The 54,128-nt window shown below is 65.8% G+C and carries 61 protein-coding genes (1 of these 61 running past the window's edge); 25 read left to right on the forward strand and 36 right to left on the reverse strand.

Features of this window, described 5'->3' with window-relative positions:
- Positions 1-80 precede the first annotated feature (80 nt).
- The 6 genes from FFS09_RS14725 to FFS09_RS14750 all read left to right on the forward strand — a co-directional run bounded on the left by FFS09_RS14725 (position 81) and on the right by FFS09_RS14750 (position 3,074).
- A complete protein-coding gene (locus tag FFS09_RS14725; RefSeq protein WP_137919648.1) occupies positions 81-296 on the forward strand; it encodes a TOBE domain-containing protein in 216 nt (71 codons plus the stop codon).
- A 35-nt stretch (positions 297-331) separates the two neighbouring features.
- Entirely contained in the window at positions 332-1,270 is a 939-nt protein-coding gene (locus FFS09_RS14730; RefSeq protein ID WP_137919649.1) for a CysB family HTH-type transcriptional regulator, read from the forward strand.
- A 201-nt stretch (positions 1,271-1,471) separates the two neighbouring features.
- Positions 1,472-1,765: a DUF1330 domain-containing protein gene (locus tag FFS09_RS14735; RefSeq protein WP_137919650.1), complete on the forward strand. Its 294-nt coding sequence runs from the start codon at positions 1,472-1,474 to the stop codon at positions 1,763-1,765.
- A gap of 73 nt (positions 1,766-1,838) precedes the next feature.
- Positions 1,839-2,327: a GFA family protein gene (locus FFS09_RS14740; RefSeq protein WP_137919651.1), complete on the forward strand. Its 489-nt coding sequence runs from the start codon at positions 1,839-1,841 to the stop codon at positions 2,325-2,327.
- A gap of 48 nt (positions 2,328-2,375) precedes the next feature.
- Complete coding sequence (locus tag FFS09_RS14745) at positions 2,376-2,663, forward strand: hypothetical protein (RefSeq protein ID WP_137919652.1); 288 nt, start codon at positions 2,376-2,378, stop codon at positions 2,661-2,663.
- Between the two features lie 117 nt (positions 2,664-2,780).
- On the forward strand, positions 2,781-3,074 hold the full coding sequence (locus tag FFS09_RS14750) for a DUF1330 domain-containing protein (RefSeq protein WP_137919653.1): 294 nt from the start codon (positions 2,781-2,783) through the stop codon (positions 3,072-3,074).
- A gap of 13 nt (positions 3,075-3,087) precedes the next feature.
- On the opposite strand, the gene FFS09_RS14755 is transcribed toward FFS09_RS14750, so the two are convergent.
- Positions 3,088-3,969: a phytanoyl-CoA dioxygenase family protein gene (locus FFS09_RS14755; protein ID WP_137919654.1), complete on the reverse strand. Its 882-nt coding sequence runs from the start codon at positions 3,967-3,969 to the stop codon at positions 3,088-3,090.
- Positions 3,970-4,235: 266 nt separating this feature from the next.
- Here FFS09_RS14755 and FFS09_RS14760 point away from each other — a divergent pair, with 266 nt between their 5' ends.
- On the forward strand, positions 4,236-5,738 hold the full coding sequence (locus tag FFS09_RS14760; protein WP_137919655.1) for an FAD/NAD(P)-binding protein: 1,503 nt from the start codon (positions 4,236-4,238) through the stop codon (positions 5,736-5,738).
- A 121-nt stretch (positions 5,739-5,859) separates the two neighbouring features.
- Here the strand turns inward: FFS09_RS14760 and FFS09_RS14765 are convergent, their stop codons facing one another.
- The 11 genes from FFS09_RS14765 to FFS09_RS14815 all read right to left on the reverse strand — a co-directional run bounded on the left by FFS09_RS14765 (position 5,860) and on the right by FFS09_RS14815 (position 15,369).
- A complete protein-coding gene (locus FFS09_RS14765; protein WP_137919656.1) occupies positions 5,860-6,378 on the reverse strand; it encodes a DUF1269 domain-containing protein in 519 nt (172 codons plus the stop codon).
- Between the two features lie 22 nt (positions 6,379-6,400).
- Complete coding sequence (locus FFS09_RS14770; RefSeq protein WP_137919657.1) at positions 6,401-6,790, reverse strand: cytochrome C oxidase subunit IV family protein; 390 nt, start codon at positions 6,788-6,790, stop codon at positions 6,401-6,403.
- 16 nt (positions 6,791-6,806) lie between these two features.
- Positions 6,807-7,511, reverse strand: coding sequence for a heme-copper oxidase subunit III family protein (locus tag FFS09_RS14775; RefSeq protein ID WP_137919658.1), 705 nt, complete (start codon positions 7,509-7,511; stop codon positions 6,807-6,809).
- A 13-nt stretch (positions 7,512-7,524) separates the two neighbouring features.
- Complete coding sequence (locus FFS09_RS14780) at positions 7,525-8,220, reverse strand: cytochrome c oxidase subunit 3 (RefSeq protein ID WP_137919659.1); 696 nt, start codon at positions 8,218-8,220, stop codon at positions 7,525-7,527.
- A 4-nt stretch (positions 8,221-8,224) separates the two neighbouring features.
- A complete protein-coding gene (locus tag FFS09_RS14785) occupies positions 8,225-10,024 on the reverse strand; it encodes a cbb3-type cytochrome c oxidase subunit I (protein WP_137919660.1) in 1,800 nt (599 codons plus the stop codon).
- Positions 10,025-10,044: 20 nt separating this feature from the next.
- The gene (locus FFS09_RS14790; protein WP_137919661.1) at positions 10,045-11,397 is read right to left on the reverse strand and encodes a c-type cytochrome; all 1,353 of its coding nucleotides are present in this window, start codon (positions 11,395-11,397) and stop codon (positions 10,045-10,047) included.
- Between the two features lies 1 nt (position 11,398).
- Positions 11,399-11,911 carry a hypothetical protein gene (locus FFS09_RS14795; protein WP_137919662.1) on the reverse strand — a complete coding sequence of 171 codons (513 nt, stop codon included), beginning with the start codon at positions 11,909-11,911 and terminating at the stop codon, positions 11,399-11,401.
- A gap of 258 nt (positions 11,912-12,169) precedes the next feature.
- Positions 12,170-12,616 carry a tetratricopeptide repeat protein gene (locus tag FFS09_RS14800; protein WP_212745103.1) on the reverse strand — a complete coding sequence of 149 codons (447 nt, stop codon included), beginning with the start codon at positions 12,614-12,616 and terminating at the stop codon, positions 12,170-12,172.
- A 2-nt stretch (positions 12,617-12,618) separates the two neighbouring features.
- Positions 12,619-13,416: an ABC transporter ATP-binding protein gene (locus tag FFS09_RS14805; protein WP_137919663.1), complete on the reverse strand. Its 798-nt coding sequence runs from the start codon at positions 13,414-13,416 to the stop codon at positions 12,619-12,621.
- Positions 13,417-13,419: 3 nt separating this feature from the next.
- Positions 13,420-14,265, reverse strand: a complete 846-nt coding sequence (locus FFS09_RS14810; protein WP_137919664.1) for an ABC transporter permease — start codon at positions 14,263-14,265, stop codon at positions 13,420-13,422.
- Positions 14,266-14,274: 9 nt separating this feature from the next.
- Complete coding sequence (locus FFS09_RS14815) at positions 14,275-15,369, reverse strand: ABC transporter substrate-binding protein (RefSeq protein ID WP_137919665.1); 1,095 nt, start codon at positions 15,367-15,369, stop codon at positions 14,275-14,277.
- Between the two features lie 175 nt (positions 15,370-15,544).
- Here FFS09_RS14815 and FFS09_RS14820 point away from each other — a divergent pair, with 175 nt between their 5' ends.
- From FFS09_RS14820 to FFS09_RS14835, 4 genes are all read left to right on the forward strand, one after another.
- A complete protein-coding gene (locus FFS09_RS14820; RefSeq protein WP_171020032.1) occupies positions 15,545-16,387 on the forward strand; it encodes a substrate-binding periplasmic protein in 843 nt (280 codons plus the stop codon).
- The gene (locus tag FFS09_RS14825; protein WP_212745104.1) at positions 16,384-17,445 is read left to right on the forward strand and encodes a cytochrome-c peroxidase; all 1,062 of its coding nucleotides are present in this window, start codon (positions 16,384-16,386) and stop codon (positions 17,443-17,445) included. Before FFS09_RS14820 ends, FFS09_RS14825 begins: the two co-directional genes overlap by 4 nt.
- Before the next feature lie 61 nt (positions 17,446-17,506).
- Entirely contained in the window at positions 17,507-18,307 is an 801-nt protein-coding gene (locus FFS09_RS14830; protein ID WP_137919667.1) for a nucleotidyl transferase AbiEii/AbiGii toxin family protein, read from the forward strand.
- Positions 18,304-19,038 carry a hypothetical protein gene (locus FFS09_RS14835; protein WP_137919668.1) on the forward strand — a complete coding sequence of 245 codons (735 nt, stop codon included), beginning with the start codon at positions 18,304-18,306 and terminating at the stop codon, positions 19,036-19,038. Before FFS09_RS14830 ends, FFS09_RS14835 begins: the two co-directional genes overlap by 4 nt.
- 7 nt (positions 19,039-19,045) lie before the next feature.
- Here FFS09_RS14835 and FFS09_RS14840 read toward each other — a convergent pair whose 3' ends face one another.
- Together FFS09_RS14840 and tam are read right to left on the reverse strand one after the other, a co-directional pair.
- A complete protein-coding gene (locus tag FFS09_RS14840) occupies positions 19,046-20,401 on the reverse strand; it encodes an LLM class flavin-dependent oxidoreductase (RefSeq protein ID WP_137919669.1) in 1,356 nt (451 codons plus the stop codon).
- Positions 20,402-20,803: 402 nt separating this feature from the next.
- Positions 20,804-21,568: a trans-aconitate 2-methyltransferase gene (tam, locus tag FFS09_RS14845; RefSeq protein WP_137919670.1), complete on the reverse strand. Its 765-nt coding sequence runs from the start codon at positions 21,566-21,568 to the stop codon at positions 20,804-20,806.
- A gap of 177 nt (positions 21,569-21,745) precedes the next feature.
- On the opposite strand from tam, the gene FFS09_RS14850 reads away from it, so the two are divergent.
- The 6 genes from FFS09_RS14850 to FFS09_RS14875 all read left to right on the forward strand — a co-directional run bounded on the left by FFS09_RS14850 (position 21,746) and on the right by FFS09_RS14875 (position 27,048).
- Positions 21,746-22,387: a peroxiredoxin gene (locus FFS09_RS14850; RefSeq protein WP_137919671.1), complete on the forward strand. Its 642-nt coding sequence runs from the start codon at positions 21,746-21,748 to the stop codon at positions 22,385-22,387.
- A gap of 11 nt (positions 22,388-22,398) precedes the next feature.
- Positions 22,399-22,977, forward strand: a complete 579-nt coding sequence (locus tag FFS09_RS14855) for an RBBP9/YdeN family alpha/beta hydrolase (RefSeq protein ID WP_137919672.1) — start codon at positions 22,399-22,401, stop codon at positions 22,975-22,977.
- Positions 22,978-23,067: 90 nt separating this feature from the next.
- Positions 23,068-24,069 carry a sulfate ABC transporter substrate-binding protein gene (locus FFS09_RS14860; RefSeq protein WP_137919673.1) on the forward strand — a complete coding sequence of 334 codons (1,002 nt, stop codon included), beginning with the start codon at positions 23,068-23,070 and terminating at the stop codon, positions 24,067-24,069.
- Between the two features lie 131 nt (positions 24,070-24,200).
- Positions 24,201-25,082: a sulfate ABC transporter permease subunit CysT gene (cysT, locus tag FFS09_RS14865; protein WP_137919674.1), complete on the forward strand. Its 882-nt coding sequence runs from the start codon at positions 24,201-24,203 to the stop codon at positions 25,080-25,082.
- The gene (cysW, locus tag FFS09_RS14870) at positions 25,079-25,948 is read left to right on the forward strand and encodes a sulfate ABC transporter permease subunit CysW (protein WP_137919675.1); all 870 of its coding nucleotides are present in this window, start codon (positions 25,079-25,081) and stop codon (positions 25,946-25,948) included. The genes cysT and cysW overlap by 4 nt, the downstream gene beginning before the upstream one ends.
- Before the next feature lie 11 nt (positions 25,949-25,959).
- Positions 25,960-27,048: a sulfate/molybdate ABC transporter ATP-binding protein gene (locus tag FFS09_RS14875; RefSeq protein WP_137919676.1), complete on the forward strand. Its 1,089-nt coding sequence runs from the start codon at positions 25,960-25,962 to the stop codon at positions 27,046-27,048.
- Between the two features lie 66 nt (positions 27,049-27,114).
- On the opposite strand, the gene FFS09_RS14880 is transcribed toward FFS09_RS14875, so the two are convergent.
- Complete coding sequence (locus FFS09_RS14880) at positions 27,115-27,327, reverse strand: hypothetical protein (protein WP_137919677.1); 213 nt, start codon at positions 27,325-27,327, stop codon at positions 27,115-27,117.
- Between the two features lie 163 nt (positions 27,328-27,490).
- On the opposite strand from FFS09_RS14880, the gene FFS09_RS14885 reads away from it, so the two are divergent.
- Positions 27,491-27,724 carry a hypothetical protein gene (locus FFS09_RS14885; RefSeq protein ID WP_137919678.1) on the forward strand — a complete coding sequence of 78 codons (234 nt, stop codon included), beginning with the start codon at positions 27,491-27,493 and terminating at the stop codon, positions 27,722-27,724.
- 65 nt (positions 27,725-27,789) lie between these two features.
- Complete coding sequence (locus tag FFS09_RS14890; protein WP_212745105.1) at positions 27,790-28,557, forward strand: hypothetical protein; 768 nt, start codon at positions 27,790-27,792, stop codon at positions 28,555-28,557.
- On the opposite strand, the gene FFS09_RS14895 is transcribed toward FFS09_RS14890, so the two are convergent.
- On the reverse strand, positions 28,532-29,323 hold the full coding sequence (locus FFS09_RS14895) for a Crp/Fnr family transcriptional regulator (protein WP_137919679.1): 792 nt from the start codon (positions 29,321-29,323) through the stop codon (positions 28,532-28,534). The two genes, FFS09_RS14890 and FFS09_RS14895, sit on opposite strands and share 26 nt — an antisense overlap.
- 417 nt (positions 29,324-29,740) lie before the next feature.
- Positions 29,741-30,658 carry an FAD-binding protein gene (locus tag FFS09_RS14900; protein ID WP_137919680.1) on the reverse strand — a complete coding sequence of 306 codons (918 nt, stop codon included), beginning with the start codon at positions 30,656-30,658 and terminating at the stop codon, positions 29,741-29,743.
- 186 nt (positions 30,659-30,844) lie between these two features.
- Here FFS09_RS14900 and FFS09_RS14905 point away from each other — a divergent pair, with 186 nt between their 5' ends.
- The gene (locus FFS09_RS14905; RefSeq protein WP_212745106.1) at positions 30,845-31,297 is read left to right on the forward strand and encodes an ATP-binding protein; all 453 of its coding nucleotides are present in this window, start codon (positions 30,845-30,847) and stop codon (positions 31,295-31,297) included.
- Here FFS09_RS14905 and FFS09_RS14910 read toward each other — a convergent pair whose 3' ends face one another.
- From FFS09_RS14910 to FFS09_RS14960, 11 genes are all read right to left on the reverse strand, one after another.
- On the reverse strand, positions 31,298-32,692 hold the full coding sequence (locus tag FFS09_RS14910; protein WP_137919682.1) for a sensor histidine kinase: 1,395 nt from the start codon (positions 32,690-32,692) through the stop codon (positions 31,298-31,300).
- Position 32,693: 1 nt separating this feature from the next.
- Positions 32,694-33,401 carry a response regulator transcription factor gene (locus tag FFS09_RS14915; RefSeq protein ID WP_137919683.1) on the reverse strand — a complete coding sequence of 236 codons (708 nt, stop codon included), beginning with the start codon at positions 33,399-33,401 and terminating at the stop codon, positions 32,694-32,696.
- 41 nt (positions 33,402-33,442) lie between these two features.
- Positions 33,443-33,913: a Spy/CpxP family protein refolding chaperone gene (locus FFS09_RS14920; protein WP_137919684.1), complete on the reverse strand. Its 471-nt coding sequence runs from the start codon at positions 33,911-33,913 to the stop codon at positions 33,443-33,445.
- Between the two features lie 118 nt (positions 33,914-34,031).
- Positions 34,032-35,030 carry an aldo/keto reductase gene (locus FFS09_RS14925; protein WP_137919685.1) on the reverse strand — a complete coding sequence of 333 codons (999 nt, stop codon included), beginning with the start codon at positions 35,028-35,030 and terminating at the stop codon, positions 34,032-34,034.
- Positions 35,031-35,035: 5 nt separating this feature from the next.
- Positions 35,036-35,998 (reverse strand): Gfo/Idh/MocA family oxidoreductase, encoded by a 963-nt coding sequence (locus FFS09_RS14930; RefSeq protein WP_137919686.1) that lies wholly within the window; start codon positions 35,996-35,998, stop codon positions 35,036-35,038.
- Between the two features lies 1 nt (position 35,999).
- A complete protein-coding gene (locus FFS09_RS14935; RefSeq protein ID WP_137919687.1) occupies positions 36,000-36,866 on the reverse strand; it encodes a class III extradiol dioxygenase subunit beta in 867 nt (288 codons plus the stop codon).
- A gap of 1 nt (position 36,867) precedes the next feature.
- Entirely contained in the window at positions 36,868-37,293 is a 426-nt protein-coding gene (ligA, locus tag FFS09_RS14940) for a protocatechuate 4,5-dioxygenase subunit alpha (protein WP_137919688.1), read from the reverse strand.
- A gap of 4 nt (positions 37,294-37,297) precedes the next feature.
- Positions 37,298-38,230: an amidohydrolase family protein gene (locus tag FFS09_RS14945; protein ID WP_137919689.1), complete on the reverse strand. Its 933-nt coding sequence runs from the start codon at positions 38,228-38,230 to the stop codon at positions 37,298-37,300.
- Positions 38,231-38,239: 9 nt separating this feature from the next.
- The gene (gene ligK / locus FFS09_RS14950) at positions 38,240-38,923 is read right to left on the reverse strand and encodes a 4-carboxy-4-hydroxy-2-oxoadipate aldolase/oxaloacetate decarboxylase (protein WP_137919690.1); all 684 of its coding nucleotides are present in this window, start codon (positions 38,921-38,923) and stop codon (positions 38,240-38,242) included.
- Between the two features lies 1 nt (position 38,924).
- Positions 38,925-39,959 carry an amidohydrolase family protein gene (locus FFS09_RS14955; protein ID WP_137919691.1) on the reverse strand — a complete coding sequence of 345 codons (1,035 nt, stop codon included), beginning with the start codon at positions 39,957-39,959 and terminating at the stop codon, positions 38,925-38,927.
- Positions 39,960-39,994: 35 nt separating this feature from the next.
- Positions 39,995-40,708: a substrate-binding domain-containing protein gene (locus FFS09_RS14960; RefSeq protein ID WP_252374374.1), complete on the reverse strand. Its 714-nt coding sequence runs from the start codon at positions 40,706-40,708 to the stop codon at positions 39,995-39,997.
- A gap of 109 nt (positions 40,709-40,817) precedes the next feature.
- Here FFS09_RS14960 and FFS09_RS14965 point away from each other — a divergent pair, with 109 nt between their 5' ends.
- Positions 40,818-41,711, forward strand: coding sequence for a LysR substrate-binding domain-containing protein (locus FFS09_RS14965; RefSeq protein WP_137919692.1), 894 nt, complete (start codon positions 40,818-40,820; stop codon positions 41,709-41,711).
- A 15-nt stretch (positions 41,712-41,726) separates the two neighbouring features.
- Here FFS09_RS14965 and FFS09_RS14970 read toward each other — a convergent pair whose 3' ends face one another.
- The 6 genes from FFS09_RS14970 to FFS09_RS14995 form a co-directional block, all read right to left on the reverse strand.
- Positions 41,727-42,680, reverse strand: a complete 954-nt coding sequence (locus FFS09_RS14970) for an AEC family transporter (RefSeq protein ID WP_137919693.1) — start codon at positions 42,678-42,680, stop codon at positions 41,727-41,729.
- A gap of 166 nt (positions 42,681-42,846) precedes the next feature.
- On the reverse strand, positions 42,847-43,842 hold the full coding sequence (locus FFS09_RS14975) for a Bug family tripartite tricarboxylate transporter substrate binding protein (RefSeq protein WP_137919694.1): 996 nt from the start codon (positions 43,840-43,842) through the stop codon (positions 42,847-42,849).
- 19 nt (positions 43,843-43,861) lie between these two features.
- Positions 43,862-45,181, reverse strand: a complete 1,320-nt coding sequence (locus FFS09_RS14980) for a TRAP transporter large permease (protein WP_137919695.1) — start codon at positions 45,179-45,181, stop codon at positions 43,862-43,864.
- The gene (locus FFS09_RS14985; RefSeq protein ID WP_137919696.1) at positions 45,178-45,654 is read right to left on the reverse strand and encodes a TRAP transporter small permease; all 477 of its coding nucleotides are present in this window, start codon (positions 45,652-45,654) and stop codon (positions 45,178-45,180) included. Before FFS09_RS14985 ends, FFS09_RS14980 begins: the two co-directional genes overlap by 4 nt.
- Positions 45,655-45,722: 68 nt before the next feature.
- The gene (locus FFS09_RS14990; RefSeq protein ID WP_137919697.1) at positions 45,723-46,763 is read right to left on the reverse strand and encodes a TRAP transporter substrate-binding protein; all 1,041 of its coding nucleotides are present in this window, start codon (positions 46,761-46,763) and stop codon (positions 45,723-45,725) included.
- Between the two features lie 171 nt (positions 46,764-46,934).
- Positions 46,935-47,735, reverse strand: a complete 801-nt coding sequence (locus tag FFS09_RS14995) for a GntR family transcriptional regulator (RefSeq protein ID WP_137919698.1) — start codon at positions 47,733-47,735, stop codon at positions 46,935-46,937.
- Between the two features lie 144 nt (positions 47,736-47,879).
- Here FFS09_RS14995 and FFS09_RS15000 point away from each other — a divergent pair, with 144 nt between their 5' ends.
- Both FFS09_RS15000 and FFS09_RS15005 read left to right on the forward strand, forming a co-directional pair.
- Positions 47,880-49,010 (forward strand): 5-methyltetrahydropteroyltriglutamate--homocysteine S-methyltransferase, encoded by a 1,131-nt coding sequence (locus tag FFS09_RS15000; protein ID WP_137919699.1) that lies wholly within the window; start codon positions 47,880-47,882, stop codon positions 49,008-49,010.
- 101 nt (positions 49,011-49,111) lie between these two features.
- The gene (locus tag FFS09_RS15005) at positions 49,112-49,720 is read left to right on the forward strand and encodes a 2-hydroxychromene-2-carboxylate isomerase (RefSeq protein WP_171020035.1); all 609 of its coding nucleotides are present in this window, start codon (positions 49,112-49,114) and stop codon (positions 49,718-49,720) included.
- A 3-nt stretch (positions 49,721-49,723) separates the two neighbouring features.
- On the opposite strand, the gene FFS09_RS15010 is transcribed toward FFS09_RS15005, so the two are convergent.
- Both FFS09_RS15010 and FFS09_RS15015 read right to left on the reverse strand, forming a co-directional pair.
- On the reverse strand, positions 49,724-51,562 hold the full coding sequence (locus FFS09_RS15010) for an AMP-binding protein (protein WP_137919701.1): 1,839 nt from the start codon (positions 51,560-51,562) through the stop codon (positions 49,724-49,726).
- Positions 51,563-51,566: 4 nt separating this feature from the next.
- The gene (locus FFS09_RS15015) at positions 51,567-52,430 is read right to left on the reverse strand and encodes an amidohydrolase family protein (RefSeq protein WP_137919702.1); all 864 of its coding nucleotides are present in this window, start codon (positions 52,428-52,430) and stop codon (positions 51,567-51,569) included.
- Between the two features lie 138 nt (positions 52,431-52,568).
- On the opposite strand from FFS09_RS15015, the gene FFS09_RS15020 reads away from it, so the two are divergent.
- Positions 52,569-53,357: a crotonase/enoyl-CoA hydratase family protein gene (locus tag FFS09_RS15020; RefSeq protein WP_137919703.1), complete on the forward strand. Its 789-nt coding sequence runs from the start codon at positions 52,569-52,571 to the stop codon at positions 53,355-53,357.
- Positions 53,358-53,500: 143 nt separating this feature from the next.
- Positions 53,501-54,128, forward strand: the 5' end (the start) of a protein-coding gene (locus tag FFS09_RS15025) for a feruloyl-CoA synthase (RefSeq protein ID WP_137919704.1). 1,235 nt of this gene lie beyond the right edge of the window; 628 of the gene's 1,863 nt are visible here — the first part of the coding sequence; it begins with the start codon at positions 53,501-53,503; its stop codon lies beyond the right edge, outside the window.

Genomic DNA, 54,128 nt, shown 5'->3' on the forward strand with positions numbered 1-54,128 from the left:
GGTCTGGCCCGCCCAACCCGCCCACGCCCTGCGCTGGGCCGTCTGAATCTCCCTCCCTCTCCAACCAAAAGGAACACACCATGTCCATCCAAGCCATCAACGTGCGCAACCAGTTCAAGGGCAAGGTCCGCGAAATCATCAAGGGCGACGTCGTCTCCGAAGTCGACGTCGAAACGCCCTGGGGCATCGTCACCTCGGTCATCACCACGCGCTCGGTGGTGGACCTCGATCTGAAGGTCGGCTCCGAAGTGGTCGCGCTCGTGAAGTCGACCGAAGTGTCCATCGCCAAGCTCTGAACACGTGATCGTTCTCGAAGACATCCACCGCGCGCATGAACTTCCAACAGCTCCGATCGGTGCGCGAAACCGCGCGGCACGGCTTCAACCTCACCGAGGTTGCGGCCATGCTCTACACCTCGCAACCCGGTGTGAGCCGGCAGATCCGCGAGCTGGAGGAAGAGTTGGGCGTGACGATCTTCGCGCGCGCGGGCAAGCGCCTCACCGGCCTCACCAGCCCGGGCGAGACGCTGCTGCCCATCGTGGAGCGGCTGCTGCAGGAGGCCGAGAACCTGAAGCAGGCGGGCAAGGACTTCATGTCGCGCGCCGAAGGCGGGCTGTCGATCGCGGCCACGCACTCGCAAGCGCGCTACGCATTGCCCCACGCGGTGCGCGACTTTCGCGCGCTGTTCCCGCAGGTCACGCTCAACCTGCACCAGGGCTCACCCAAACAGGTGGCCGAAATGCTGATCGCGGGCGAGGCCGACATCGGCATTGCCACTGAAGCCCTCGCGAGCTTCCCGCAACTGGTCACGCTGCCGTGCTACCGCTGGACGCACAGCGTGGTCGTGCCGCCCGGACACCCGCTGCTGGACCGCCAGGCGCCGCTGACGCTGCGCCAGTTGACCGAGTACCCCATCATCACCTACGACCAGGGGTTCACGGGTCGATCGCACATCGACGACGCGTTCGACAAGGAGGGCCTGCGGCCCAACGTGGTGATCACCGCGATGGACGCTGACGTGATCAAGACCTACGTGGAGCTCGGCATGGGCGTGGGCATCGTGGCCTCGATCGCGGTCGACCCCGAGCGCGACCACCACCTGCACGCCATCGAAGCCCGGCACCTGTTCGAGATCAACGTGACGCGCCTGGCCTTGCGGCGCGGCACCTGGCTGCGCGGCTACGCCTACAGCTTCATCGAGAACTTCGCGCCCAGCCTCACACGGCAGGTGGTGGAAGAGGCGTTGAACGACGAGATCGTGACAGTCTGAGGTTTCTCGCAAGGCATTGAAGGAGCGCTATCGGGTGGGGCAAACGCGGCGGGTCTCGTGACGCCTGCCGCGATGCAGTGCTTTACCCGATTGACGATTTATGTCGACATGATGTATCTTTAAAAGAACGGCCATCTGTGACGCAGGTCACCGAGCCCCGATACAGACCATCCCTTTCGCCAGACCCACCAAGGAATCGACATGCCCAAGGCGTACTTGATCAGCAACTACCTGTCCGTCAACGACCCCGCCGCACTGGCGGCCTACGCCAAGCTTGCCGGCCCGGCCATTCAGGCTGCGGGTGGGCGCTTTCTGGCGCGCGGCGTGCCTGCGGAGGTGTATGAGTCGGCCGCCAGAGAGCGCGTGGTGCTGATCGAATTCGACAGCGTGGCGCATGCCGTCGCTGCGCATGACGGCGCGGCCTACCAGGAGGCATTGAAGGCTCTGGGCAATGGCGCCAAACGGGACATCCGCATCGTCGAAGCCGTGGCGTAAAACCCGTCACGCGTGTGCACGCGGCCGAAGTTGACGATACTGCTTTGAACGCAACGTCGTCCACGGAGGCTCCATGCATCTCGAAGGTTCATGCCATTGCGGCAGCGTCAGGTTCTCGGTCGAATCCACCGAGCCCATCCCGTTCATGCGCTGCTATTGCTCGATCTGTCGCAAGACGGCGGGCACCGGCGGCTACGCCATCAACCTGGGCGCGGACCACCGCACCCTCAAGGTCACTGGCAAGCGCCACCTCAAGGTCTACAAGGCCAGGATCGAAGAAGACGGCCACGTGCGGCACAGCAGCGCCCAACGGCACTTCTGCGGCGTGTGCGGCACGGCGCTCTGGTTGTGGGACCCGAGTTGGCCCGACCTCGTGCACCCGCACGCGGGCGCCATCGACACGCCCCTGCCGCCGCCGCCTTCGAGCGTGCACATCCTGCTGGCCTCGAAGGCGTCGTGGGTTGCGGTGGAAGGCCGCAAGAACGACCCGCACTTTGATGGGTACCCCGACTTCTCGCTCAAGGAATGGCACGAAAGGCACCCGAAGCGCACGCCAGCCTAGTCAGCGAAGGCGGCCACGGCGGAACATTTTCCCTTTCGCAGTTACCGAGTGGCTGCGCGCAGCACGCAGGACAGCCGTCTCAAGCATTGCGGCATCAAAAGGGAATCCCATGACCATCATCTCCAACAGTGCATCGACCGGGACTGTCGCACCTCAGCGCGCCCGCCGACACTTTGCGGGCAATGGGGGTTGGAAGCCGGCACTCTGCGCAGCGTGCTGAACGATGGTGGCTTGAGCCCGGAAGACCAGGCAACGACCAGGGAACGGCTTGCACGGCTTGACGACTTTCTGAGTCAGCTCGATAAATCCATCAAGAGCAAAGACAAGGTCCTGTGACGCCCATGCCATGCGCCTGCGTGGACGGCCATGTGCCGGACATTGGCCCCTCGCGCACGCCGGCCCGTTGAGGCCGGTACAGTCCTCGGTTCCCTTCAAACGCACGAGGACGACAACATGCCCAAGGCCTACTGGATTGCCACCTACCGCTCGATCACCGACCCCGCCGCTCTTGCCGAGTACGCGAAGCTCGCCGGCCCCGCCATCCAGGCCGCGGGCGGGCGCTTCCTGGCGCGCGGCATGCCGGCACAGGTGTACGAATCCGCGGAGAACCAGCGCGCGGTGCTGATCGAGTTCGACAGCGTGGCGCAGGCCACCGCCGCGCACGACAGCCCGGCCTACCAGGCCGCGCTCAAGGCCTTGGGCAACGGCGCCGACCGCGACATTCGCGTCATCGAAGCGGTGGAATAGAAGCGTCTCGGCGTCAACGGATCAGCAGCCGATTCGTGTACCCGTCGTACAGATGGCTCTGCGCCATCTGGACCGGCTCGTAACGGTAGATGGGCGTGGCCGTCATGGTGTAGGTGCAACTGAACAGCAAGCGGGGGCGCTGCAGGGGCGGCAGGCCACGGTGCACGCCCCACATGTCGCCCACGAACGCCGTGCCTTTGGGGCCGCTGATGGTCATCACCTTGTCGCGGCCGAACCGGCGTTCGATGTACTCGTCGGTGTAGGGCCGGATCCGGAAACGCCCGGCCGTCTTGTGCGACTTGGCGACGAACTGGTGCGGCCCGCCATCGGACGCGACGTCGGTCAGGTAGATGAACATGCGAAGAATCTTCCAGTCTTCCATGTCCCTGTGGAATCTCTGCACCTCGCTGTCCGCCTTGCCGCCGTGCGCAAAGGACCAGCGCAGGCCAACCCCCGAAATGGTGGGCTTGCAGCCCAGAAATCCGGCGGCGATCTGCAGCATGGCGGGGTCGTTCATGGCCCTGAGCAGATGGGGGCATGCAAGGATCGTCGGCACGTCATAAACCGCTGACGCCACCCCCTGGCTGCTGGCCGTCACGGGCTGGCCAGGCGCGCCTTGCGCGACCGGCGCGGTCTTCAGGAAGGACAGCACCTCGTCAATTTGCGCGGGGTCCAACGGGCTGGTGATCGGCGTCATGCCGGTTTCGCGAAGCGTTCTGAGGGCAGACTGCGCTTCAGCACCCTCTGCCGCTGCGGCGCCGTGCATCAAGGTGACGCAGGTCCGGATGGCCGTGATCACGCCACTGCGCAGAACCGGGTGGGGAAGCAAGCGCGAAGCGTAGTACGCGCCATACCGCAGCGCGCTCTCCCGCTTCAAAGGCCGGATCGGAATCATGCAGACGCTCCCGGGTAGCACCAACAGGCGATGGTGAGTTGCAGCAATGTAGACCGTTGGGCCGCCCATAGGAAGCTTTGCGTGCAGGGCATTCAGCGTGCCTGATCGTTTTCGCAACAGTCAGGCGGGTCGCATAAGCGTTTTTCGCATATCGCTGTTTGGTATTGATCGTTCCCTGTGCGACGCCCGCTGCCTAGCATGGGCGAACCATGATCCCTCGTCGAACTGCCCCCTGTGCACCAGGGTTTTGAGATCCACCCGTTGCGATGAGCGCCGCCCGCCACATCACCATCGTCGGCGGTGGTTTCTCGGGCGTGAGCGCCGCCGTGCAACTGGTGCGCCACAGCCCGCTGCCGCTGGCCATCACCATCGTCGAGCCACGCAAACGCGTGGGGCCGGGCCTGGCCTTTGCCACGCACGACCCCGACCACCGCCTCAACGGCCCGACCTGGGCGCATGCCATCGACCCGGTGGATGGCGATCACTTCAAGCGCTGGTGCACACAGCACGGCGTGTTCGAGGCCGATCCGCAAGCCGTGCGACCCAACGGCATCGCCTTCGTGCGGCGCGCGGTGCTCGGCGCGTACCTCGAAGACATGGTGCACCGCCACGCGCGCTGGGCGGCCACCGGGTCAACCATCCACACGCTGCAGGACCGCGCCGTCGACGCCTGGCAGCAGGATGGCGTCGTCACCACCGTCACCGAACGGGGCGAGCGTCTGGTGTCGGACCTGCTGGTCGTCGCCACCGGCAACGCCGAACCGAAACTGCAGGCACCGCTGGACCCGGCGCTGGCGCGCCACGCGGCCGTGATCGAAAACCCCTTGAACACCGTGCGCCTGCTGGGCATCCCCCGCACCGCGCGCGTGCTGATCGTCGGCAGCGGACTGACTTCGCTCGACGTGATCGCCACCTTGCAACGGCAAGGCCACACCGGCGGCATCACGGTGGTTTCGCGCCGCGGCCTGCGCCCGCGTGCGCAGCCTCTGGCCCAGGGCACGGTGGAGCATCCCACCGGCCGCCAGAACCTGGACCGCCTGCTGAGCGACCCGCCCGCCTTCCTGGTGCAGGCCCAGCCCACGCTGCGTGCCTGGGTGAAGGCGGTGCGTGCGCGCATCCGCGAAGGCGCGGCGCGTGGCGAGAACTGGAACCTGCCGTTCGACGAACTGCGCGATTCGGTGTGGCAACTCTGGCCCACCCTGCCTGCCGCCGAACAAGGCCGCTTCCTGCGGCGCCTGCGCACCTGGTACGACGTGCACCGCTTCCGCTCACCACCGCAGACCGAAGCGATCTGCCGCGAAGCGCTGGAAGCCGGTCGTGTGGTGCACCTGGCCGCGCGGCTGCGCTCGTTGGTGCCGACAGCCGACACGCGCCGCATCGAGGCGGTGCTGCAACCCTCTGGCCAGGATCACACACGCACCGAGGCGTTCGACGCGGTGGTGAACTGCACCGGCCTGGACGCGGCCTCGCGCACAGCCGCCAATCCGCTTCTGCAGGCGCTGGTGGACCAAGGCACGCTGCGACCCGATGCCTGCGGGATCGGTTACGCGGTGGACGCGCAGTGCCGCGTGATCGGTGCCGATGGGCGGCGGCAAGCGGCGATCCGGTTGATCGGCCCGCCCACGCTCGGCACCTTTGGTGACCCGGGCGGTGCGATGTTCATCGCGGCGCAGATCCACCGCATCCTGCCGGATGTGTTCAACGTGCTGGGCCATGTGGAATCCGACGGTGTCAAGGTGAGCCAGGCCGCTTCGTTGAGTGCAGCGTAGGCCGTTGCGAGGGCGCCTGAGGAACACGACAAGGTGTTGCGCCGTTAGCGGTGCATGAATGACGGCTTCAGGACCGGACTGCCGTGCGGGCACTGCGGCGCGCTCGGCCGTGGCAGCCCACTCAGGGAAACGCGGGGATGTCCGGCTCGGTCCCCTCCAGGTGTGCCTCGGGATGCAATGCCTGCAGCCGCTTTTCGATGGCCTCGACCCGCCACATGGACACGTCCACCATCAGCAGCACCTGGCCACGCTCGATCTGCGCGGCGAAACGCTGCAGGCGCTTGCTGGGCGTGGAGATGCCGATCATGGAGGACGTCCAGATGCCGAACAGCGCGCCAAAGATGGCCAGTCCGGGGGCGACCATGACCCACTGCGCCTCGTCGCCCGCGATGGGATAGAACACGGCCACCAGTGCCCCCAGCAGCCCGCCGAGGCCCGCGCCGACGATCAGGCCTATCTCGGCCGAGCGCACCACGTCGGAGGTTTGCAGTACGTTGGCCGCGTGCAGGCCACGCATGTCGGCGTCCTCCCGGGCGACGAAATGGATATGGCGCTCCTCGACGTGCGCCAGCAGCAGATCGTCCATCGTGGCGCGGGCACTTTTCAGGTCGGGCAAAAGCCAGTAGATACGTTTGCGCATGATCAACTCCTTTGGGATGGCTTCAATGGTTTGCGCTTGTCTTCGGTTCCTCCACCGGCGCGAAGAACGCGCTGCGCGACAGGAAGGTGTAGTCGGCCTCCAGCGCACCGATGCCGATCAGCGTGATCAGCAGCAGCGGTGGCACCAGGATGGCGTAGACAAGGGCCAGGCGCTCCCACGCCATGTGCATGAAGACGGCCACGATCAACCCCGCCTTCAGCAGCATGAAGATGATGATGAGCGACCAGCGCAACAGGCCCTGCACCTGGAAGTAGTCCACCATGTAGGAGGCGGCGCTCAGCACGAACAGCAGGCCCCAGATCTTGAAGTAGAGGCCCAGGGGATGCTGCTGGCCCTGCTCGTGCGAGCCTGCGCCGCGCCCTTCGTGCTGCCCGTGTTCTGCGTGGTCCATGCAAGGCTCCCTTGGTCTACCAGAGATAGAAGAACGCGAAGATGAAGACCCACACCAGGTCCACGAAGTGCCAGTACAGGCCCATGGTCTCCACGATCTCGTAGTTGCCCTTGCGGCCGGTGAGGAAGCCGGGCCGCTCGTGGTCGAGGTCACCGCGCGCCACCTTGGTGGCGACGATGACCAGGAAGATCACGCCGATGCTCACGTGCGTCCCATGGAAGCCCGTGATCATGAAGAAGCAGGAGCCGAACTGCGCCGCGCCCCAGGGGTTGCCCCAGGGCCGCACGCCCTCGGAGATGAGCTTGTACCACTCGAAGGCCTGCATGCCGACGAAGGCAGCCCCGAGCGCCGCGGTGGCCACCAGCAGCCAGAAGGTCGTCCTGCGGTCGCGCCGGTAGCCGTAGTTGACCGCGAGCGCCATCGTTCCGCTGCTGGAGATCAACACGAAGGTCATGATGGCGATCAGCAGCAGGGGCACGTTCTTGCCGAACATCATGAGCGAGAACACCTCGCTCGGGTTGGGCCAGGGCGTGACCGTTGACATGCGCACCGACATGTACGCGATCAGGAAGCTGCCGAAGATGAAGCTGTCCGAAAGAAGGAAGATCCACATCATCGGCTTGCCCCAGGGCACACCCTTGAAGGCGCGCTGGTCCGAGGCGACGTCCCGCACGGCGCCGCGCCAGCCCTCGCCTGCCGCCAACCTCGCTTCGTTCGCCATGGCTCGTCTCCGGTCAGAGGGGCGTGGCGGAACAGATCGCCAACCCCAGATCTTCCGACACCAGCAGTGCGTACAGCAGCACCCACACCGCCAGCAGGTAGTGCCAATAGGTCGCGCACAGTTCGCACGCCAGTCGCATGCGCGCGGCGTCGGCCCCACGCCTGACCCGCAGCGAGGCCCGCGCCCAGGCCACCAGTCCGCCCAACACGTGCAGGCCGTGCACCGCCGTGAACAGGTAGAAGAAGGCGGTGGCCGCGCTGCTGGCGAGGAGGAGGCCTGCGTCGTAGAACTGCTTCCACACGTAGAGCTGGCCGGCCAGGAAGGCGAAGGTCAGCAGGCCGCTGGCGGCCAGGCCACGGCGCACGTTGCCGGCATCGGCACGGCGCGCGGCGTACACGGTCCATTCCATGGCCAGGCTGGCGCCCGCCAGGAAGACGGTGTTGACCAGCAGGAAGCGCGGCCGCGGAATGGGATTCCAGTCGGCCACGTCCAGCCGCATGGCATAGGCGCTGGCGAACAGCACGAACAGGGAGCTGGCCACGCCGAGGAAGACCCACAGCGCCACCTTGGCCGTGGGCTTGGCCGCCAGGCCCACGCGCACCTCGGGCACCACCACCTCGGCGCGCCAGGGCTCCACCAGGGTCTGCCGCATCAGCCACCCGACGATGACAGCCACCAGCAGCGAGAAGAACATCAGGCCGATGGTCATGGCATCAGGCTCCAGCCGGCCGGTCGTTCCTGGCCCACGCTTCGGCCGCCACCTCCGAGGGCGGCACGTTCTGCGGGATGTAGTCGGTCTTCAGGCCCGGAACGCCGTAGTCGTAGGCCCAGCGATGCACCGTGGGCAGTTCCTGGCCGAAGTTGCCGTGGGCGGGCGGTGTCTCGGGCGTCATCCATTCCAGGCTCGTGGCCTGCCAGGGGTTGCCGCCCGCGGGCTTGCCCTTGAAGTAGCTGTGCGCCAGGTTGTAGAGAAAGACCAGTTGCACCGCGCCGACCACGAAGGCCGCCAACGAGATCCAGACATTGAGCAGGTGCGCCGAGTCCGGGATGAAGTTGGTGCCGCCGAAGCCGTAGTAGCGCCGCGGGATCCCCATGAAGCCCAGGTAGTGCATGGGATAGAAGATGGCGTAGGTGCCGACGAAGGTGACCCAGAAGTGCAACTTGCCCAGGGTGTCGTCGAGCATGCGCCCTGTGATCTTGGGGTACCAGTGATAGATGGCGCCGAACACCACCAACACCGGTGCGATACCCATCACCATGTGGAAGTGGGCCACGACGAACATGGTGTCCGACAGCGGCAGGTCGACCACCACGTTGCCGAGGAACAGCCCCGTCAGTCCGCCGTTGACGAAAGTGAAGATGAAGGCGATGGCGAACAGCATCGGCACATTCAGACGGATATTGCCCTTCCACAGGGTCAGCACCCAGTTGTAGACCTTGATCGCCGTGGGCACCGCGATGATCAGGGTGGTGGTGGCGAAAAAGAAGCCGAAGTACGGGTTCATGCCGCTCACGTACATGTGGTGCGCCCACACGACGAAACTCAGGCCGCCGATGATCAGGATCGCCCATACCATCATGCGGTAGCCGAAGATGTTCTTGCGCGCGTGGACGCTGATAAGGTCCGACACCATGCCGAAGGCCGGCAGCGCCACGATGTAGACCTCCGGGTGGCCAAAGAACCAGAACAGGTGCTGGAACAGCAGCGGGCTGCCACCGGTGTGGCCCAGCTGCTGGCCCTTGGAGACCAGCGCCGGCATGAAGAAGCTGGTGCCCAGCGTCTGGTCGAGGAACATCATGATGGCGCTCACGAACAGCGCCGGGAAGGCCAGCAGCGCCATGATCGTGGCCATGAAGATGCCCCACACCGTCAGCGGCAGCCGCATCATGGTCATGCCGCGGGTGCGCGCCTGCAGCACGGTCACCACGTAGTTGAGGCCACCCATGGTGAATCCGATGACGAATACGCCCAGCGAGATCAGCATCAGCAGGATGCCCCAGCTGGCGCCCGGCGTGCCGTCCAGGATGGCCTGCGGCGGATAGAGCGTCCAGCCTGCGCCGGTGGGACCGCCCGGCACGAAAAAGCTGGCCACCAGGATCAGCACGGCCGCCAGGTAGATCCAGTAGCTGAGCATGTTGATGTAGGGGAACACCATGTCGCGCGCGCCCACCATCAGCGGGATCAGGTAGTTGCCGAAACCGCCCAGGAACAGCGCTGTCAGCAGGTAGATCACCATGATCATCCCGTGCATGCTCACCAGCTGCAGGTAGACAGCCGGATCGATGAACGAGACCTTGCCCGGAAAGCCCAGCTGCAATCGCATGAGCCAGGAGAACACCAGCCCCACCAGACCGATGGCCATGGCTGTCAGCCCGTACTGGATCGCAATGACCTTGGCGTCCTGGCTCCAGATGTACTTGCCGATGAAGGTCTTCGGGTGGTAGAGATGGGCCTCCGCCACCTCCACCGGCGGGGCGATTTCCGTTTCGTCGTGCGCAACATGAGTACCCATTCAGCCTCCCAAGCGCGGGTTCAACGCGTGTTGATGTAGGCAAGGATGTCGCCGACCGCGGCGTCGTCCCTGAGCATTCCCGAAATCAGTCTCATCTGGCCACCGTAGATGTCCTGCGGGTGCGCACCGCGCACGCCGTCACGGAAGTTCTTCAGCTGTGTGGCCATGTACCAGTCGTTCATGCCCTGCAGCCGCGGCGCGTTGGTCGCGGCGATGCCCTGGCCCTCAGCACCGTGGCAGGCGGCGCAGGTGGCCCAACGCGCACGACCCTTGTCGGCGTCGCCCTGGATGGTGCCCGCCGGCCGGGTGTCGGGCAGCGAGGCGATGTAGGCCACCACGTCGGCGACGGCGCTGCCATCCGCCAGCGTGGCCGCCATGGGCGCCATCATCTTGCCGAAGGTGTCCTTCTCGTGCGCCCCCCGGGCGCCGCTCTTGAACAGGTTCAGCTGCCGCTCGAGGTACCACGCGCCCTGCCCCGCGAGCTTGGGCGCGTTGAGCGCCACATTGCCTTCGCCGTTGACGCCGTGGCAGGCGGCGCAGACGGCATAGAGGTTCTTGCCGATGGCGGCATTGGCGGCTGGCTTGTCGCGCAACTGTGCATAGGTCGGCTGCTGCTCCAGCCAGGCGGCGTAAGCGGCGGGCTCGTCCACCACCAGGCGGCCGCGCATGGCGAAGTGGCCGACGCCGCACAGTTCCTCGCACAGCAGGTCGAAGGAGCCCTCGCGGGTGGGCGTGAACCAGGCATAGGTGACCAGGCCGGGCACCATGTCCATCTTGACCCGCATTTCGGCGATGGCGAAGTTGTGCAGGACGTCCTTGGAGCGCAGCAGCACTTTGAGCGGCTTGCCCAGCGGCACCCGCAGTTCCGGGGTGGCCAGCAGGATGTCGTCACGACCGGCGGCATCCGTGGGATTCATGCCGAAGGGATTGGTGTCCGACACGTAGCGGGCGTGGGTGGTTCCGAGCTTGCCGTCCTTGCCGGGCAGGCGATAGCTCCAGTGCCATTGCTGCGCAACTGCCTCGACCACCTGCGCTTCCTGTGGCACGTTGATGACCTGCGACCACACCACCAGGCCGGGCGCGAGCATGGCGGCGACGCCGATGGCCGTGAGGACCAGCAGCCACCACTCGAGCTTCTTGTTCTCGGGCTGGTATTCGGCGTGCGCGCCTGGGCGGTGGCGGTAGCGGATCACCGCCCAGGCCATGAAGAGGCTGAGAGCGACGAAGACGAAACCGGTCACCCAGAAGGTGATGGTGATCGTGGTGTCGATGGCCCGCCAGTTGGAGGCGATCGGCGTGAAGTACCAGGGGCTCAGGAAGTGAAAGAGGACCGAGCCCAGCGCCAGGATGACGAGTGCAAGAGCGATCGCCATGCTAGGGCTCCGTCGCAATCCGTTTCAGCCGCCAGTAGAGGATGGCGGCCACACAGCCGAAGACGAGGTGCGCGGCCAGGGTGGCCGTGCCACGCAGGCCGGCCAGCCAGGGGAAGAATGCGGTGAGCACTTCGAAGTTGACCACGTACAGCAGCAAGCCCAGGAACGCGCCCGTCACCAACGCCTTTAGCGGCTCGGTGTCGAGCCGCAGTTGCGCCAGAATGGCCGCCAGCACCAGTCCGAAGACGATGCCCAGCACGTAGTGGGTGAGCAGCGCGATGGAGACCACGCTGACGCTGAAGCGGTAATCGGCCGTTTGCAGGCTGTCGGTTGCGCCGCTGAAGATCGGCGCAATCATGTGGGACGTCCGCCAGGGGCCGTCAGGGTTGAAGACGGCGGACCAGACCAGGTCCAGGACCATCAGCACGGCACCCGCGGCGAAACCGGAGACCGCTGCCGCGACCCAGTCCATCGCACGCCAGTGCCAGCTGCGCAAACCAAGAAACGTGTCCATGGCGCCCCCCCTCGTGCGAGAGATGTGCCCATGCTGTCCGGCTTGCGCCGGAACAACGCCGAGTACCCTTGTACACCCGCTAACCCGTCAACGCAAGCCAGCGCGCTTGCGCGCTGGCTCACGCAGTGCAGCGCTGTCAGTCTCAAGCCCGGAGGCAGCCCAAGCGAGGCAGCTCCGGTCGGGAAGCCCGGTGTCCGAGGTCACACGGCCTCGCTGCAAAGCCGTCGAATCTGCACCGCATGTGCAACCACACCGCCATCAGCGCGCTGCGCTGGCGGCCTTCGACGTCGCGATGGCCTTCTTCAGCAACTCGTACTCCGCGCACGGCCTGGTGGTGCACAGCAACTCCAGATACCGCAGGTTCTTGCGAGCGTTGGCCACGTCGCCCAAGGCCAGGAACAGCTCGCCCTGGTACTCCAGCGCGGGCCGGTGCTCGGGGTCGTACAGCAAGGCCTCGCGGTACCAACGCCCCGCTTCGTCGTACCGCTTGAGCTGGCGCAGGCTGTAGCCCAGCAGGTTGTAGACCTCGGCGTGCTGCACCGTGTGCGTGAGCGCGGTGAGCTGTGCAACCGCCTTGGCGTACTCGCCCGCATACACCTTGGCGCGCACGGCCGACAGGTCGGGCAGCTCGGACGACGGCGGTGCGCCGGCCGCACCGAGCGCCAGGTGAATGGCCGCCATCGCGGCCACCGCAACGCGCCGCACGCTCAGACCTCCGCAAGCTGAGGCGTTGGCGTGTGCGCCAACACCTCGCCCATGGCTTCGAGGATCTGGCGCTTGAGCGCGGCAAACGCCGGGCTCACACGGTCGCGCGGGCCAGGTGGCAGATCGATCTTCACCTGCTGGACGATGCGGCCCGGGTTGGCGTTCATCACCACCACGGTGTCGCTCAAGAAGATCGCCTCGTCCACATCGTGCGTCACCAGGATCATGGTCACGCCCTCGGCGCGCCAGATGCGCAGCAGCTCTTCCTGCAGGCGCACACGCGTGAGCGCGTCCAGCGCGCCCAGCGGTTCGTCAAGCAGCAAAATTTCCGGCTGACCGACCAGGCCGCGCGCGATCGCGCCACGCTGCGCCATGCCGCCCGAGAGCTCGTGCGGGTAGGCCTTCTCGAAACCCTGCAGGCCCACCAGCTCGATGTGCGACTGGATGGTGCGGCGCTGCTGCTCGGGCGAGAGCGCCGAGTTGGTCAGCGCCAGACCGATGTTCTGCTCCAGCGTCATCCAGGGCAACAGGCGGTGGTCCTGGAACACGATGGCGCGCGACAGGCTGGTGCCGGCAATGCGCTCGCCGTGCAGCAGGATCTCGCCCTCGTACGCCTTGTCCAGCCCGAGGATCAGCCTCAGCAGCGTGGACTTGCCACAACCACTGGGGCCGACCAGCGTGACGAAGGCGCCAGGCTCGACATCGAAACTCGCGTTGACCAGCGCATCCAGGCGCGGACGGCCTGGCACGGCATAGCTCTTGGAAACGGCCTTGACTTCAAGGCGACCGGGTTCTGCCATGGTTTACCCCTCAAAGCCTTGTTTCCAGCGGAGCACGCGCCGCTGCAGCAAATACATCGTGCGGTCGATGCCGAAGCCCACGAAGCCGATGATCACCATGCAGACCAGCAACTGGTCGGTGAGCAACAGCCCCTGCGCGCGAAAGATCAGAAAGCCCAGACCTTCGAGGCCACTCAGGCCCTCGGCCACCACCACCAGCGCCCAGGCGAGACCGGCCGCGTAGCGCAGCGACACCATGATGGTCGGCGTGGCCGCGGGCAGGATGATCTTGCGTACCAGTTGCCAGCGCGTGAGCGTCATCACCTCGGCGAGTTCGATGTAGCTCTTGTCCACGCTGCGGATGCCCTGCAGCGTGTTCAGGAACACCGGGAAGAACACGGTCTTGGCGATCACCAGAATCTTGGCCGGCGCACCCAGGCCCAGCCACAGCACGATCAGCGGAAACCAGGCGATGCCGGGAATGTGGCGGATGGTGTCGAAGGTGGGTGAGAGGAATTGTTCGAACCGCTTCGACAACCCCGCGGCCACACCGAGCACCACGGCGGCCAACGCGCCGTACAGGAAGCCCTGCGAGACGAGAGACAGGCTCACCGCGAAATCGAGCAGCAGCTTCTGCTCGGTCAGCATCCTGAAGAAGGCCTCCACCACCTTGATCGGCGCGGGCAGGAAGACCGGGTCGATCCAGGCCAGGCTGGCCGCCGTCTGCCACAGCAGCAGCACGGCGGCGGGCAGCACGAAACCGATGGCACGGCTGGGCGAGAGCCCTTGCAGGAACTTCGCCAGAAGCGTCGGCGCGCCGGGGTCCACCGGTGTGGCCGCCGACGGCAGGGTTTGCGTCAGGGTGTTCATGGCGTTCGTTCAGCGGTAGATCGAGTGCGAGCCACCCGCGAAGAAGCGGCCGTCGACGAAGGCGTCCACCTGCGCATCGGTCAGGCGGCGTTCGCCCAGGATGTCGTCGCCCTGCTTCACGTACCAGTCGATGAAGGTCTTGATGGAGTTGCGCGCGCGCTGGGCGTTGGGCTCGCCGGCCATGAACTCCCATTGGCCCAGGTGGGTGATCTGGAATTTGGCCACTTCCACCGGCACGCGCGTTTCGCGCGCGACGATCTTCGCGGCCTCGTCCACGTTGTCCAGCGTCCAGGCCATGGCGCGTTCGCGCGAAGCCAGGAAGGCTTTCACCGCCTCGGGGTACTTGTTGACGAACTCGCGTTTGGCGAAGTACGTCACGCGACCCGCGTGGTTCACGTACACGCCATCGTCCGGCACATGGCCGATCACCTTGAGCTTGCCCGAGAGCCAGGCGCCCGTGGCGTTGCCCGCGGCCAGGTGCGTGGTGGTGGCGTCCAGCGCGCCGGAGATCACCGCCGAAATGGCCACCGTGGGGTTGTCGATCGATTCGTAGCGCACGCGGCCCTTGGTCTGGCGTGTGTCCAGCGGCAAGCCCACCGAGTTCAGCGCTTCGGTGGGGGCGGACCAGTAGCAGCTGATGCGGCTGCTGCCGAACTTCTTGCCGTCCAGGTCGGCCAGGGTGTTCACCGACTTGTTCGACACCGCGGCCAGCACCGGCGCGCGGTAGCGGTTGGAGGTTTCCGAGGCCCAGATGATCACGCCGTCCAGCCCGTTGGCGCGGTGCACGGTGGCGGGGTAGATCATGCGCTGCGCGATCGAAATCGCACCTTTGGCGAGGGCCCCCGTTTCGGCGCCGACCAACTCCGCGCCGCCCGAAGCGATGAGATTCACTTCTTTCGTGCCGACCTTGGTGAACTCTTCCTTGAAGATGCCCTTCTCGCGGGCGATCACGGTCCATGGCGTGAGCTGCAGGTTGATGGCGGGCAGCACCTCGGCCACGGCGGTGCCGGGCTGCGCGAGCAGGCCGATGGCCAGCGCGGCGGCAGCGCTCAGGGCGCGCAGGCGGCCTTGGGTGTGTCGTGCGTTCTTCGCTTCGTGCGTCATGAATTTCTCCAGGTTGGTGGTGACGTTGTGTGTCGATGAGGCGCCGATTCTTGAGGCCGCTCGCGCCCGCGCCAAGGAAGGAAATCGGCGATGCATATGTGACGGCAATGCGCGCAGATGCTTATGCGCATTTCGTGCCACACGGCCGCGTGGTGACCGCCCAGAATGCGCCCTCATGACAGAACCGAAACATTTCGCCGACCGCCCACTGGGCCCCGTGCCCTGGCTGATCGCCATGGGCATCCTGGCCTTGTGCGCGGCGGTGTTCGGCGCGATCGAATCGCGCGCCGCCGCCGCGGCGCCGCTGCCGGTGAAGGCGTTGCGCATCGGCGTCGCACCCAGGTCGCTGCCGGTCAGCACCGGCGAGCGCGACTACACCAACGGCAGCCCAGACGCGGCCTATGCGCAGGAGTTGGCGCACCAGTTGGGCGTGGAAGCCGTGCTCGTGCCCCTGCCCGCCCATGCGCAAGCGACCGCGCTGCAAGACGGTGCGGTGGACCTGGTGGTGACGCGCGCGCCCGTCGGTCCACCATCGCCCGCGGCGCGTGTGCTGCACACCGGCCACAGCACAGGCCTGGGCGTGGCCATGCGCTCGGACACAGCCGTGCGCGAATGGTCGCAACTGGCCGGACGCGTGGTCTGCGTCACGGCCGACAACGCCCGTGCGCAAGCACAGGCGCTGCGCGTGGGTGGTCGCGTGCGGGTGTTCGACGCGCCCGCGCAAGCGCTGGTGCGGGTGCGCACCGGCGACTGCGACGCCGCCCTGCTGGACCGCGCGCCGCTCGATGCCTTGCTGGCGCACAAGGAGTGGGCGAAGTTCGCCGCCACCCTGCCCCGCACCGATGTGCATCCGCTCGTGGCCTGGGTGGCGCACGAACGCGAGGACCTGGCCGCGCCGCTGTTCGCGGCGGTCAACGCGCTGGGCTCGACACCGCAGTGGGCGCAGCGGCACCAGAAGTGGGCGGCCAACGTGGCCTTCGAGGTCTACTTCGACCAGACCGGGCCGGACTGCCATTGAAGCGCTCGTCTGCGTTGGCGGCGTGGGCCGTGTGCCTTTGGGTGGTGCAGGCTGCGCTGGCGCAGGGCGAGCCCTTGCGCCAGGCCTACGAGAAGCCCGCGTCTGCGTGGCCCGCGCCCTGGATCGATGAAAGCGTGGCCTTCGTGGAGCTGGGCGCTCAACCACCCTCGTTGCGCCCGGCCTCGATCCGGTCGGCCGCAATGGCCCGCCTCGGCGCGCAGCTGTTCGTCGATCCGCGCCTCTCCGCCGATGGCCGCGTGTCCTGCGCGAGCTGCCACCGCCCCGACCAAGGCCGGACCGTGCGCACACCCACGGCGCGCGGCGTGGCCGGCCCGTCGGGACGGCGCAACCCGCCCAGCCTGTACGGCGTGGCGACGCGCCTCCACTGGGCGTGGGACGGTGCGGGCCGCTCGTTACCCGCGCAATCGCTGCGGCCCCTGACGGACCCGCGCGAAATGGGCAACGCCTCGCTGGACGCGGTGTGGCAGCGCCTGCGCGGCGCACCCGAGTACGCCGCGCTCACCCGGGTCGACGACCCGGCGCGCATGGGCGACGCGCTCGCGGCGTTTCAGCGCACGCTGCACACCAACACCCGCTTCGACCGCTTCGCGCGGGGCGACGCACGTGCATTCACCGACCAGCAGATCCGCGGCCTGCACCTGTTCCGCACGAAGGCCCGCTGCGCGAATTGCCACTTCGGCCCCACCTTGAGCGACGACAAGTTTCACAACCTCGGCATCGCCTTCTTCGGCGAACCGTCGCAGGACCTCGGGCGTTTCGGGGTGACAGGGCAATGCGACGACGTGGCCCGCTTTCGCACACCGAGCCTGCGCCACGTGGCGCAGACGGCGCCCTACATGCACCACGGCCTGTTCGATTCGCTGGCGGGTGTGCTGCACCTGTATGCCCGCGGCGGCGGCGATGCGCGCAGCGGGCGGGCATCGGTGCGATCCGATCCCCTGTACGCGTGCGCGCTGCGTGTGTCGCCGCACCTCCAGCCACTGCCGCTGAGCATCGCCGACATCGAGGCGCTGCGCGCGTTTCTGCAGGCACTTTAGGCAGCCGATCCGCTCGGCGGACGGTAGTTTTATATAGTTTCAATATCTCATAAAATGAGATATGAGCACTATTTACTCTCCACTGGAAAAAGGTTTCACCGCATCCCTGCACGCCATTGACCGGTGCCAGGTCGCGCTCTTGCGGGAGATCGCGGGCCTTTCCGGACTACGCATGGTGCTCAAGGGAGGCATGGCCATGCGAGCCAGCTTTGGCAGTTTGCGCCTCACGAAGGACATGGACTTCGACCGCGACACGGAGGCCACCACCTTGAACTCGGTCCGCAGCATGATCACGCGTGGCATGAAGAGTGCAGCAGAACAGTCGCGGCTCCGGGCCGTGGCGATCGATTTCTCCAAAGCCACCGATGTCACCCTGCGCGCGCGCATGGTCGGTGAAACGATCGCAGGGCACGCGGTGCGGTTCGAAGTCGAGGTGTCGGGCCGGCGGTTTCCGCGCCGGGAAAACCGGCGCATGGAAACCGTGGTGCCGCCGTCCGACTACGGCATGGCGCCCTTTCCCGTGCACACCTACACCCACGCGATGCTGGCCGCGTCCAAGGTTCTGGCCGTCATGTCGGACAACCGCAACGTGCCGCGCGACGTCTACGATCTTCGAGACCTGATCTTCGCGCAGGCCAATCCGGTCGACATCCTTCGCGGCCTTCCCACAGAGGCCGTGGGGTACATGCGGGCCGACGTCGTCAGCAAACTCGCGCTCATCACCTTTGATCAAGCCCGAGAGGAACTTCTCCCCTATCTGCCCCCAGCCATCGCGGCCGAAATCGACCAGGCCACATGGGACGCATGGACGCTGGACGTCGCTGAATCGATCGATGGCTGGTTTCAGGAGATCGGGCCATGAATGCACCATGGAAGGTCCATGCGGAGACCTGGCTGATGTCTCCAGAAAGCCCGTTTGTGCTGACCTCGGGCTCGCTGCGGCTGCTCGCCGAGAGCCATCACCTCGATACCGGCGACCGAGCACCTGCAAACGCCACTTTCTTCCGTTGGCTCAAGGACATGACGGCGGCGCACAAGCTGATCGAAGTCACCCATGGCGTGTACCTCAATCGACTCGGACACCGTTCTGAAAGCCCTTCCGCGGCGGCTTCCTTTGTCCGTCGCGGTGCGGTCGTGAGCCTCGCCTATGTGTTGGAGCAGGCGGGTCTCACGAACAACTTCGGCGAGACGTTCACCTGTGTCATTCCCACACACCCGTCCTGGACCACACCACAACTCAGCGAGCGGCATGTGCCTGGCCTGGGCACCTTTCGATTTCACGCGATGCGCGTCGACCGCCTGGAACCGCAGGGCGCGAAAACCAGCGACATCTACGACCTGCGCTTCAACTACAAGCGCACCACACCCGAAAAGGCCTTGCTCGACTGGATCTACCTTGCAAACACAAAGCAAAGCAAGCTCACAGCCCCGGCACTGGACATCAATGCCAACGAACTGGACCCGCGGCGGCTCAAGCGCCTGGCCCGCAAGATGGGCATTGAAGCGGAGCTGATGGCGTGGATGGAGCGTTGGCAGCAGTACCAGAACGACCCTGAGGTGGATGCCAACGCTTCACGGTTCGAGATCGGCTGAACGGCTCTCAAGCCACCAACCGCTGCGCCCCCGCATACCGGCTCACCGGCCGCTCCAACCCCAGGTTCTCCCGCAAGGTCGTGCCCTCGTACGCCGTGCGGAACAAGCCCCGTCGCTGCAGTTCCGGCACCACCAGTTCCACGAACTCGTTGAGCGAGGCCGGCAGCACCGGTGGCATCACGTTGAAGCCATCGGCCGCTCCGTTCTCGAACCATTCCTGCATGCGATCGGCGATGGTCTGCGGCGTGCCGATCACCACCCAGTGCCCGCGCGCGCCGGCCAGGTACTCGTACAGCTGGCGCACGGTGAAGCGTTCGCGCCGCGCCAGTTCGATCACCACGTGCGCGCGGCTGTTGATGCCCTTGGGCGGCTCGGGGTAGTACGGCGGCGGCGCGTCCAGGCTCCAGCGCCGCAGGTCCTCGCCCGGCCAGAACGGCGCGAGCGTGCTCAGGCCCACCGACGGGTGGATCAAGGCCTGCAGCTCGGCCCACTTGGCCTGCGCCTCTTCCTCCGTGCGGCCGATCACCGGCGAAATGCCGGGCAGCACCAGCAACTGCTCGGGGCGGCGGCCGTACTTGCCCATGCGGCCTTTCACGTCGGCATAGAACGCCTGCGCTTCGGCCAGGCTGGTCCAGGCGGTGAAGATCGCCTCGGCCGTCGCGGCGGCGAGTTCCTTGCCGTCCTCGGACGAGCCGGCCTGCACGATCACCGGATGGCCCTGCGGCGAGCGCTCCAGGTTGAGCGGCCCCTTCACCTTCAGGTGCTTGCCGACGTGGTTGAGCTCGTGCACCTTCTTCGGGTCGAAGTAGATGCCGGACTCGCGGTCGCGCACGAAGGCATCGTCGTCGAAGCTGTCCCACAGGCCCTTGACCACGTCCACGAACTCGGTCGCCTTCGCGTAGCGGTCGCCCGGCGAGGGGTGCGCGTCCAGCCCGAAGTTGCCATGCACGCTGGCGTTGCTGGTGGTCACCACGTTCCACGCCGCGCGGCCTTTGCTGATGTGATCGAGCGAGGCGAACTTGCGCGCGAGCAGGTAGGGATCTTCGTAGGTGGTGGACGCCGTGGCCACGAAGCCGATGTGTTTCGTCACCGCGGCCAGCGCGGCCCACAAGGTGACCGGCTCGAAGTGCGAGATGCGGCCCTGGCGGCCGAACGACTCGTCGTCGCCCGTGCCCCAGATGCCCGGGCTGTCGGCGACGAACACCTGGTCGAACAGGCCGCGCTCCGCCGTCTGCGCCACCTCGATGTAGTGATCGATGTTGGTGCCCGAGTCAATCTGCGACCCCGGGTGCCGCCAGGCGGCGATGTGGTGGCCGGTGGCCATGATGAAGGCGCCAAGGCGCAGTTGCCGATGCTTGCTCATGGGTGGGTGCTCCCCTGTGGTTGGAACCCGCCAATCTAGGCGCGCAGGCCCCGACAGGGAACGAAACAAAGCGCATATGCATAGCCGATCTGCTTCGTTGTGGCGGCGCACTTTCACGCCTAGCATGGGTTCACCGGTTGAGTCTGGTCCGGCCGATGCGGGGATGCTGAAAACCCTGGTTGTCTCCTGGGGGGAGGATTGCATCGGCCGGTTTTTTTACGCCCAAAAGAAAACCCGCCGAAGCGGGTGAACCTCCAGGGTGGAGGCGAAGCTCGGGGGGAGAGCTTCGGAGACCTTGGTGTATGACAGTGCCGCCAGTATTCCCGCAAGCACTGCCGGGCCGTGTCGGACACGGATCAGTTGCTGTGTAGGAAAAGAAGAAGATGCGGCGCACGCCCGTCTTCAACGGCTCGCCACGATGAAAAGCCGCGGGAAAGGCAACAGCACTGTGCCATCGGCCAGCGCGGGATAGGCCTCGGTGATGGCGGCGAGATAGCGGGCCACGAAAGCCGCCTTCTCGTCTTCGTCCAGCGGCGCCAGATAGGGCCGCAGGGCCGAGGTCTTGAACCACTCCACCACGGCTTCGGGGCCACCCGCCAGGGGATGGAAGTAGGTCGTGCGCCACACATCGACGCTGGTGCACAGCGGCTTGAGCAGCTGGAAATAGAACGCGGCGTGGTGCCGCGCGGGGTGTTGAATGCCTCCTATTTTTGAGGCCCAGGGTCCGTCTGCCGCCACCTGCCGCGCCAGCCGGTGCGCGGGCTCTTCCAGGTTGTCGGGCGTCTGCACGGCCAAGCTTCCGCCGGGGGCCAGACGGCTGACCAAGCGCGGGTACAGCCTGGCGTGCTCGGGCAGCCATTGCAGCGAGGCGTTGGCCAGGATCACATCAAAGGACTCGGTCGGGTTCCAGGTGGCGATGTCGGCGAGTTCAAAAGCCGTGTCCGGCAAGCGCTTGCGGGCCGCGGCCAACATGTCTTCGGAACTGTCCAGCCCGGTCACGCGGGCCTGCGGGAAGCGCGCGGCCAACACCTCGGTGGAGTTGCCAGGGCCACAGCCGAGGTCGATGGCGACACGCACGTCCCGGAGCGGCAGCGCGGCCACCAGGTCGCGCACAGGGCGCGTGCGTTCTTGCTCAAAGGCCGAGTACTTGCTGGCGGACCACGTCATCGTGCGTTCTCTCCATGGGGTTGGGCTGTCGGCGCATTGTGCCTCTGCGCTCAATGTCCATGCACAAAGAAGGCATCGAGCCATATGCCGAGAGCCCATAAACAAACTACTTCATAGTTGTTTGAAGACCTGCAGGCGCTCCTGACAATGCACCTCTACTTTTGACGAGAGCCCTTCATGAGCACACTTCGACTCGGTGATACCGCACCCGATTTCACACAAGACTCCACCGACGGCCCGATCCGCTTCCACGAATGGGCGGGCGACCACTGGGTGGTGTTGTTCTCGCACCCGGCCGACTTCACACCGGTGTGCACCACCGAACTCGGCAGGACCGCCGCGCTGTCCACCGAATTCGCCCGGCGCAACGCCAAGCCCATCGCGGTCAGCGTCGACCCGCTGGACTCGCATGGCAAATGGGTGCTCGACATCAACGAGACGCAGAACACCACGGTCAACTTCCCCATCCTGGCCGATGCGGACCGCCAGGTGGCCACGCTCTACGACATGATCCACCCCAACGCGTCGGCCACCGCCACGGTGCGCAGCGTGTTCATCATCGACCCGAAGAAGGTGATCCGCACCACGCTCACCTACCCCGCGAGCACCGGCCGCAACTTCAACGAGATCCTGCGCGTGATCGATTCGCTGCAGCTCACCGACAGCCACAAGGTCGCCACGCCGGCCAACTGGACCGACGGCGAGGACGTGGTGATCGTGCCCAGCCTGCAAGACCCGGCCGAACTCGCGCAGCGTTTCCCCAAGGGCTTCAAGGCCGTGCGGCCCTACCTGCGCCTCACGCCGCAGCCCAACCGCTGAGCGCGCACGGCATGGCATCGCCCACGGTCATCATCATTCCGGGCTGGCGCAACTCCGGCCCGGGCCACTGGCAGACCTTGTGGTCGGACAGCCTGCCTTCGGTGTTGCGGGTGGAGCAGGACGACTGGGTCGCGCCAGTGCGGCAGGCCTGGGTCTCGCGCCTGAGCGAAACCATTGAACGCGCGCCGGGCACGGTGATCGTGGTCGCGCACAGCCTGGGCTGCATCACCACCACGCACCTGCCGCCCGAGGTGGCGCAACGCATCCAGGGCGCGCTGCTGGTCGCGCCAGCCGACCCCGAGCGCCGCGGCGTGCTGGCCGACTTCGCGCCCGTGCCCTACCAGCGCCTGCCCTACCGCAGCATCCTGGTGGCCAGCAACAACGACCCCTATTGCCCGGTGCGCACCGCGGGCGCCTATGCGCGGGCCTGGGGCAGCGAGTTCGTGCGGCTCAACGAGGCCGGTCACATCAACGTCGATTCGGGCCACGGCCACTGGCCGCTGGGCTTGGCGTTGCTGCAGTCGCTGGGCGCGCACGTGCCGGCTGGCAACCGCCTGGACGAGCCGGTGGCGACAGCGCTTTATTCCTGATCGACATAAAGAAACAAGAACAAAGTCGTTGGGAATCGCTGGACCGACGCCCAGAATGCGTTGCATCCTGTTTCAGCTTTGGAGCTCTCCATGAAAAACACCTTGCGTGCGGCACTGGCCGCCGTCGCCCTGTCCACGTCCGCCCTGGCAGGCGCACAGACCACCACGCTGCTCAACGTGTCCTACGACGTGGCGCGCGAGTTCTACAAGGACATCAACGTCGCCTTCGTCGCGAGCTACAAGAAGTCCACCGGCAAGGACATCAAGGTGGACCAGTCGCATGCGGGCTCCAGCGCGCAGGCGCGTGCCGTGGCGGACGGCCTGGACGCCGACGTGGTGACCATGAACACCACGACCGACGTGGACTTCCTGGCCGACAAGGGCGTGGTCGCCAAGGACTGGCGCCAGAAATTCCCCAACAACGCCGCGCCCACCGCTTCGACGATGCTGTTCCTCGTGCGCAATGGCAACCCCAAGAACATCAAGGACTGGGACGACCTGATCAAGCCCGGCGTGCAGGTCATCGTGGTCAACCCCAAGACCGGCGGCAATGGCCGGTACGCCTATCTGGCGGCCTGGGGCTACGTGCGCAGCAAGGGCGGCACCGACGCACAAGCCGCCGAGTTCGTGGGCAAGCTCTACAAGAACGTACCGGTGCTGGCGCGCGGCGGGCGCGATGCCACGGGCGTCTTCCTGCAACGCAACATCGGCGACGTGCTGATCACCTTCGAATCCGAAGTCGTCTCGGTGAACAACGAGTTCGGCGCCGGCAAAGTCGACGCCATCCACCCGAGCGCATCCATCGTGGCCGAGAACCCGGTGGCCATCGTCGAGCGCACCGTGAACAAGAAGGGCTCGGCCGCCGAAGCCAAGGCCTACCTCGAATTCCTCTACAGCCCTGAAGGCCAGGAGATCGCGGCCAAGCACAACATCCGCCCGCGCAACGAAGCCATCCTGAAGAAATACGCGACCGCGTTCAAGCCGATCAAGCTGTTCGCCGTCAGCGACTATTTCGGCTCCTTTGCCGAAGCGCAGAAGGTCCACTTCAACGACGGCGGCCAGTTCGACAAGCTGTACACCGTCGGCAAGTAGAGAAGTCCCACCACCGCGCTCCGCGCGACCCCCCAAGGGGGGCGATGCCTGAGGCCCGGCAAAGCCGGTTCCTCGGCATCTCTTGATGAGCGCTACCTCTCTCCTCTCGGCGCTTTTGGATCTCGAACCTTATGACTTCTGCAACGCTGCCCTCTGGCGCGGCTCCTCTCTCCGGCCCCCGGCGCACCAGGCGCCGCGTGCTGCCGGGCTTCAACATCACGCTGGGTTTCACGGTTTTCTACCTGAGCCTGATCGTGTTGATCCCGCTCTCGGCGCTGATCTTCAAGACCTTCACGCTCACCTGGCCGCAGTTCTGGGAGGCCGTTACCGCGCCGCGCGTGCTGGCTTCGTACAAGCTCACGTTCGGCGCCTCGCTCATCGCCGCGGTGGTCAATGCATTCTTCGGCCTGCTGGTGGCGTGGGTGCTGGTGCGCTACACCTTCCCCGGCAAGAAGGTCATTGACGCGCTGGTGGACCTGCCTTTCGCATTGCCCACCGCCGTGGCCGGCATTTCGCTGACCGCGCTGCTGGCGGGCAACGGCTGGATCGGTCAGTACCTGGAACCCCTGGGCATCCAGCTGGCCTTCAATCCCAACGGCGTGGTGATCGCGCTCATCTTCATCGGCCTGCCCTTCGTGGTGCGCACGGTGCAGCCGGTGCTCGAAGACTCCGAAAAGGAACTGGAAGAAGCCGCCACCTGCCTGGGCGCCACGCGCTGGCAGACCTTCAGCCGTGTGATCTTTCCCAGCATCGCGCCGGCGCTGCTCACCGGCTTTGCCATGGCCTTCGCGCGCGCCGTGGGCGAGTACGGCTCGGTGATCTTCATCGCCGGCAACATGCCCATGATCTCCGAGATCACGCCGCTGATCATCATCAGCAAGCTGGAGCAATACGACTACGCCGGCGCCACTGCCGTGGCCACGGTGATGCTGTTCTTCTCTTTCGTGCTGCTGCTGCTCATCAATGCGCTGCAAGCCTGGCAACGCAAACGCTCCGGAGGGAACCTGCAATGAGCGCCGCCCGCACAGAAGCACCCTGGGTGCGCCGCACGCTCATCGGCGTCGCGCTGGTGTTCATGTTCCTGTTCCTGGTGTTGCCGCTGGCCGCGGTGTTTACCGAGGCGCTGCGCAAGGGCCTGGAGTCCTACGTCGATGCGTTGAAAGACCCGGACGCCTGGTCCGCGATCCGCCTCACGCTGATCACGGCCTTGATCGCCGTGCCGCTCAACCTCGTGTTCGGCGTGGCCGCGGCCTGGGCCGTGGCCAAGTACGAGTTCCGTGGCAAGTCCTTCCTCACCACGCTGATCGACCTGCCGTTCTCCGTCTCACCCGTGGTCGCGGGCCTGATCTACGTGCTGGTGTTCGGCGCGCAGGGCTGGTTCGGTCCGTGGCTCGCGGAGCACGACATCAAGATCGTGTTCGCCGTGCCCGGCATCATCCTGGCCACCATCTTCGTCACCTTCCCCTTCATCGCGCGCGAGTTGATTCCGCTGATGCAGGCGCAGGGCAACGACGAGGAGCAGGCCGCGATCGTGCTCGGCGCCTCGGGCTGGCAGACCTTCTGGCATGTCACGCTGCCCAACATCAAGTGGGGCCTGATCTATGGCGTCATCTTGTGCAACGCGCGCGCCATGGGCGAGTTCGGCGCGGTGTCGGTGGTCTCCGGCCACATCCGCGGGCAGACCAACACCATGCCACTGCACGTGGAAATTCTCTACAACGAATACCAGTCGGTGGCGGCCTTCGCCATCGCTTCGCTGCTGGCGCTGCTCGCGTTGGTCACGCTGGTGATCAAGTCGGTGGCCGAGTGGAACATGGAACGGGAAATGAAAGCCCTGGCCGAGTTGCCGCCCGAGCGCCCCACGGCATTGGCGCCCTAAGAAAGAACACCATGAGCATTGAAATCCGCGACATCAACAAACACTTCGGCACGTTCCAGGCGCTGAAGAACGTCAACCTCGACATCCACTCGGGTGAACTGCTCGCGTTGCTCGGCCCGTCGGGCTGCGGCAAGACCACGCTGCTGCGCATCATCGCGGGCCTGGAAACACCGGACACCGGCAACATCCTGTTCAGCGGCGAAGACACCACCGACGTGCACGTGCGCGAGCGCAACGTGGGCTTCGTGTTCCAGCACTACGCGCTGTTCCGCCACATGACCGTGATGGAAAACGTGGCCTTCGGTCTGCGCGTGAAGCCGCGCAGCGAGCGCCCCAGCGACGCGCAGATCAAGGCCAAGGTGCTCGACCTGCTCAAGCTGGTGCAGCTCGACTGGCTGGCCGACCGCTATCCCTCGCAACTCTCGGGCGGCCAGCGCCAGCGCATTGCCCTGGCGCGCGCGCTCGCGGTGGAGCCCAAGGTGCTGCTGCTCGACGAGCCCTTCGGCGCGCTCGACGCCAAGGTGCGCAAGGAACTGCGCCGCTGGCTGCGCCGCCTGCACGACGAGCTGCACGTCACCAGCGTGTTCGTCACGCACGACCAGGAAGAGGCGCTCGAAGTGGCCGACCGCGTGGTGCTGATGAACCAGGGCCAGGTGGAGCAGATCGGCGCGCCGCAAGACGTGTGGGACCACCCTGCCAGCCCCTTCGTCTACGGTTTCCTGGGCGACGTGAACCTGTTCCATGGCCGCGCGCACGAAGGGCTGTTGCACCTGGACGGCGTGTCGATCGATTCGCCCGAGCACGCCACTGCGCAAGACGCCAAGGCCTACGCCTACGTGCGCCCGCACGACCTGGACGTGCAACGTTACGAGGCCGGCCTGCCCGGCATCGTCGCCAGGCTCGACCGCGCGGTGGTGGTCGGTCCGATCGCGCGGCTGGAGTTGCTGCCGGTGGATCCGCAAGCGCCCGGTGGGCACGACCCGTTGATCGAGGCGCGCATGTCGGCCGAGCGCTTTCGCGAACTGGGCTTCAAGGAAGGCGACACGCTGGTCGTGTCGCCCAAGAAGGCCCGCGTGTTCCTGCAATCTCACGCCAGCTGAACGCAACCCCAGCCCATATTTACACCGCTTACATCGGGTATCGCACCCCGATGCAAGCGGTGTTTTTCACGAGGCAAGCTGGATCTTGCCTTCGCTCACGTAGCGTTTGAAGTCGGTCAACGGCATCGCGGTAGAACCACGCACGTCCTCGTCCACCCAGCTGAGCGTGACGTCGTTCAAGCCGGTCTCGACCTTCACGGGCCCTGGGCGGATGACGATGTTCGGGCCGTCGCCTTCGCGGTACTCGACCTTGCCGACGATCGTTGCGCTTTGTGCCATGTGTGCTCCTTGGAATGGTGCCTTCAGGATCGCGGCCGGCCAGGCAAAGGTCTGTGCGTTGTCGAACAGAACTCCATGCGCGTGAGGCTTAGTCTGAACGTCAGCCGATTTTCCGGCTGTTGCCACACTCCTGCCCCGTGCAGCTTTTCAAGGAACCCTGATCATGAAAACCTCCCGACTTCTCACCACTTCCGTGGCCGCGCTGACGGTCGTTGGCGCGGGGCTCGTGTTTGCCCAATCCACGCCGCCCGGCTCCACACCGCCTCCCGCTGCGGAGCCGGCCAACCAGGCCCAGCCGACCACGCCTGCGGCCCCAATGCAGACCACGCCGAGCCAGGACACGACGCAACGCAGCGACGTGCCCATGACCACCGACGCGCAAGCAGACCGCAACTGACCCAACCGAGTGGGCACGCCTGAACCCGTCGGTTCATGGCGCGCCTTCAACCTGCTCGACCCGTCATGCGCTCCAACCCGTCCACCGCGCAGGACATCCGCAACGGACTGCTGATCGGTGCGGCATTGCTGACATTGCTGATGCCGCCCGCCTCGTTCGTGCAGGGTGCGGATACGGGCGTTTCAACGGCCGCTGTCGATACGCAGCCGTTGGCGCCCGTGCCCGCACCCGTGCCGAACTTTGGCGCGATCGAGCCCACCCCCAACGCACGCGAACTGGTGCAGTGGATCGCCCGCACCGGCGACAACGCGGGCATGCCTTTCGTGCTGGTCGACAAACAGGCCGCACGGCTGCACGTGTTCAACGCCCAGGCCAACCTGGAAGACAGCACGCCGGTGCTGCTGGGATCTGCGCCCGGCGATGACACGGTGCCGGGCATTGGCCAGCGCCCGGTGCACCTGGTCCAACCCCACGAACGCACCACTCCCGCGGGCCGCTTTGTCGGCCACCTGGGACACAACCTCACCGGTGAAGACGTGGTGTGGGTCGACTACGGTGCCGCGGTCTCGATGCACCGGGTACGACCGACGCTGCAACCCAGGGAGCGCCGTGCCGAGCGGCTCAACTCGGACACCATCGACGACAACCGCATTTCCTATGGGTGCATCAACGTGCCCGCGGCGTTCTACGATGCGCGCCTGCGGCCGGTGTTCTCAACCATGCAGGCCATCGTGTATGTGCTGCCCGAGCAGAAGAGCCTGCAGCAGGTCTTCGGCATGACGCCCCCACTGCGAGAAACGCCCCGTGTCAGGCGCTCTGCAGGCTTCGTTTGACCACGAGGGTGACCGACACATCGCGATCCAGTGCGTGCGCGTGCGAGACCGTGTGCGCAAACGGCAGTTTGTCGTAGGCGCGCCGCACGACGCTGTAGCACTCGCAGCTGCGTGCTTCGAGCCCGTCGCGGTCCAGGATGTGGATATGGCCTCGGTGGTATTCGATCAGCCCGGCCTTCTGCAGCTTGAGCGCGCCACTGGTGACACCTTCGCGCCGCACACCCAACAGGCTGGCAATGCGTTCTTGTGTCGCCAGCATGTCGGTGTTGTCTTCCTGGCGATCCAGGTGCTGCAGCAGCCAGCGGCAGAGTTGCTGGTCCAGCGCGTGGTGGCGGTTGCAGGCCGAGGACTGCGCCATGTGGGTGAACAGCGCTTGCGTATAGGCCAGCAACTGCTGCATGAGTTCGGGCGATCGGCGCGTGTGGTGCAGCAAGGCCTGCGCGCCCATGCGGTACGCGTGGCCCGGGCGCTGCACGATTGCATCGCTGAGCGCGGTGGTGTCGCCCATGAAGGCGCACACGCCGACCATGCCCTCGCTGCCAACAACCGCGACTTCGGAAGAAGAGCCGTCCTCCAGCGAGGACACCAGCGAAACGGTACCCGTCACCGGAAAGTACACATGTCGCACCTCGGCGCCAGCTTGGTGCAACAGTTCGCCGGTGTGCAATTCGACCCATTCTAGATCGGGTGTCAGCAAGTGCATGGTGGCGCTGGGCAGCGCGGCCAGCAGATGGTTCCCTTCAAGCTGTGACGTGGTGGTTGTCATGGCAGTTCCCTTTCACTTTCAGCATGTCGTTTGTTCGAGGGCCGGTCCTGCCATGCAGGCCCAGGCCCCACCTGAATTAGGCGTGGTATCGCACACAGCGGCTGTCAGACAACCGCTCGATTCATCCGGGAAGCTGGCCTACGGGCGCATACCCCAGCCATACAAAAGGCGGCCGTCTACGTACAGAAGCAAAGCCTGACCGGCCTGATTCGAAGCATCGCGCAGGCGGCCGAGGAGGCAGCGACTGCCATCGAAGTTCACGCCGATTGGGCGAGCGCGGACCGGCCCCTCAACAACCTCTGAATTGTTTCGTTGTCGGGCAATTTCTGGCGCGGGGGAACCAATTTCCGGGATCGGTTACTCAGGCCTTATGGGGTGTCCGTGTGGTATCAGACATCAGCCGAAACGTAACAGGTCTCACAAGCCGCTTCCTGAACGCGGTCCTCTCCAACGGGTCATGTGCTGAGTCCAGACAGGCAATCGGCCAACGCGCTGGACAACCATGTCCGCGTCCTCATTCGCAGAATGCTTAACCCGACAATCAACCTGCCAACCCATCCGAGGGAACGATATGACCGCAGACCAACTCTTGAACGACCTGGGCCTCACCGCTGGCTTGCAGGAACTGCGCTTCGATGCCAACGGATGCGCGCGATTGATGTTCGACGGCAAGATCGCGGTCAGCGTTCCTTCAGAACCGATGAACAGCTGGGTCAAGCAATACCCTGCGGAGGACTTTCGGGCTCTTCTTGCCGTGCGGATCACTTCGCCATCTGCGGTAACCACCGTAAGCGACAGCACGTTGTCGCGCATGGTCCCGTAGCGCACGGTGTTCGTGCCGGAAGCGGCGGTGGCAACCATACCGCCAATGGATGCGTTGGCGCCCGGGTCCACCGAGAAGAAGAACCCTGTGTGGACGAGATCTTCATTGAGTTGTTCGCGTGTCACGCCAGCCTGTACGGTGGCGGTCAAATCGTCGGGGCGTATGTCCACGATCGCGTTCATGCGTGACATGTCGATGCATATGCCCCCTTTGATCGCCAGCAGATGCCCTTCCACAGAGGACCCGACACCAAATGGAATGACCGGTATCCGGTGCGCGGCACAACTGCGCACGATGAAGCTGACTTCATCGGTTGACTCTGCGAACACCACCGCCTGCGGCGGACGCGGTGCATACGCAGACTCATCGGTGCCGTGCAGAAGGCAAACCGAGGCATTGCTGGTGAAGCGGCTGTTGAAGACCGCCTTGAGCGACGACACCACTGAATCGGGCAGTGGCCGTATGGTTGGGGTGGGGCCGGTTTGACCGGTGGTGTTGAGGACCGTGGACATCTTTATCTCCCGCACTTGAGGTTGGGGGGCGAGTCTAGAAACCGCAGCAGTGGCTGGGAAATAGCGTTTCGTTCTAGCCCTATTCGGACCCGTGATACCAAGCCAGTGATGCGTTTGACAGCCCGGATTTGATGGGAGAATGGCCGCGCTGGTCCGCCTGCTCCCATCACAACCAGGGTGAAAGAATTGGCTCAACCGAGTGTCGGCTTCAGAGGTCTGCTGGAAAATCGACTGGACGAAATTTCAAAGCTCGCGGAGGCTTTTGAGAAATGGGCCACGGACGCGCGCGTGCCGCAGGCAACCATCCGCGCGGTGAATCTCATGCTCGACGAGCTGATCTCCAACGTGGTGATGTATGCCTACCCGGCGTCACAACGCGGCGAGATTCTTGTAGATGCGTGGATCTCACCGGGGCAGCTGGAGGTGCGGCTCACCGATCACGCATTTGCCTTCAACTCGCTGCAGGCGCGCCAGCCCGATGTTCGCGCGGACATCGACGATCGACGAATCGGTGGTCTGGGCATCCATTTCGTGCGCCAGCTGGCGGACGTGGTCACTTATGAGCGGACCACGGAAGGCGGCCAGGAAGTCAATCGGGTCCACATCGTCAAACGGTACGTGCCGGACTCTGAGCATTGATCAGGCCGCAGCCTCTGCGGCCCGCAATGTGACTGTCACGGCCAACCCAGGCCGTTCATTGCGCACCGACAGAGTGCCCCCGTGCGCCTGCGCCACGAGTTTGCAGAGGTATAGGCCCAGTCCGACGCCACCCGCACTGCGGGTGCGTGCGGTGTCGGGACGGAAGAAGGGCTGGGCCAGGTGCGCAAGTTGTTCGTCGGGCACGCCCGGGCCGTGGTCGCGCACTTCCAGCTCGATGCCCTGCCCTGCACCGAGTGGGCGCAGGTGCAACTCAACAGGCAACGGGGCACCGGCGCTGTGGCGTAAGGCGTTGTCCAGCAGGTTGCGCAACAGCAGGCGCACGCGGACGCGGTCGAGTGGCAACGTGGGCAGGCCGTCGGTCAGATGCAGGGCCACGCCACGCGCGGATGGCTGGGTGGCGGCCAGTTCGTCGATGACCTCGCGCACCAACGCGGCCGGGTCGGTGGGTTCGCGGTGCAATGCCTTGTGGCGCCCGGCAAGGCGCTCGCTCTCCAGCAGGTCGCTGATGAGGCGGGCCATTTCGCTCAGGTCGCGCAGCAGGGCCTCGCGCTGTGGCGTGATCTCGTCGGATTCGGGCAGCAGTTCGGTGTTGAGCCGGGCGCGGGTGAGCGGGCTGCGCAGTTCGTGGCTGATGGCCAGCAGCAACGCGCGCTGGGCTTCGAGCATCTGGTGGATGTCGTGCCCCATGTTGTTGATGGTGGCGGCGAGTTGGCCGAGTTCGTCGGGCCGCTGGGGATGGCGCACGGGAATGGGTTCGCCAAACTCGCCCGCACCGAAGCGCAGCGCGCCCTGGCGGATGTGGTCCAGCGGGCGCAACAGGCGGCGCACGTACAGGTAGGCCAGCAGCGTGAGCATGAGCAAGGCCGCGAGCGTGTAGCCCACCAGCTTGGGACGGCGGTCGAACGCCGCTTCGTTCAGGCCAAAATCGATGCGGTGACCGTCGGTGGTGCTGCGTTGCAGCAGTTGCCGCCAGTCCTGGTCGTCGCCCCAGCCGGCATCGTCATCACCACGACCACCGTGCGGTCGATCGCGCAGCCAGTGCGCTCGCGCCTGCTGCGGATGTGAGCGCCAGTTGATCCGCGGGCCAACGATGTCGATGGTGATCGGCAGGCGCTGCGTGAGGGCCTGGGCGCGTTCGATGCTGGGTGCACCGCCACCCGCCGACACCTCGCCGGCCAGGCGGTCCACATAGTCCATGAGCATGGGTCGCGCGGCTTCGCGCCAGCCCACCGAAAAGGCCTTCTGCGCGCCGCTGATGAACGTGAAGGACATCGCCATGGCCAGCAACAGGAACACCATCACCATGCGCAGCTTGAGCGAACAGCGCACGGCGTTCGCCGCGCGGCGGTACCAGGGGGTCGTTGTGGCAGTCATGTCAGCGCTTGAGCTTGTGCAGCGCGAGCGAGTAGCCGGCGTTGCGCAGGGTCTTGATGCAGTCCAGCGGTTCGAGTTTCTTGCGCAAGCGGCTCACCACGATGTCGACCGCGCGGGTGTACAGGTCGGCCTCGTGGCCGCGCAGCTGGTTCAGGATGTCGTCGCGGCTGAACACCTTGCCGCTGTCGCGCGCGAGCAGGTGCAAAAGATCAAACTCGGTGCTGGTGAGTTCCACCGCCTCGCCCTGGCGCAGCACGCTGCGGCGTGTTGGGTCGATGCTGAGGCCTTCGAACAGCAGCACGTCGGGCGCCGTCGCAACGGTGTTGCCTTGCGGGCCGTTGCCGCCATGGCGGCGGCGCAGCACGGTCTGGATGTGCGCGACGAGTTCGCGTGGCTCGAAGGGCTTGGGCAGGTAGGCGTCGGCGCCCAGTTCGAGGCCTACCACGCGGTCCATCACGTCGCCACGCGCGGTGAGCATGACGATGGGAATGTCGCTTTCCTTGCGGATGGTGCGGCACAGTTCGAAGCCGTCCATCTCGGGCAGCATCACGTCAAGGATGGCGGCGTCGAATGGCGGCGTGTCGCGCAGGCGCGCCAAGCCCTCGCTGGGCTTGAGCGCGTGCGTCAGCGACAGCTCGAAGCGCTGGAAGTATTGGGCCAGCGGCGGGCCGAGCTGTTCGTCGTCGTCAATCAGCAGAACGCGGTGCATGCGGCATTGTCACACTGCATCTGGCGCGCCGGCCGGCCGCCTCATCCGCGCGCGAACCAGCCACGGCGTTTCTGCATGCGCTCACGGACCTCCGCTTGCTGCGTGGGGTTCAGGCTGTCGTAGAAGTCGGCCAGCGCGTTGATCACCTCGGGACTGCTGACCTGCACCACGCGGGTTTTTTCGTCGAGCAGGTTCAGGGCGCGGGCGCGGTCGAACTTCTCGCCGGCCACCAGCGCGCGCACTTCGGCGCGTGGGTCGGAGGTCTGGCCGATGAAGGCCGTGCGCTGGGCCTGCATCTTGTCGGCCAGCACGTTGAGTTTTTGCTGCTGTTCGGCGTTGAGATCGAGTTTCTGGGTGATGCGGTTGACCACCTTGCCGCGCACTTCGGCCATCTTCTCGGCGCTCATGGGGCCATGCGCATGGTGACCACGCGATCCACAGGCGGCCACGCCGCCGATGGCGATGGCAACGCCGGTGAGGGCCATGAGCGAGCGTCTGGTCCAGGATTTCATGTGGGTGTCCTTTCGAATGGACTGTTGAACATGACCCTGATGGTGCCGGGCACCCTGCCCCGCGTCGTCTCGCTCCAGTTTCGGTTTGTATCGCTATTTTTCAGCCGGCGGCAACGGCTCAATACGCTTCGGTGTCAACCTCGCGATTCGCCTGCTCGGTGTAGCGGTTGCCGCTCACGGTCTTCTGGTTGATCAGCGCGTCGAGCCGCGCCAGCGTGGCCGCATCCAGCTTCACATCCACCGCGCCGAGGTCGTCGCGCAGGTGGTCTTCGCGCGAGGTGCCCGGGATTGGCAGGACGTCGGGCCCCTGGTGCAGCAGCCAGGCCAGCGCCAGCTGGGCCGGTGTGCAGCCCACTTCTTGCGCGATCGCGCGGTACGGCGGCAGCAGCTTGAGGTTGGCGGCAAAGTGCTCGGGTGTGAAGCGCGGCATGGCGCGGCGGATGTCCTTGGCGTCGAAGGCGTTCACGTCGAGGTCGTCACCGCACAGGAAGCCGCGCGCCACCGGGCTGAAGGCCACGAAGCTGATGCCGAACTCGCGGCAGGTGTCGAGCACCGCGATCTCCGGGTTGCGCGTCCACAGCGAGTATTCGGTCTGCACGGCCGTGATCGGGTGCACCGCCTGCGCCTTGCGGATCGTCGCGGCCGACACCTCGGACAAGCCCAGCGTGCGCACCTTGCCGGCACGCACCAGGTCGCTCATCGCGCCCACGCTGTCTTCCACTGGCACCTGTTTGTCCCAGCGGTGCAGGTAGTACAGATCGATCACGTCGGTCTTGAGACGGCGCAGGCTGTCCTCGCAGTTCTTGCGAATGGCCTCGGGCCGCCCGTCGATCACGCGCTTGACGCCGTCGTCGAACTGCACGCCGGCCATGCCGCCCTTGCTGGCGAGCGTGAACTGGCTGCGGTGCCTGGAGAGCACGTTGCCCACGTGCGTTTCGCTGGCGCCAAAGCCGTAGAGCGCGGCGGTATCGAAGTGCGTCACGCCCTGGTCCAGCGCGGTGAGCAGCACGCGCTCGGCCTGTTCTTTGGACACCGGCGCCCCGTAGGCGTGGCAGATATTCATGCAGCCCAGGCCAAGGGCCGAGACGGTGAAGGGGCCGAGTTGGCGCTGCTGCATGGTGTTCAGCCTTGCGCGTTGAGTTGCTGTTCCAGCTTGTGCAGCACCTGGTAGCACGCCAACACGCGGGTCACGCTGGAATTGGGCTCGCGGCCTTCCTTGATGGCAGCGAAGAACTCGCGGTCTTGCAGTTCGATGCCGTTCATGCTCACGTCCACCTTGGACACGTCGATCTGCTCTTCCTTGCCGTTGAACAGATCGTCGTAACGCGCGATGTACGTCGCGGTGTCGCCGATGTAGCGGAAGAAGGTGCCCAGCGGGCCGTCGTTGTTGAACGAGAGCGAGAGCGTGCAGATCGCGCCGTTGGCGGCCTTGAGCTGGATGCTCATGTCCATGGCGATGCCCAGCGTGGGGTGGATCGGGCCCTGGATGGCGTTGGCCTGCACGATCGGGCTGTTGGCCTGGTAGGCGAACAGGTCGACCGTGTGCGCGGCGTGGTGCCACAGCAGGTGGTCGGTCCAGCTGCGGGCCTGGCCGAGCGCGTTGGTGTTGGTGCGGCGGAAGAAGAAGGTCTGCACATCCATTTGCAGGATGTTGAATTTACCGGCCTGGATCTGCTTGTGCACGTACTGGTGGCTGGGGTTGAAGCGGCGCGTGTGGCCGCACATGGCCACCAGGCCGGTCTGCTTCTGCAGCGCCACGACTTCCTCGGCACCCTTGAGGCTGTCGGCCAGCGGGATCTCGACCTGCACGTGTTTGCCGGCCTTGAGACAGGCGATGGTCTGCTCGGCGTGCATCTGCGTGGGCGTGCACAGGATGACGGCGTCCAGCTCCTTGAGCGCGAGCGATTCGGACAGTTCGGTGGTGACATGGCCGATACCGTACTTGGCGGCCACTTCCTTCGTCTTGTCGAGGTCGCGGCTGATGAGCGAGATCACTTCCACGCCGTCGATGTTTTTGATGCCGTCCAGGTGTTTGATGCCGAAGGCGCCAGCGCCCGCGAGGGCGACTTTGATGGTTTTGGTCATGTCAGGAGTTCTCCAGGATCAGGTGGCCCACCGCCGTGTTCGACGCGGGCACATGGTAGAAGCGTTTCACGGCCTTCGGGCGCGCGCCACCGGCCGCATCGGCCATCGCGCCGCGCGCGATCAGCCACATCACGAGTTCGATGCCTTCGCTGCCCGCGTCGCGCACGTAGTCCATGTGGGAGATGTCGGCGGCGGCTTCGGGGTCGTTGATCAGCTTGTCGAGGAAGGCGTTGTCGAAGTCCTTGTTGATCAGGCCCGCGCGCGGACCCTGCAGCTGGTGGCTCATGCCGCCCGTGCCCCAGATGTGCACGTTGATGTCCTCGTCATAGCTCGCCACCGCCTTGGCGATGGCCTTGCCCAGGTTGTAGCAGCGCCGACCGCTGGGCACCGGGTACTGCACGACGTTGACCGCGAACGGGATCACCGGGCAGGGCCAGGCGCCTTTCACCGGGTCTTGCGGGCCGCACATGAGCGAGAGCGGCACGGTCAGGCCGTGGTCCACGTCCATCTTGTTGACGATGGTGAGGTCGAAGTCCTGCTGAATGACCGACTGCGCGATGTGCGACGCCAGTTCCGGATGGCCGATCACCTTGGGCACGGGGCGCGGGCCCCAGCCTTCGTCGGCCGGTTGGTACTCGGCGGCGGTGCCGATGGCGAAGGTCGGGATCATGTCCAGGCTGAACGCGGTCGCGTGGTCGTTGAAGACCAGGAAGACCACGTCGGGCTTGTTGTCCTTCATCCACTGCTGGCCGAATTCGTAGCCCTGGAAGACGGGTTGCCAATAGGGTTCGTGCGTCTTGCCCAGGTCGAGCGCGGCGCCAATGGCCGGGACGTGCGAGGTATAGACGGATGCGGTGATGCGTGCCATGTCAGTGTTTTCCTTGCGGTTGGCGGTGCGCCTGCGCGTCGCCGTCTTCGCCAATCACGCGGTTGCCTTCAACCGAGCGGCCGCCGGCCACCATCATGTTGCGGTATTCCTCTTCGGTCATGCCGGTCATGGAGCCCGCCATCTGCTGGAAGCTCTTGCCATCGGTGGCGCCGATCTTGGCGAGGAAGTAGATGTTGCCGCCCAACGAGATGCAGCGGTTGAGATCGCGCGCGAGCACGGCCTGTTTCTGCTCCTCGCTCATGGCCCATTCGTCGAGGTAGGCGCGCTCGTCTTTCTTGAAGCGCTCGCGGTTCTCGGCTTTCATGAGCGACATGCAGAACTGGTTGAGCCAGTAGCCTTTGCGGCTCTGCTCGGCGTCGAAGATGGTCGTGCCGGGCACGTCCAGGTAGGGTTTGTCGAGTGCCATGGGTTCAGACCTCCTCGGGCCAGTACAGGCGCATCGGGTTGGTGACGAGCAGCTTCTTCTGCACGTCGGCCGTGGGCGCGATCTGCGGGATGAAATCCACCAGCAGGCCGTCGTCGGGCATGTGCTTCTTGAGGTTAGGGTGCGGCCAGTCGGTGCCCCAGATCACGCGGTCCGGGAACTCTTCGACCACGCGGCGCGCGAAAGGCACCACGTCCTGATAGGCAGCCTGTTCGCCATCCAGCGCCTTCGGCCCGGTGACGGACAGGCGCTCGGGGCAGGTGACCTTGCTCCACACGTTGGTGTTCTCGCGCATGAACTTGAGGAACAGCTCGAACTCGGGGCCGTCCACCGGCTTGGTCACGTCGGGCGTGCCCATGTGGTCCACCACCACGGTGGTGGGCAGCGCGGTGAAGAAGTCCCACAGCTCGGGCAGGTCCACCGCTTCGAAGTAGATCACGACGTGCCAGCCCAGCTTGTGGATGCGCGTGGCGATCTCCAGCAGCTCTTCCTTGGGCGTGAAGTCCACCAGGCGCTTGACGAAGTTGAAGCGCACGCCGCGCACGCCGGCGTCGTGCAAGCGTTGCAGTTCGTCGTCGCTGACGCTGCGCTTGACCGTCGCCACGCCGCGCGCCTTGCCACCGCTGCTCACCAACGCGTCGACCATGGCGCTGTTGTCGGCGCCGTGGCAGGTGGCCTGCACCACCACATTGCGCGAGAAGCCGAGGTGGTCGCGCAGGGCATACAGCTGGGCCTTGCTCGCGTCACACGGGGTGTACTTGCGCTCGGGTGCGTAGGGGAATTCGGCGCCAGGGCCGAACACGTGGCAGTGCGCGTCGACCGCGCCCGCGGGCAATTGGAAGCGTGGCTTGCTCGGGCCGTCGTACCAGTCGAGCCAACCCGTGGTCTTGGTGAAATCGCCGGAAGTCGGTTTGCTCATGTCGTGTCCTCAGTCGATGTACTTGAGACCGGCTTTTTCCAGCGGCTCGCGCATCTTGTACATGTCCAGGCCCAGCACGCCGCTGGCCAGCTTGGCCCGTTTCTCGCCTTCGAAGCTCTCGCGCTTGCGCGCGACGTCCAGCGTTTCAACCGCGCGCGCGGCGGGCACGCAGACCACGCCGTCGTCGTCGGCCACGATCACGTCGCCCGGGGTCACCAGCATGCCGGCGCACACCACGGGGATGTTCACCGAGCCGATGGTGGCCTTGATGCAGCCCTTGCTGCTGATGGCTTTGCTCCACACCGGGAAGCCCATCTTCTGCAGTTCCTTCACGTCGCGCACACCGGCATCGATGATGAGCGCGCGCGCGCCTCGCGCCTGGAAGCTGGTCGCCAGCAGATCGCCGAAGTAGCCATCGGTGCATTCGGCCGTGATGGCCGCAACCACGATGTCGCCAGGCTGGATCTGCTCCGCCGCCACGTGCAGCATCCAGTTGTCGCCCGGGTGCAGCAGCACGGTCACGGCGGTGCCGCTGACCTGCTGGCCCGGGTAGATCGGGCGCATGTAGGGCTTGAGCAGGCCCACGCGGCCCATGGCCTCGTGAACGGTGGCAGAGCCGAGTGCGGCCAGGCCGTCAGCGGCCGCGCGGTCGGCGCGTTTGATGTTGCGGTAGACAACGCCCAGTTCGTACATGTCAGAGTCCTTTCGATTTGAGACGCGCATCGAGGCGCGGGAACACGCGGCGCACGTTGCCTTCGTAGATCTGGTGCTTGTCTTCGGCACTCAGGATCTTCGACGCTTCGATGTAGCGCTTGGTGTCGTCGTAGTAGTTGCCGGTGGTCGGGTCGATGCCGCGCACCGCGCCGATCATTTCGCTGGCGAACAGCACGTTCTTCACCGGGATCACGGTGTTGAGCAGGTCGATGCCGGGCTGGTGGTACACGCAGGTGTCGAAGAACACGTTGTTCATCACGTGCGTGTCGAGCAGCGGCTTCTTCATCTCCTGCGCCAGGCCACGGAAGCGGCCCCAGTGGTAAGGCACCGCGCCACCGCCGTGCGGAATGAGGAACTTCAGCGTCGGAAAATCCTTGAACAGATCGCCCTGGATCAGTTGCATGAAGGCGGTGGTGTCGGCGTTCAGGTAATGCGCGCCGGTGGTGTGGAAGCAGGCATTGCAGCTCGTGCTCACGTGGATCATGGCGGGCAGGTCGTACTCCACCATCTTTTCGTAGATGGGGTACCACTGCTTGTCGGTCAGCGGCGGGCTGGTCCAGTGGCCGCCGGACGGATCGGGGTTCAGGTTGATGCCGACCGCGCCGTATTCCTTGACGCACTTCTCCAGCTCGGGAATGCAGGTCTTGGGGTCGACACCCGGGCTTTGCGGCAGCATCGCGACCGGCACGAAGTGGTCGGGGAACAGCTCGCTCACGCGGAAGCAGAGTTCGTTGCAGATGGCGGCCCAGGTGCTCGACACGTTGAAGTCGCCGATGTGGTGCGCCATGAAGCTCGCGCGCGGCGAGAACAGCGTGATGTCGCTGCCGCGCTCCTTCATCAGCTTGAGCTGGTTGGTCTCGATGGACTCGCGCAGCTCGTCGTCGCTGATCTTCAGGTCCGCCGCCTTCGGCATGACCGCCGGGTCCTGGATGCCAGCGATCTGCTGGTTGCGCCAGGCCTCCAGCGCCTTGGGCGCCGTGGTGTAGTGGCCGTGGCAATCGATGATGAGGCTCATGGGGCGGTCTCCGGAATCGTGTTGTGAATGAAGGTTTATGCGGGCTCCATGCCCTGGCGGCGCTTGGCCGCTTCGGCATCGGGCGATGTCATGAAATCGAGCAACTGGCGCACACGCTCGGCCTGCGGCGACCCGCTGGCCAGGCCCACGGGCACACCGGCGGAAAAAATCGTGTCGAACTTGAGCTCGGGCGGCATCACGCCCAGCACGGTGATGCCCTCGACGTGGATGAGCTCGCTCAGTTGCTGAAAGCCCAGCTCCACCTCGCCTTGCGCCACCAGCGAACCCACTGGCACACCGGGACGCGCTTGCGTGAGCCGATCGCGCACCTCGTCGCCCAGGCCCCAGCGTTCGAACAAGGCGATCAGCGCTGTGCCGCTGGGGCCGGTGGAGTAGCCGATGCGGCGCGCGGCGCGCACCGCGCGCTGGAGCGCTTCTTCCGTCGAGATGTCGGGTTGGGTCGCGCCCTGGCGCACAGCCACGGCCACGCTCGAGCGCACAAGATCGACCCGGCTACCCGCGCGCAGGTGGCCCGCGGCGATCAGCTTGTCGATCGCGTCGGACGCGAGCACCACCACATCGAAAGCCTCGCCCGCGGCCACGCGCTGGGCCGCGTCGACCCCACCGACCGCCTCGATCGCCACCGCGCTGCCCGAGCGCTGCTCGAACACGGTGCCGAGTTCGGCCAGCACCTGGCGGGTGGCCATGGACGAAATGCCTCGAATGCGGGGGGTTGTCTCTGTGGTCATGGGCGGCAAACGTGGAGGATTTGGCATTGTGGACCGCACCACCCCTGAAGAAAAGTCACTAACACGGCTATCAGTTAGATCAAAATTACATAACTATGATGGCGCTGACATGGATCTGAAACAACTCGAATACTTCGTGCGCGTGGCCGAGCTCGGCAGTTTCACGCGCGCGGCCATCGCGCTCAACGTCGCCCAACCCGCGCTGTCGCGCCAGGTGCGCCTGCTGGAGGTGGAACTGCGGCAGAACCTGCTGGTGCGCAACGGCCGTGGCGCCACGCCCACCGAGGCCGGCACGCTGCTGCTGGCGCACGGGCGCGGCATCCTGCACCAGGTGGAGCGGGCGCGCGAAGAGCTGGGGCGTGTGCGCGGCGCGCTGGCCGGGCGCGTGGCCATTGGCCTGCCGCCGAGCCTGGCGCGCGTGATCACGGTGCCGCTCACGCGCGCGTTCCGCCAGCAGCTGCCGCAGGCCAGCCTGTCGATCAGCGAGGGGCTGTCGATGTCGATGCGCGAGTCGCTGGTGACGGGGCGGCTGGACATCGCCGTGCTCTACAACGCGCAGCCCTCGCCCGACCTGGAGATCTACCCGCTACAGGACGAGGAACTGTTCCTGATAGAGCCGCGCCCACCCGGCCTGCCCGAAGACCCGCCACCGCTGGCCATTCCGCTGCGCGAGGTGGCCGCCCTGCCACTCGTGATTCCCAGCCGGCCGAACGCCATCCGCATGCACGTGGAAACCGAAATGGCCAACATCGGTTGCCGGCCCAACATCGCACTCGAAATCGACGGCGTGTCGGCCATCCTCGACCTGGTAGCCGACGGCGCTGGCGCCGCCCTGCTCGCGCCCAACGCGGTGCTGAGCTCGATCCGGCCCTCGGCCTACCGCATGCGCCCGGTGAGCGATCCGCCGCTGCGCACACGCCTGTGTCTGGCGGTGAGCTCGCAACGGCCCGCCACGCTCACGCAGCAGACCACGCTGGACCTGATCCGAAAAGTCATGGCGTGAGGCGCCCGACGGCGCTCAGCCCTTCATCAACCAGAGAATGGCGCTGAGTGTGGGGAACGAAGCCGCCGTGGTGGCCAGCAACGCCGCCGCCGTGAAGCCCTCGTACCCATGCCGCTGCGCCAACAGCGGGTAGATACCGAGCATGGGCACGGCCGCTGAAAGCACCACGGCGATGCGCAATTCTTCGGAGAGCGCGGGCAGGCCCAGCAAAGGCAGCAACGCCGCAGCGGCCCACACCGCCGCCGGGTGCAGCAGCAACTTGCCGACCGCGATCTGCGCCACCTGCAAACGCAGGCCACGCACCTGCAGGCCCACCAGCGTGCCACCGATGATGAACAGCGCCAGGCCACCGCTGGCCGCGCCCAGCAGTTTGACCGTGCGCGACAGCACCGAGGGCAATGGCCAGCCCAGAAGGGCCACCACGAAGCCGAGCACGATGGCAACGATCATCGGGTTGCGCGCCAGGCGGCCCAGGATCTGGCGCACGGCCCGTGACCAGGACGTGCGGGCGGCGCCCGACACCCCCATGTCCGCCGCGGTCAACAGCAGCGGCAGCTTGACGAGGTTTTCCACCAGCACGTTCATGGCCAATGCCACACCGGCCAACGGCCCGATGGCGAGCAACACCACCGGGTAACCGATGTAGGCGCTGTTGCCGCAGCTCATGCCCATGGCCATGTAGGCGCTCTCGGTCAGGCCGCGCCCTTGCACCTGTCGAGCAAACCACAGGCTGGCCAGCAGCATCCCCACCGAACCGATGCCAAACGCCAGCAGGTAGGCCGGCTGCAGCAACTCGGCGATGGGCCGCGAAGCCAGCGCGTTGAACAGCAAGGCCGGCAAGGCGAACTGGATGACGAACTTGCCCAGCACCCGCATGTCCGTCGCGGTGAACACGCGCCACCGCACAGCGGCGTACCCCAGCGCGATACACAGATAGATCGGGCCGGTGATGGCGAGGATGTCGAGCAAGGGGAAGGCCTAAAAAAGGCGAGAGGGAGAGGGAGAGAGACAAGGCGTCCGGCGCGCGGGGTCCTCATCCAGGGCTCCCGAGGATCCGGCTACGCCGGTCCCAGGGTGCGCCCCCTCCCGCCGAAGGCGAGAGAGGGGGGGAGCCGCGCAGCGGCGCGGGGGGTGTTTACTGTTTCTGGATTTTTGCGCGTTCGATCACACCGCTCCAGCGGCGAATGTCGGACGCCAGCAAGGCAGCGTTCTGCTCCGGCGTGCTGGAGCGCGCATCGATGTTCAGGCCACGCAGCTTTTCGCGCACGCCAGGATCGGCCACGGCGGTGGCGATCTCCTTGTTCAGGCGCTCCACCACGGCGCGCGGCGTCTTCGACGGCACGGCCAGCGCGTTCCACGACGAGGCGATGTAGTCCTTCACGCCGGCCTCGACCGCGGTGGGCACATCGGGCAACACGATGGAGCGCTTCTCGCCCGTGACGGCCAGGGCTCGCAGCGCGCCACCCTGGATCTGCGTGAGCACCGGCGCCAGGATTTCCACCGCCACGTCGACCTGCTGGCCGCGGATGGCGCCGATCAGCGCGGGCGAGCCGTTGTACGGCACGATCTGCGCCTCGATGCCCGCCGTGCTCTTGAACAGCTCGGCCGCGAGATGCTGCGTGCTGCCGATGTTGATGCTGCCGATGTTGATCTTGCCCGGGTTGGCCTTGGCGAACTTCACCAGGTCGCCCAGGGTCTTGTGCGGCGAGTTCGCGGGCACCACCACGGCGATGTCGAAGTAGCCGAGCGTGGAGACCGGCGTGAAGTCCTTGATGGTGTCGAACGGCAGCTTGTTGAACAGGCTGGCGGTGACGGCCGTGCCGTTGGACATGAGGAACATGGTGTAGCCATCGGGCTCGGAACGCGCCACCGACTCGGCCGCCACCACGCCACCCGCACCAGGGCGGTTGTCGATCACCACGGGTTGGCCGAGCTGGCTCGTCAGTTTTTCCGCGACGATGCGCGCGGTGAGGTCGCCCACGCCGCCCGGGCCGAACGGCACCACGATGCGCAGGCCCTTCGACGGGAAGTTGGCTTGAGCGTGCGCCGGCGCAGAGACCAGGCCGAGCGCGGCGGTGGCAAGAGAGGCGGCCAGGATGGCGCGGCGGTGGAGGTGAAGTTTTTTGATCATGAAATTGCCCTACGAAAAATCAACCGACGTATTGAACCAACCACAGGGATATGGAAGGGAAAAGAAGCAGCAGCAACGTACGCACCACGTCGCTGGCCAGGAAAGGCATCACGCCACGGTAGCTCTCGCCGATCGGCACGTCCTTGGCCATGCCGTTGACGATGTACACGTTCAGGCCCACGGGAGGCGCCAGCAAGCCGAAGCCCACGGTCATCAGCACCATGATGCCGAACCAGATCGCCACGGACTCGGCGGGCATGCCGAAGTCCAGCCCCATGATCACGGGGAAGAAGATCGGGATGGTCAGCAGGATCATGGAAAGCTCGTCCATCACGGCGCCGAGCACCACATAGAACAGCAGGATGGCGGTGACCACCATCAACGGCGAGATGTCCCAGCCTTTGATGACGTCGGCCAGCATGGCGGGCACCTGCGTCAAGGCCAGTGCCGAGTTCATCAGGTCCGCGCCGATGAAGATCATGAAGATCATGGCGCTGGCCGCTGCGGTGGAATAGAAGCACAGCTTGACCTTGGCCCAACTCAGCTCGCGCTTGAGCATGGCCGCCACGAAGGTGGCCGCCGCGCCGACCCCCGCGCCTTCGGTAGGCGTGAACAGGCCGCCGTAGATGCCGCCGAACACGACCACAAACACCACCGCGATGGGCAGCACGCCCTTGAGCGCGTCCCAGGTGAGCTTGGCCTGCGCTTCGTCATGCTCGGGCGCGTGACCCGGCACCAGGCGAACGTACACGGCGATCGCGATCATGTAGCCGAGCATGGCAATGATGCCGGGCACCATGGCCGCGGCGAACAGCTTGGCGATGTTCTGCTCGGTCAGGATGGCGTAGATCACCAGCGGCACCGACGGCGGAATGAGAATGCCCAGCGTGCCACCGGCGGCGAGCGTGCCCGTGGCGAGGCGTCCCGAATAGCCGTGGCGCTTCATCTCTGGCAAGGCCACCGAGGTGATGGTGGCCGCCGTGGCCACCGACGAACCGCAGATCGCGCCGAAGCCCGCGCTGGCCAGCACCGCCGCCATCGCCAGGCCGCCCTTGAAGCGCGACATGACCACGCTGGCGAACTGGAAAAGCGCCTTGGAGATGCCGCCCTGCGTGGCGAAGTTGCCCATCAGGATGAACAGCGGAATCACCGACAGGTCGTAGCTCGCGAAGCGCGCGAAGGCCACGCCGTTGAGGTTGTTGAGGAAGGGGGGCAGGCCCACCTGGTAGATGTAGCCGAAAGTGCCCGCGGCAAACATGGAAACGGCGATCGGCACGCGGATCGCCATCAACACCAGCATCACCGCGAAGATCAAACCCGCCAAGCTCAAGGAACTCATTCGCCCTGCTCCGGAAAATTGCCAACAAACACCTGGGTCAGGGCAATCACGCCGGTCAACAGGAAAGGAGGAACCATGAAGGCATACGTGATCCACTCGGGAAAGCCAAGCATCATGGTGGTGGTCTGCGAGGCGTAGGCGCTCATGCCGCCCACCGTGGTTCGCCAGGCCAGGCCGATCATCAGGCAGGCCAGCAGCAGGCTGCCAAAACGGTCCAGCCGCGCGATGCCGCTGCTGGAGACCCTGGAGGTGAAGAAGTCGACGATGATGTTTTCACGCTTGAGCTGACACCAGGGCATGAACAGCGCAATGGCCGCGCCGGCAGTCACCGCCGTGAGTTCGTAGTCGCCCACCAGCGTGACGCCGATGGTGTTGCGGCCGATGAGGCTGATGCAGGTGATCAGGGTGATCACCGTGAGCAGCACACCGGCCAGGATGGCGCAGAAGCGGGCCAACTGAGACAGCAATTTCAACTTGTCACCCTTATAAAAATGCCGAAGGCGGGTCCACCGCGGCGCGCCGGCCGCGGTGGGGTCGCATCTTATCGCTGGTACTTCGCGATCAGCGCGCGGGCTTCGGACACCAGCTTCGCGCCGTCGATGTTCTTGCCCTTCATCTCGTTGATCCAGTCGGTCTCCACGGTGGCGGCCGTGCGGCGCCAGCGTTGCGTTTCGGCGGCGTCCAGGGCCACGATGTTGTTCTTCGCCTTCACCGCGATGTCATGGCCCACCTTGTCGCCCTCGTCCATGGCGCGGCCGAAGAAGGCCGCGGTCTCGATGCCGGAGTTCTTGTCGATCACGGCCTTGAGATCGGCCGGCAGCTTCTCGTAGGACGCCTTGTTCATCGAGAACGCGAAGGTCTGGGTGTACAGGCCTTGCTTGCCGGCGAAGGTGGTGTGGTTCTTCACCAGTTCGGTGACCTTGAGCGAAGGCGTCACTTCCCAGGGAATGGTGGTGCCTTCGATCGTGCCTTTGGAGAGCGCATCGGTCACGGCGGGCACGGGCATGCCCACGGGCGTGGCGCCGAGCTTGGTGAGCATGTTGTTGATCACGCGCGAGCCGCCGCGCACCTTCATGCCACGCAGGCTTTCCAGGCCGGTCACCGGCGTCTTGGTATGGAACAGGCCCGGGCCGTGGGTGTGCACCGCGATCAGCTTGACGTCCTTGAATTCGTCGGCGGCGTACTTCTCCACGTACTCCTGGAACGCGCGCGAGGACTCTTCGGCCGAGCCGCTCATGAACGGCAACTCGAACACCTCGGACTTGTTGAAGCGGCCCGGGGTGTAGCCGAGCACGGTCCAGGTGAGGTCGACCACGCCGTCACGCGCCTGGTCGAACAGCTGTGGTGGCGAGCCACCGAGCGACATGGCGTGGAACAGTTGCACCTTGATCTTGCCGCCGGACTCGGCTTCGACCTTCTGCGCCCAGGGCACGAGCGCGCGCGCGGGGATCGTGGCCTGCTGCGGCAGCATCTGGTGCAGGCGCAAGGTGACGGTCTGCTGGGCCAGGGCCTGGCCGGCCATCGTGGCGGCGGCCACAGAGCCCAGGGCCATCAAGGCGGTGCGGCGTTTGAGGAATTTCATGATGTTGTCTCCTGTTCCTTCTAAGGCCAGGCCGGTCGCGTGTGGGCGCACTCCGGGCCTGGCGGGCTTGCAGAACGTATCTGCCCACACTGTGCATGGTCACCTGGCTCTGCGCCAGTCATATATCTGACTTTCAGTTATGCCGTTCTCTTATGCGGGACACCCCACGGTTCACCGGCGACGGATGAGCTTGATGGCGGGCATGGACGCGGGCGCGTGCACGCTCGCGCGGCCGTCCAATACCTCGCGCAGGTTGCGCTGCGCCAGGCGCGAGTGCTCGCGCATGATGGCTTCGGCGCGCGAGCCTTCGCGCTGTTCAATCGCGTCGAGCACCTGGCGGTGCTGGTCTTGCGCCACCACCAGCATGTCGCGCGCGCGCTGCGAATGCGCCTGCAGCACCACGAAGCCCGAGGGCGAGGCAAACGGCAGACTGAGCACTTTTTCGAGCTGGCGCAAGGTGGTGGGGCTGTCGGCCATTTCCCACACCAGCGCGTGGAACTGGCTGTTGAGCGCGACGTAGCTGGAGAAGCCTTCGTCATTGAGGGCCTGGGCCTCGAGCACGGTGTCAATCTGGTTGAGGCATTGCCGCGCCTCACCGAGCACCACGCCCGGCGCGCCGCGCTCGGCCGCCAGGCGCGCCAGCAGGCCTTCGAGCGTGCCGCGCAGTTCGATGGCGTCGGCGATGTCGCGCTCGGAAAACGTCTGCACCACGTAGCCGCCATTGGGCAGCGCCTCCAGCAGGCCTTCCTGCTCCAGCCGCATCAGCGCGGCGCGGATCGGCGTGCGCGAGACGCCCAGGCGTTCGACGATGGCCAGCTCGGCGATGCGCGAGCCACCGGCCAGTTCACCCGAGAGGATGAGTTCGCGCAGTTGCAGCAGCGCGCGCACCTGAGCGCTTTCGGCCGCGGGTTCGGGCACGGGCGCGGGGTCGGCCAGCGCATTCGGTGGGGCTTGGGAGGTCGCCGTGTTCATGGGATACGCAATGTATACAGAAAGGACGATATTTCAAGAGAATTCGCATCCAACTGGGGTTTTCCATAGGTTTATGTATTCAAAGAAGGCTGTCAAAGTGCGCTTTCGCCACTGTTTCCAGACCCAGACCACAGGACGTTTTCCATGACCTTGCGCGCCCACCCTCCCTACCGCGCCGACCATGTCGGCAGTTTTCTGCGGCCGGCCTACCTGCTGGAGGCCCGTGACCAGTTCTTCAACCAGAAGAGCATCACGGCCGAACAGTTGCGCAAGGTGGAAGACCGCGCAATCAACGAGATCGTGAAATTCCAGGCCGACGTGGGCCTGCAGTCGATCACCGACGGCGAGTTCCGCCGCACCTACTTCCACATCGATTTTCTGGAGCAGTTGGGTGGCGTGAAGACCGACATTCCGGTGACCATCCGCAAGCCGGACGGCACGGAAGAACTCGCGCCGCCGGTGATCCGCGTGATCGACAAGGTGCGCCACGCGAAGAACATCCAGTTGGCCGACTTCCAGTACCTGAAGGCGCAGGTGGAGGCGCTGGGTTTGCCCGCCCTCACGCCCAAGGTGACCATTCCCTCGCCCACCATGCTGCACTTTCGCGGCGGGCGCGCGGGCATCAGCAAGGAGGCTTATCCCGAGCTCGACCCGGTGTTCTACGACGACGTGGCCAAGGCCTATGGCGATGAGCTGCAAAGCCTGGCCGACGCAGGCTGCACGTATGTGCAGATGGACGACACCAACATGGCCTACCTGTGCGACGAGCGCATGCGCGAGGCAGCGCGCCAGCGCGGCGACGATCCGAACGAACTGCCGCATCGCTATGCCGGCTTCATCAACAAGGTGGTGGCGCGCAAGCCCGCTGGCATGACGCTGGCCATGCACCTGTGCCGTGGCAACTTCAAGAGCACGCACGCGGCGGCCGGCAACTACGAGCCGGTGGCCGAGGCGCTGTTGTCGGAGATGAAGCTGGACGCGTTCTTCCTCGAGTACGACGACGACCGCTCGGGCGATTTCCGTCCGCTGCGCTACCTGAGCAAAGGCAAGACGGTTGTACTGGGTCTGGTCACCACCAAGTTCGGCCAGCTCGAACACAAGGACGATCTGAAGCGGCGCATCGACGAGGCGTCGAAGTACGCACCGCTGGAGCAGATGTGTCTGTCGCCGCAGTGCGGTTTTTCTTCCACCGTGCACGGGAACAACATTGCCGTTGAAGATCAGCGGCGCAAGCTGGCGCTGGTGGTGGAAACGGCGCGTGAGGTTTGGGGCTGAGTTTTTTTCGTTCGTGGCGTTTCGCGCGGAGACCTCGCGGCAGGCCGATGGCGGCGCCCGCTGTTGAGGGCGTGTCTCCTTGGCGTGGATACGATGCCGTCATGACGCCACCGCTCGCCTTCTACTTCGACTTCATCTCGCCCTACGGCTATTTCGCCTCGCTGCGCATCGAGGCGCTGGCGGCGCGCCATGGGCGTGCCGTGGATTGGCATGCGATGTTGTTGGGTGTGTCGGTGATGAAGGTGATGGGGCTCAAGCCCTTGCTGGAAACGCCGCTCAAAGGGCCCTATGTGGAGCGAGATGTGCTGCGCCATGCGCGTGAGCACGGTGTGGTGATGGCACGCCGGCCGAGCGACCCGGTGATGAATCCCCTGCCCTGTGCGCGGGCGTTTGCCTGGGTGAAGGCCCATCAGCCCGAGCACGCGGCCGCGCTGGTCCATGCCATCTACGGCGCGTACTGGGGTGAGGGGAAGGACCTGTCCACGCCCGCATCGCTGCGTTCGCTCGCACTGCCCCCTGGGCTGAACGCCGACGCGCTGGCCAAAGCCGCGGCGAGCGAGGAAGCCGCGTCGCTGTTGCGCGCGATGGTCGACGCGTCGTTGAAAGCCGGTGTGTTCGGTTCGCCCACCGTGGTGGTGGATGGAGAACCCTTCTGGGGCGTGGACAAACTCGATCAGGTCGAGCGCTGGCTTTCGCGCGGCGGCTGGTAGCGCTTATTCAAATCGCAACTCGGTCTGCACCGCCATCGCGGCCAGGCCCTGCATCAGCGTCTCGCGCAGCGCGTCGTCGGGCGCGCCGGCCACGGTGATCACGGCGCATTGCCGCCCGCCCTTTTCCATCGCTTCAACACGTGCGGTCACGCCGGGCACCCATTCGCGCAGCGCCTCGCTGAGCTTGATCTCGATCGCGCGCAAGCGCAGCTCGGGCTTGAACACCTTGCCGATCGCGGTCACCGGTAGCGCCTCCAGCAGCACCACGCGCTTCGGGCACGCGGGCCGTTCGTAGACCTGGGGCGCGATAGCCGCCAACAGTTCCGCGGCACCGATCGCAGCGCCCGGTTTGAGCGTGACGAACGCCACCGGCACCTCGCCCGCATAGGCATCGGGCTCGGCGACCACGGCGCACAGGGCCACGGCGGGGTGCGCGAGGAACGCGTCTTCCACAAGGCCGGGGTCGATGTTGTGCGAACCGCGGATGATCACGTCCTTCGCGCGGCCGGTGATGTGGATGCGTCCGGCCTCGTCGAGATGGCCCAGGTCGCCGGTGACGATCCAGCCCGCCTCGAACAGGCCGGCGTTGCGCGCGGTGTCGGTGTAGCCCGGGCTCACGTGCGGCCCGCGCAGCACCAGCACACCGGTCTCGCCCACCGCGCAGCGCTCGTGCAGCTGCGCTTCCCCCTCGCGCCACGGCACCGCATGCACCTCGGTGTACGGCAGGCGCAGGCCGGCCGAGCCGGGCGTGCGCGGTCCTCGCAGCGGCTCGATGCTCACGAGCCCCGCGCACTCGGTCATGCCCAGGATGTTGCGCACGGCGATGCCGGTGGCTGCTTCGAAACGCTGCGCGAGTTCAGAGGGCAGAGGCGAGCCGCCGGTGTAAGCGGCGCGCACGGTGGTGATGTCGGCGTTCACCGGCACACCCATCAAACCCGCGAGCACCGTGGGCACGCAGGCCAGATGCGTCACGCGCTCCCGTTCGCAGAACTGCCAGTAGCGCTGCACGAAGCCGGTGTTGCGCATGCCGCTGAGCGTGGGCAGTACCTGGCGCGCGCCCACCGCCAGCAGTGCCAGACCGTAGACGAACGCGCCGGCCACGTGGAACAGCGGAAAGCCATTGATCTCCACCGCGTGTTCGTTCACGTCGTAGAACGCGTGCGCGAACCACGCCGTGTGCGCTTCGTTGCCCTGCGCATGTTGCGCCAGCTTGGGCGCGCCGGTGGTGCCGCCGGTGTGGAACAGCGCGACCACGCGATCGGGGTTCAGGTCCGGCTCGAAGGCCAGTGTATCGGGCTGCGCGGCGAGCAATTCCTGCAGCACCGGCACGTCGGGCGCCGTCTGCTCACCCACGCGGATCTGGAGCAAGGGCAATCCGTGGTGCCGCACCACCTGCTCGGCCACGGGCCACACCGCGAGTTCGCTGTTGGGGCCCAGCGCCACCAGCAGCTTTGCATTCGATGCCTTCAACAGGGCCGCGATGTGCTCGGGTTGCAGCAGGTAGTTGATCGGGCAGACACGGCCCGCGAGCTGTGCGCCCCACAACACCGCGTGCGCTTCGGGCATGTTGGGCACGAGCAGCGCGACCGCGTCGTCGGGCCCCACACCGAGCGAACGAAACAGGTTGGCCGCGCGGTGGATACTGGCCAACAGCGCGCGGTAGGTGGTTCGCGTGGGCGGCGTGTCCAGCGCGGCATCGGGCAGAAAGGTGAAAGCCTCGCGCTCGGGGAATCGCTCGGCCGCCGCGCGGATCAGCGCGTACGGGCTGCGGTGCGGCGCGACCTCGGCCAGCGGCGTGCGTTCGAGCCGCTCGATGTCCGCCAGCGTGGTGAAGGCTTGCATCGGTTCAGTCCAGGCCCAACAGGCGCACGGCATTGCCCTTGAGGATGCCGGGCATCACCTCGGGCTTGAAACCGGCGATTTCAAAATCCTTCATCCAGCGCTCGGGCGTGATCAGCGGGTAGTCGCTGCCGAACAGCACGCGGTCCTTGAGCAGCGTGTTCGCGTACTGCACCAATTGCTTGGGAAAGTACTTCGGGCTCCAGCCCGAGAGGTCGATCCACACGTTGGGCTTGTGCGTGGCCACGCTGAGCGCTTCGTCCTGCCAGGGAAAGCTTGGGTGCGCCATGACGATCTGCATGTCCGGAAAGCTGATCGCCACGTCGTCCAGGTGCATCGGGTTGCTGTACTCCAGGCGCAAGCCGCCGCCGCAGCGCATGCCCGAACCGATGCCGCTGTGACCGGTGTGAAAGATCGTGGGCAGCTTGTGCGCGTTGATCACCTCGTAGATCGGCCAGGCCATCTTGTCGTAGGGGTGGTAGCCCTGCACCGTGGGGTGGAACTTGAAACCCTTGACGCCCTCTTCCGCGATCAGCCGCTCCGCTTCGCGAGCGCCCATCTTGCCTTTGTGCGGGTCGATGCTGGCGAAGGCCACCATCATGTCGCTATTCTCGCGCGCGGCCTGCGCGATCTCCTCGTTCGGAATGCGGCGACGCCCCAATTGCGACTCGCTGTCAACCGTAAACATTACCAGTCCGATCTTCTTGTCGCGGTAGTAGGCTACGGTTTCAGCAATCGTGGGACGGCGGTTGCTACCAAAGTATTTGTCGGCCGCGCGGTCGTATTCCTCGCCGTAGTTGTCAAACGGGTTGCGGCAACTCACTTCGGCGTGGGTGTGGATGTCGATCGCGATCAGGTTCTGGTGGTCCATACGGGTCTCTCTACCTAGGGTAAACACGGAGCCTGTTTTCGGGCCCTCGCGCTTGTTTTAGTTATTGTTTATAACAATAATCGCACCTCTTCTCAAGCACACAAACCCGAAGCCAGGGAACCAGAAAGCGTCGACGCCATGCCCATCCATTCCACCGACATCAGCCTGAGTTTGCAAGGCGCATCGTCCGAAATCGCCGTCATCACGCTCAACCGGCCGGCCAAGCGCAACGCGCTGAACGACGGCCTGATCCTCGCCTTGCGCGACATCTTCCAGGGCATGCCGCACGGCGTCCGCGCGGCCGTGATCCATGGCGCGGGCGACCATTTCTGCGCCGGCCTGGACCTGTCCGAACTGCAGGAACGCGACGCCGGCCAAGGCCTGCACCATTCGCGCATGTGGCACGCGGCGCTTGAGTGCGTGCAGCAAGGCCCGGTCCCGGTGGTCGCGGCGCTGCATGGCGCGGTGGTCGGCGGTGGCCTGGAACTGGCCAGCGCGTGTCATATCCGCGTGGCCGATCAATCGAGCTTCTTTGCGTTGCCCGAAGGCTCGCGCGGCATCTTCGTGGGCGGCGGCGGCTCGGTGCGCATCCCACGCCTGATCGGTGCGGCGCGCATGGCCGACATGATGTTCACCGGCCGTGTCTACAAGGCCGAGGAAGGCGAACGCATTGGCCTGGCGCAATACCTCGTGCCGGAAGGCACCGCGCTGGACAAAGCCATGGAGCTGGCCACGCGCATCGCCAGCAACGCACCGCTCACCAACTACGCGCTGATGCATGCACTGCCGCGCATCGCCGAACAACCGGCCGACCAGGGCTTCTTCACCGAAGCGCTGATGGCCGCCATCGTGCAGAACGCACCAGAAGCCAAGGAACGCGTGCGCGCGTTCCTCGAAGGCCGAGCGAGCAAAGTGAAGAGCGACTGAAGTCGCTCCCCCCGCGCCGCCTTCGGCGTCACCCCCCAGAGGGCGATGCCTGGGACCGGCGGAGCCGGATCCGTGGCATCTCTGGACTTCAGACACGCGCGCCGGCAAGACCCTGGTAGCCAACGACAACACGCAGAGACAACATGACCGCAGCGAAGTACCGGCCTTTGAAGTTTGGTGTCACCCACGCCGCCCTGCGCGACGGCGCGCCCGGCGTGCGCTACCTGAGCGCGCAGCAAACGCTGCCGCCCTTCCCCGATCGCATCACCGATCGGCTGGTGCACTGGGCCCGCACGCGCCCCGACCAGACCGTGTTCGCACGCCGTGTGAAAAATGCCGACGGCACGACCGGCGACTGGCGCCATATCAGCTTCGCGCAAGCGCTCGACGCGGCGCGCCGCATCGGCCAGGGTTTGCTCAACCGTGGACTCTCCGCCGAGCGGCCGGTGCTGATCCTGAGCGAGAACGACCTTGAACACGCGCTGCTCGCGCTGGGCTGCGTTTACGCCGGCATCGCCTATTGCCCGACCTCGCCGGCCTACTCGCTGGTGAGCCAGGACTTCGACAAGCTGCACCACGTGGTGAAGACGCTCACGCCAGGCCTGGTGTTCGCCGCGGACGCGCACCGTTACAGCCGCGCCATGCTGGCCACGCTGGGCGACAACGTGGAGCTGGTGACCACCAAAGGCACGGTGCCCGGCCGCGCAACCACCTCGTTTGCCGCGCTGCTGGCCACCGAACCCACACCCGCGGTGGACGCCGCGATGGCCG

The organism is Hydrogenophaga sp. 2FB (assembly GCF_005503365.1).
GTDB lineage: Bacteria > Pseudomonadota > Gammaproteobacteria > Burkholderiales > Burkholderiaceae_C > Hydrogenophaga.

What these genes read in the sequence shown, in the direction of transcription:
- FFS09_RS14725 (WP_137919648.1), top strand. Translation starts at nt 81, where the DNA reads ATGTCCATCCAAGCCATCAACGTGCGCAACCAGTTCAAGGGCAAGGTC.
- FFS09_RS14730 (WP_137919649.1), top strand. Translation starts at nt 332, where the DNA reads ATGAACTTCCAACAGCTCCGATCGGTGCGCGAAACCGCGCGGCACGGC.
- FFS09_RS14735 (WP_137919650.1), top strand. Translation starts at nt 1,472, where the DNA reads ATGCCCAAGGCGTACTTGATCAGCAACTACCTGTCCGTCAACGACCCC.
- FFS09_RS14740 (WP_137919651.1), top strand. Translation starts at nt 1,839, where the DNA reads ATGCATCTCGAAGGTTCATGCCATTGCGGCAGCGTCAGGTTCTCGGTC.
- FFS09_RS14750 (WP_137919653.1), top strand. Translation starts at nt 2,781, where the DNA reads ATGCCCAAGGCCTACTGGATTGCCACCTACCGCTCGATCACCGACCCC.
- FFS09_RS14755 (WP_137919654.1), bottom strand. Translation starts at nt 3,969, where the DNA reads ATGATTCCGATCCGGCCTTTGAAGCGGGAGAGCGCGCTGCGGTATGGC.
- FFS09_RS14760 (WP_137919655.1), top strand. Translation starts at nt 4,236, where the DNA reads ATGAGCGCCGCCCGCCACATCACCATCGTCGGCGGTGGTTTCTCGGGC.
- FFS09_RS14765 (WP_137919656.1), bottom strand. Translation starts at nt 6,378, where the DNA reads ATGCGCAAACGTATCTACTGGCTTTTGCCCGACCTGAAAAGTGCCCGC.
- FFS09_RS14770 (WP_137919657.1), bottom strand. Translation starts at nt 6,790, where the DNA reads ATGGACCACGCAGAACACGGGCAGCACGAAGGGCGCGGCGCAGGCTCG.
- FFS09_RS14775 (WP_137919658.1), bottom strand. Translation starts at nt 7,511, where the DNA reads ATGGCGAACGAAGCGAGGTTGGCGGCAGGCGAGGGCTGGCGCGGCGCC.
- FFS09_RS14780 (WP_137919659.1), bottom strand. Translation starts at nt 8,220, where the DNA reads ATGACCATCGGCCTGATGTTCTTCTCGCTGCTGGTGGCTGTCATCGTC.
- FFS09_RS14785 (WP_137919660.1), bottom strand. Translation starts at nt 10,024, where the DNA reads ATGGGTACTCATGTTGCGCACGACGAAACGGAAATCGCCCCGCCGGTG.
- FFS09_RS14790 (WP_137919661.1), bottom strand. Translation starts at nt 11,397, where the DNA reads ATGGCGATCGCTCTTGCACTCGTCATCCTGGCGCTGGGCTCGGTCCTC.
- FFS09_RS14795 (WP_137919662.1), bottom strand. Translation starts at nt 11,911, where the DNA reads ATGGACACGTTTCTTGGTTTGCGCAGCTGGCACTGGCGTGCGATGGAC.
- FFS09_RS14805 (WP_137919663.1), bottom strand. Translation starts at nt 13,416, where the DNA reads ATGGCAGAACCCGGTCGCCTTGAAGTCAAGGCCGTTTCCAAGAGCTAT.
- FFS09_RS14810 (WP_137919664.1), bottom strand. Translation starts at nt 14,265, where the DNA reads ATGAACACCCTGACGCAAACCCTGCCGTCGGCGGCCACACCGGTGGAC.
- FFS09_RS14815 (WP_137919665.1), bottom strand. Translation starts at nt 15,369, where the DNA reads ATGACGCACGAAGCGAAGAACGCACGACACACCCAAGGCCGCCTGCGC.
- FFS09_RS14820 (WP_171020032.1), top strand. Translation starts at nt 15,545, where the DNA reads ATGACAGAACCGAAACATTTCGCCGACCGCCCACTGGGCCCCGTGCCC.
- FFS09_RS14830 (WP_137919667.1), top strand. Translation starts at nt 17,507, where the DNA reads ATGAGCACTATTTACTCTCCACTGGAAAAAGGTTTCACCGCATCCCTG.
- FFS09_RS14835 (WP_137919668.1), top strand. Translation starts at nt 18,304, where the DNA reads ATGAATGCACCATGGAAGGTCCATGCGGAGACCTGGCTGATGTCTCCA.
- FFS09_RS14840 (WP_137919669.1), bottom strand. Translation starts at nt 20,401, where the DNA reads ATGAGCAAGCATCGGCAACTGCGCCTTGGCGCCTTCATCATGGCCACC.
- tam (WP_137919670.1), bottom strand. Translation starts at nt 21,568, where the DNA reads ATGACGTGGTCCGCCAGCAAGTACTCGGCCTTTGAGCAAGAACGCACG.
- FFS09_RS14850 (WP_137919671.1), top strand. Translation starts at nt 21,746, where the DNA reads ATGAGCACACTTCGACTCGGTGATACCGCACCCGATTTCACACAAGAC.
- FFS09_RS14855 (WP_137919672.1), top strand. Translation starts at nt 22,399, where the DNA reads ATGGCATCGCCCACGGTCATCATCATTCCGGGCTGGCGCAACTCCGGC.
- FFS09_RS14860 (WP_137919673.1), top strand. Translation starts at nt 23,068, where the DNA reads ATGAAAAACACCTTGCGTGCGGCACTGGCCGCCGTCGCCCTGTCCACG.
- cysT (WP_137919674.1), top strand. Translation starts at nt 24,201, where the DNA reads ATGACTTCTGCAACGCTGCCCTCTGGCGCGGCTCCTCTCTCCGGCCCC.
- cysW (WP_137919675.1), top strand. Translation starts at nt 25,079, where the DNA reads ATGAGCGCCGCCCGCACAGAAGCACCCTGGGTGCGCCGCACGCTCATC.
- FFS09_RS14875 (WP_137919676.1), top strand. Translation starts at nt 25,960, where the DNA reads ATGAGCATTGAAATCCGCGACATCAACAAACACTTCGGCACGTTCCAG.
- FFS09_RS14880 (WP_137919677.1), bottom strand. Translation starts at nt 27,327, where the DNA reads ATGGCACAAAGCGCAACGATCGTCGGCAAGGTCGAGTACCGCGAAGGC.
- FFS09_RS14885 (WP_137919678.1), top strand. Translation starts at nt 27,491, where the DNA reads ATGAAAACCTCCCGACTTCTCACCACTTCCGTGGCCGCGCTGACGGTC.
- FFS09_RS14890 (WP_212745105.1), top strand. Translation starts at nt 27,790, where the DNA reads ATGCGCTCCAACCCGTCCACCGCGCAGGACATCCGCAACGGACTGCTG.
- FFS09_RS14895 (WP_137919679.1), bottom strand. Translation starts at nt 29,323, where the DNA reads ATGACAACCACCACGTCACAGCTTGAAGGGAACCATCTGCTGGCCGCG.
- FFS09_RS14900 (WP_137919680.1), bottom strand. Translation starts at nt 30,658, where the DNA reads ATGTCCACGGTCCTCAACACCACCGGTCAAACCGGCCCCACCCCAACC.
- FFS09_RS14910 (WP_137919682.1), bottom strand. Translation starts at nt 32,692, where the DNA reads ATGACTGCCACAACGACCCCCTGGTACCGCCGCGCGGCGAACGCCGTG.
- FFS09_RS14915 (WP_137919683.1), bottom strand. Translation starts at nt 33,401, where the DNA reads ATGCACCGCGTTCTGCTGATTGACGACGACGAACAGCTCGGCCCGCCG.
- FFS09_RS14920 (WP_137919684.1), bottom strand. Translation starts at nt 33,913, where the DNA reads ATGAAATCCTGGACCAGACGCTCGCTCATGGCCCTCACCGGCGTTGCC.
- FFS09_RS14925 (WP_137919685.1), bottom strand. Translation starts at nt 35,030, where the DNA reads ATGCAGCAGCGCCAACTCGGCCCCTTCACCGTCTCGGCCCTTGGCCTG.
- FFS09_RS14930 (WP_137919686.1), bottom strand. Translation starts at nt 35,998, where the DNA reads ATGACCAAAACCATCAAAGTCGCCCTCGCGGGCGCTGGCGCCTTCGGC.
- FFS09_RS14935 (WP_137919687.1), bottom strand. Translation starts at nt 36,866, where the DNA reads ATGGCACGCATCACCGCATCCGTCTATACCTCGCACGTCCCGGCCATT.
- ligA (WP_137919688.1), bottom strand. Translation starts at nt 37,293, where the DNA reads ATGGCACTCGACAAACCCTACCTGGACGTGCCCGGCACGACCATCTTC.
- FFS09_RS14945 (WP_137919689.1), bottom strand. Translation starts at nt 38,230, where the DNA reads ATGAGCAAACCGACTTCCGGCGATTTCACCAAGACCACGGGTTGGCTC.
- ligK (WP_137919690.1), bottom strand. Translation starts at nt 38,923, where the DNA reads ATGTACGAACTGGGCGTTGTCTACCGCAACATCAAACGCGCCGACCGC.
- FFS09_RS14955 (WP_137919691.1), bottom strand. Translation starts at nt 39,959, where the DNA reads ATGAGCCTCATCATCGATTGCCACGGCCACTACACCACGGCGCCCAAG.
- FFS09_RS14960 (WP_252374374.1), bottom strand. Translation starts at nt 40,708, where the DNA reads ATGACCACAGAGACAACCCCCCGCATTCGAGGCATTTCGTCCATGGCC.
- FFS09_RS14965 (WP_137919692.1), top strand. Translation starts at nt 40,818, where the DNA reads ATGGATCTGAAACAACTCGAATACTTCGTGCGCGTGGCCGAGCTCGGC.
- FFS09_RS14975 (WP_137919694.1), bottom strand. Translation starts at nt 43,842, where the DNA reads ATGATCAAAAAACTTCACCTCCACCGCCGCGCCATCCTGGCCGCCTCT.
- FFS09_RS14980 (WP_137919695.1), bottom strand. Translation starts at nt 45,181, where the DNA reads ATGAGTTCCTTGAGCTTGGCGGGTTTGATCTTCGCGGTGATGCTGGTG.
- FFS09_RS14990 (WP_137919697.1), bottom strand. Translation starts at nt 46,763, where the DNA reads ATGAAATTCCTCAAACGCCGCACCGCCTTGATGGCCCTGGGCTCTGTG.
- FFS09_RS14995 (WP_137919698.1), bottom strand. Translation starts at nt 47,735, where the DNA reads ATGAACACGGCGACCTCCCAAGCCCCACCGAATGCGCTGGCCGACCCC.
- FFS09_RS15000 (WP_137919699.1), top strand. Translation starts at nt 47,880, where the DNA reads ATGACCTTGCGCGCCCACCCTCCCTACCGCGCCGACCATGTCGGCAGT.
- FFS09_RS15005 (WP_171020035.1), top strand. Translation starts at nt 49,112, where the DNA reads ATGACGCCACCGCTCGCCTTCTACTTCGACTTCATCTCGCCCTACGGC.
- FFS09_RS15010 (WP_137919701.1), bottom strand. Translation starts at nt 51,562, where the DNA reads ATGCAAGCCTTCACCACGCTGGCGGACATCGAGCGGCTCGAACGCACG.
- FFS09_RS15015 (WP_137919702.1), bottom strand. Translation starts at nt 52,430, where the DNA reads ATGGACCACCAGAACCTGATCGCGATCGACATCCACACCCACGCCGAA.
- FFS09_RS15020 (WP_137919703.1), top strand. Translation starts at nt 52,569, where the DNA reads ATGCCCATCCATTCCACCGACATCAGCCTGAGTTTGCAAGGCGCATCG.